Source organism: Bacillus cereus group sp. BceL062, from assembly GCF_051780025.1.
Lineage (GTDB): Bacteria > Bacillota > Bacilli > Bacillales > Bacillaceae_G > Bacillus_A > Bacillus_A toyonensis.
In genome coordinates, this window is the sequence record NZ_JBPWGY010000012.1 from 115344 (window position 1) to 173014 (window position 57671).

A 57671-nucleotide genomic window follows, 5' to 3' on the forward strand; every position below is an offset into this window, starting at 1 on the left:
AATTAAAACAAGACTAATCGGTGATAAGCCATCATTTTTCCATGCAAATAAATATACAAAAAGCGCTACAATCGTCGCTCCAGCAAAAGCTGCGAGCGGCATATAATGAATGCTTACTGTTAGCGCATTGTTTTTATCACTAAATATAGCTAAAAAGAGTACAACTGCTACGCTTGCACCACCTGTAATTCCAATGATATCAGGGGAAGCAAGCGGATTTCTAACGAGCCCTTGTAAAATACAACCTGCTACAGCAAGTGCAATTCCTACAAGGATCGCAATTAAAATACGCGGCATACGAAACTTATTTACAACCATATTTGACATCGCATCGCCATTTCCAGTAATCGCTTGCCATACGTCATAAGGAGCAATCTTCATATCTCCCATACCTGCACTTGCAAAAAATAATCCTATTAAAATTACTAATAAACTCACCAAGACGAGACTAGCTCGTTTATACATTAAAAACGAGAATCCATCTTTTCCTATACGAAACGGGATATACTTCTTCATTTGCTAAGCCCTCTCTTACGTGCAATATAAATAAAGAATGGGGCCCCGATAAATGCTGTCATAACCCCTACTGGTACTTCTTGTGGCATAATGACATATCTTGCGGCTATATCCGCTAAGATTAATAGTATTGCACCTAACAATCCGCTATAGGGCACTCTCCATCTGTGGTCAACTCCAACAAGAAATCTGGCAAAATGCGGAGTTACAATTCCTATAAATCCTATTGGGCCAGCAACCGCAACTGAACCACCCGACAACAATACAATAATGAGTAGTACGAATGATTTCATTAAAATTGTTCGTTGTCCGAGACCTTTTGCAACATCTTCTCCCATCATCAATGTATTTACTTTCCCTGCCATCATAAGAGAGGCAATCCATCCTACTAATAAATACGGAAATACAGATTGTAAAATTTCTATTTTTCTTCCTTGTACAGATCCGGCAAGCCAAAACAATACTTCTTCCATTGCCTTTTCATTCAAAACAAGCAACCCTTGTGTTAATGATGAAAATAAAGCACTTATCGCGACACCTGCTAATGTTAACTTAAGAGGAGTCGTCCCTTCTTTTCCTAAAGAACTAGAAGCAAATACAAGTACAGCTGCAATTGCCGCTCCTAAAAAGGCAATCCACGTGAAAGCCGATAATGACGTCACGGAAAAGATAACAATTGCTACAACTATGAAGAACGCAGCGCCTGAATTTAATCCAATAAAATCTGGTGAAGCAAGTGGATTCTTAGTTAAAGTTTGCATAAGACAGCCTGCAATGGCTAAACTAGCACCAACACTAGCTGCAATTAACGCCCTAGGCAGACGTACATTTTGAATAATAATATGTTCATTGGAACCATTAAAATGGAAAAAAGCATCCAATGCTAGTTTCCAACTCGTATTTGTATATCCAAAAATAATACTTCCCCAAATACAAATAACGACTGCAATGATTCCAACAAATAATCCAATCCATTTTGCTCGATTTGTTTTTAATAACATGCAGCGTTTCCCCTTCAATGTATAATGATACGTTGTTAGTGTATTTCAACTTAATTCTCATTGTCAACGGAAATGAGAATTATTTTCAGCCATATGTATTGACAATCAAAAGATAAAGGCTTAATATCATGCTTGCTATTGAAAAATATTCTCAACATGTAGGGGGTACATAATGAATTTCATGCGGAAGAAATCGTTTACAGTATTTGTATTTTTACTAGCATTTTCAATGCTTTTAAGTGCTTGTGGAAAATCAAATAACAAAGAAGAATCTACAAAAGAAGATAATAAAAAAGAAGTGGTTACTGTAGAACATGCAATGGGTAAAACAGAAGTTCCTGCTAATCCAAAACGTGTAGTTATCTTAACAAATGAAGGAACTGAAGCTTTACTTGAATTAGGTGTGAAACCAGTTGGTGCTGTAAAGTCTTGGACTGGTGACCCATGGTATCCACATATTAAGGATAAAATGAAAGATGTAAAAGTTGTTGGTGATGAAGGACAAGTTAACGTTGAAACAATTGCTTCTTTAAAACCGGACTTAATTATTGGTAACAAAATGCGCCACGAAAAAGTGTACGAACAACTAAAAGCAATTGCACCTACTGTGTTCTCAGAAACGTTACGTGGTGAATGGAAAGACAACTTCAAATTTTATGCAAAAGCATTAAATAAAGAAAAAGAAGGCCAAAAGGTTTTAGCTGATTACGAAACACGTATGAAAGATTTAAAAGGCAAACTTGGTGATAAAGTAAATCAAGAAATTTCTATGGTACGCTTTATGCCTGGTGATGTTCGTATTTATCACGGTGATACATTCTCTGGTGTTATTTTAAAAGAACTTGGATTTAAACGTCCTGGTGATCAAAATAAAGATGATTTTGCAGAGCGTAACGTATCTAAAGAACGTATTTCGGCAATGGATGGCGATGTATTATTCTACTTCACATTCGATAAAGGCAATGAGAAAAAAGGTTCTGAACTAGAAAAAGAATATATAAACGATCCTCTATTTAAAAACTTAAATGCAGTAAAGAACGGAAAAGCATACAAAGTTGACGACGTTATTTGGAATACAGCTGGCGGTGTAATGGCTGCTAACTTGCTACTAGACGACATTGAAAAACGCTTCGTTAAATAAATTTATTCTAACCAGCTCCCCTCTTTTATGGAGCTGGTTTTTTCATTTCACTGAAGTGTCACATTATTTCATTTTGTATTTTTATTCCCAATATGTTATATTATAAAAGTAAATAGAATATATTTTCTCTATATCAGAATAAATATTTTAATCTAAATTTTCTGATTAATCACTATTTTAAATTCGTTTAGAATTCAATTACTACATTTGAAAACGCTTATTATCGAGTTTTCAGGGCAAAATACAATAACGGTTGAAGAAAATAGAACTTTTTTAGAAATTTTCTTTCTATTTCCATATAATTCTATTGACTTCTAAATATTTTGTAAATTAAAATGATTACATAAATATCCGTTATACAGGATTAGGGGGAAACAAAAATGGATGCAGCTTTAAAATTAGACAAAGCTGGAGAGCAACAATCACCAAAAAAACATCCACCAGGGTTATACTTGTTGTTCTTTACAGAAGCATGGGAAAGATTTAGTTATTACGGAATGCGTGGCTTATTAGTTCTTTATTTAACAACGAGCTTAGTAAGCGGCGGTTTAGGCTTTGATAAAGCAGTTGCAGTTCAAATTTACGGTATTTTCACAATGCTTGTATATTTCACACCTATTATTGGTGGCTGGTTAACTGACCATTTCATTACGAAACGACACGCCATTACTATTGGCGGTATCATTATGGCGATTGGTAACTTCGTACTATTTTCAATGAATACGAAAACTGGACTATTTTTAGGATTAGGATTATTAGTTATCGGTAACGGATTCTTCAAACCAAATATTTCGACTTTATTAGGTCAATTATATAGCGACAACGATTCTCGTCGTGATAGTGCCTTCACTATCTTCTACATGGGAATCAACTTAGGAGCTCTTATCGCTCCATTCATTTGCGGTTACTTCGCAGATTACAGATACGGTTTCTTAACAGCTTGTATCGGTATGATTATTGGGCAGATTGCATTTAACTTATTAGCACCTCGTTACTTGGGATCAGCTGGAACAACAGTTGTGGGTAAAAAATCTAAAGAACAAAATGCAAAAGCTGTTGAGAAAAAACCTTTAACACCACAAGAGAAAAAACGTACTGTTGCAATTTTAATTTTAACTTGTTTCGTTGTATTCTTCTGGGCAGGATTTGAACAAGCTGGTAGTTCTTTAACACTTTACACAGATAAGTTCGTAGATCGTACAATTGGTGGATTTACAATTCCAACACCTTGGTTCCAATCTGTAAACCCATTATTCATTATCTTATTAGCATTACCAGTTTCTGCATTATGGATTAAACTTTCAAAAACAAAAAATGGTGATTTAAAAATCCCTACAAAAATGGCTTTTGGTATGATTTTACTAGGAGTCGGGTACTTAGTTTTAACTTTAGCTGTTCTAAAAACTGGTAGCGATGAAGGTAACATTACAATGAAAGCAAACTTACTATTCATTGTATTCACTTACATGTTCCACACAATCGGTGAACTATTCTTATCACCAATTGGATTATCTATGGTAAGTGCAATCGCTCCTGTTAAATTAGCATCATTATTAATGGGTGTATGGTTAGCTGGTACTGGCTTTGCAAACTTATTAGCAGGACAATTAGCTGCTTTCACTCAATCTTTAGGATATTTAGAAGTATTTGCAAGCATCGGTGTTATCGTAATCGTACTAGGATTAGTACTTCTTATGTTCTCTAAGAAAATTGCACATATGATGGAATAACAAAAAGACGCTTCTAAAATTAGAAGCGTCTTTTTTATTATTTTTCCTCTAAAGCCGTCACGTCCACATGAACGCTCTCACCAGGATTAGATACGTCATACACTTGGGCACTCCCCTTCTGCTCATCACAGCTCTCAATCCATACTGGTACGCCCTCATATGTAACGTCAATTCTACTTGAAGAAGATAAGATTTGTTTCACACGTTGCACATCCATACTACTATCCCTCCTTTTGCTTACTACACTCCTTTGTATTTTTTCTTTTCCTTTTAGAATATATTCCGTAAGGCAGCATGTTGATTGATAGTCATTTCTTCCTCACATGTTAATATTTACTCTATCGCTACCTTTCTGACAAATAAAAAAAGACGTATATTCCACACGTCTTTTTCCATAATATTCAAATTTTAAGAAAATAATGTTTTTACTACTGCACTTACTTTATCATTATGGATTTGATAATACACTTCTAATCCTCGTCTCTCAAAGCGTACTACCTTATTTTGCTTTAACTTCGTTAAATGTTGTGAAACCGTTGATTGCGGAATTTCTAATACTTCCTGTAGTTGTGTTACATTACACGTTCCACGTTGCATTAGTTCCATTACTAGGCGTAGACGCAACGGATGCGCTAACGCTCTTAACATTTGTACATCTTCTTCTGAAATACGACATTCGAATTGATTTTGGCTCATAAAGTTCCCCTCATTTTCGTTTTTATTTTCTTTTTATTTATTTATATATCTGTTCTTATATTTCCTGTTACGACATAACTTTATCAACCTATAACGCTGAAAATTTTTTCCACCTTGATCAGCATAGAATTCAGGAAAAAATCCTTACTGATTTTGAATATTATACTATATGATATAACGAAAAAGCAAAACAAAGGGCTACAAATACTTTGCTTGCAAACGTTGTTTTATCAGGCTTTTTGTTATATTTTCACCTCATTGAAACGCAAAGTAATGATATTGTAAAATACCGTCTATAATTGATAAACTTCCGTAAAGTAGTTGGAGTATACTTAACCTCTTTGTTACACTAAAAGGAATTTTCAGTAAAAAGAGATGCTCTAGTATTAAGAATTTGCTTCTTATTTTTTATTCATATTACATTTGGCTGGAATGTTATTCAAAACCTCATAATGAAATAAACCACTCCTTCCTCCACTAGATCAAACAGGACAGATATGTGCAATATATCAAACTTTATATTCGATACAAAAGACGGCATCTACTATACACCTATTGGGACAATGACATATGAACAAAATACTCACTGAATAAAGTTTCACTTTAAAAAAAGCACTCAAATACATTTAAGTGCGCTTTTTGTCTACTTTATGAACAAAGCTTTCTTTTAACACTATTATGGAATAATTATACTTTTTTACGTTGACAATAGTGTTGAAGGAGAATATACTAAGCATGTAAGTTGATTGTGAATTATTTCACAAATAATGTGAATTTCTTCACATATAATAGATAGGAGTTGTCATTATTATGAGTACTTGGACACAAATTTATGACCCATTAAACAACATTTGGTTATCTGCACTAATCGCAGCACTTCCAATTTTCTGCTTCATCATTTGTTTAATGGGACTCAAAATGAAAAGTTATATCGCTGGTCTTTACAGTGTGATTGTCGCTATTATTCTTGCTATATTTGTTTATAAAATGCCAGCAACTGTAGCTGTAGCATCTGCCGGATTCGGTGTTTTATCTGGATTTTATCCAATTTGTACTATCGTTATCGCAGCAATTTTCCTTTACAAATTAACTGTTAAAACAGAGCAATTCAACATCATTCGCGATAGTATTTCCAGCATTACAAATGATCAACGTTTACAAGTATTATTAATCGCTTATTCTTTCGGTGCTTTCTTAGAAGGCGCAGCTGGTCTAGGGGTTCCAGTTGCTATTACAGCTGCATTACTTGTAGGTATGGGATTTAACCCATTAAAAGCAGCAGGTATTTGTTTAGTAGCTAACATCGCTGGTGGTGCTATGGGGGCTATGGGTATTCCAGTTACTGTACCAGCACAATTAACTGAACTTGATGCATTAACTATAGGTCGTCAAACTGTTCTTATTTTACCATTCATTAGCATTATTTTACCTTTCTTACTTGTTTCCATGGTCGATGGAATTAAAGGTATTAAAGAAACTTGGCAAGGTATTCTTGTAAGTGGTGTTTCTTTCGCAGTTACTCAGTTCCTTGTAACTTACTTCTTAGGTGCAGAACTTACTAATATTTTCGCAGCCGTTGTAAGTATGATCTCTCTTGCATTATTCTTACGTGTTTGGCAGCCAAAATCTTCTGCTACAGAAGAAAAACAAGAAGAAAAAGAATCTCATACATTCAATCAAATTTTATATGCTTGGTCTCCATTCGTATTCTTAACTGCATTCGTAACAATCTTTAATTTAAAACCGATTAAAGCGTTATTTGCTCCGGATGGTGCACTAGCAAACTTAGTATTTAACATTCAATTCCCTGGTCTTCATAATATGGTTATGAAAACTACACCAATTACAAAAGCTGATACACCTTTCGCAGCTGTTTTCAAATTTGATGTATTCTCATCTACAACTACTGCAATCGTATTAGCAATTATCGTGTCACTTATCGTTTACCGCGTAAAAGGTAAAATGATTAAAGAACTAATCGTTGAAACAATTAAAGAATTAAAAGCTCCAGTATATACAATTTGTAGCGTTATCGCTTTAGCTTACGTAGAGAACTACTCTGGTATGTCATCTACACTTGGACTTGCATTCTCTTCTACTGGTAATGCATTCCCAGTTCTTTCTCCAATCTTAGGATGGATTGGCGTATTCATTACAGGATCAGTAGTATCAAGTGGTTCATTATTCGCACCGCTTCAAGCAGTAACTGCAGATCAATTAAACATCGTTCCTTCTACACTCGTTGCATTAAACGTAGTAGGTGGTACAATGGCGAAAATGGTTTCACCACAATCTGTAGCAGTTGCTTGTGCGGCAGTTGGACTAGTTGGTAAAGAGTCTGCTCTATTTAAAACAGCAATGAAATATAGCTTAATCTTCTTAGCAGTTATTAGCTTACTTCAATTAAACGCTGTATTTAATATCTTTTAAAAAATAAAACACCGATCCAAATGGATCGGTGTTTTTTACATTACATTTTTTTATCTCGCATTAACGTGGGATGCTCCCCACTGATTAAAGTTTCACTTTATCCTTTAATAAAGAAGCTCCAGCAATTTCAGGGTGAGTCATTTCGAATGGATCTAAAATAATATCCAATTCTTCTTCTGTCAGTACGCCATGTTCTAAACATAACTCCCTAACAGATTTTCCTGTTTCAATTGCTTCACGTGCAATACGAGATGCTGCTTCATAACCAATGTGAGGGTTAACTGCTGTAATAATTCCAACACTTTTCTCAACATATTGCTTCAGCAATTCTTCATTTGCTGTAATTCCTTTAATACAGTATTCACGGAATACACGGAATCCGTTATTCATAATACTAATAGATTGAATTAAATTAAATACAAGCACAGGCTCCATTACGTTTAATTCTAATTGTCCTGCTTCTGATGCCAAGCAAATTGTATGATCATTACCAATTACTTGAAAAGCAACTTGATTAATTACTTCTGCCATAACTGGATTTACTTTACCTGGCATAATAGATGAACCTGGTTGGCGTGCAGGCAATTGAATCTCTGCTAATCCGACACGTGGCCCAGACGCCATAATACGAAGATCGTTTGCAATTTTAGACATATTCATCATACATACTTTTAATGCCGCAGATACTTCTGTGTATGCGTCTGTGTTTTGCGTTGCATCAACTAAATGCTCTGCGCCGACAAGTGGGAATCCGCTAAATGTTCGTAAATGTTTTACCACTTGTTCAATGTACGTAGGATTTGCATTTAATCCCGTACCAACAGCTGTCGCCCCCATATTCACTTCATATAAATGTTGACGAGACTGTTTAATTCTTTTTATATCACGCGCAAGCACGCGGCTATACGCTTCAAATTCTTGTCCAAGGCGAATTGGCACTGCATCTTGCAAATGTGTGCGTCCCATTTTAATGACGTGATCGAACTCTTTTGCTTTTGTACGGAAAGCAGCATGAAGTTCTTCCATTGTAATAAGAAGCTCTTCTAACATCATAAGAGTTGCAATATGAATTCCCGTTGGAAACGCATCATTTGTTGACTGAGCCATGTTCACATGCGTGTTTGGGCTAATTTTCGCATACTCACCTTTTTTGTATCCCATACGTTCTAATGCTCTATTCGCAATTACTTCATTTGTATTCATATTAATGGAAGTTCCAGCACCGCCTTGAATTGGATCCACAATAAATTGATCATGGAACTTTCCATCAACAATTTCTTGTGCTGCTTCCGCAATTTCTTGCCCAATATCTTTAGCTAAATAACCGGTATCCATATTCGCAAGTGCCGCCGCCTTTTTCACAATTGCCATTGCCGTAATGAGTGACGGATGAATGCGATATCCTGTAATTGGAAAGTTTTCTACGGCACGTAATGTTTGTACACCATAATAAGCTACACTTGGTACTTCCTTTTCACCTAAAAAATCTTTTTCTATACGTATATCCTTCGTTGCTATCATTTGCATCACCTATACTTTTTTCATTCTAAATCCTTATCTAAAAAATCCGCCATCTTAAAATACGAGTATTATTCAGAAGAATTTTTCAGTATCCACCTTCACTATATAGTACCTCTTTTGAAAGCGCAAACATTTAATTTTCTATATATCCTTTTTATTAAAGTTTATAGAAAATCATTCTTCTACTTTCTTTATCTCCACTCGTTTAATTTGATGCATATCCTTTTCAAGGACTTTAAAATAAAAGCCATGTTTCTCAATAACATCCCCTTCAGCAACGACTTGTTTTTGTACCATGATCCAACCACCAATTGTATCTACATCATCTGCAACCAAATGTATGCCAAATAAATCATTTACTTCACTAATAAGCACTTTTCCCTCTACAATTTTACATCCTTCGCTTATGTGTTCGATAGGCGGGTGTTCATCTTCATCGTATTCATCTCGAATTTCTCCAACAATTTCTTCTAAAATATCTTCTAGCGTGACAATGCCTGCTGTACCACCATATTCATCATATAATACAGCTAACGGAATTCGCCTTCTTTGCATTTGTAATAGCAAATCATGAATTGGGATATTTTCTAATACTTCAATAACTGGCCTTGTATATGGTGTAATCGAGCACTCTTCCTCTCGATTACCATCCATATAACGAATAAATAAATCTTTTACATTAACCATTCCAATAATCTCATCTTTATCTTCACCAAATACAGGATATCTCGTATATTTTTCTTGCGCAATTACTGTAATATGCGTTTCAAACGGCTCGTCCTCATATAATCCTACAACTTCCGTACGAGGTACCATAATTTCCTTTGCTACTCTATTATCGAATTCAAAAATATTATTTACGTATTTAAATTCCCTTTGATTAATCTCTCCGCTCTCATAGCTCTCCGATAAGATTAACCTTAATTCTTCTTCTGAATGAGCTACTTCATGTTCAGAAGCTGGATGTAATCCAAATAAACCTGTTACAAGCCTTGCCGAACCATTTAAGGCCCAAATAAACGGATACATAACTCGGTAAAAATAAATAAGTGGCTTCGATAATAATAAGCTAACTTGCTCTGACCTTTGTATAGCTAATGTTTTTGGGGCAAGTTCCCCAATAACAACATGTAAAAATGTAATCACCGCAAAGGCAATAATAAATGAAATTGTACTAGCAATTGCAGGAGATAATTGTAACTTTAAGAACAATGGCTCGAGTAAATGTTTTATAGTTGGCTCTCCTAACCACCCGAGCCCTAATGCAGTAATCGTAATACCTAACTGACATGCTGATAAATACTCATCTAAATTTGCAGTTACTTTTTTAGCAGCCAATGCACCTCGTCGTTTTTCAGTAACGAGTTGATCAATGCGACTGCTACGCACCTTAATAATTGCAAACTCAACAGCCACAAAAAAAGCTGTTAATGCAATAAGAATGGCTACCATCAATAATTTTAAAATATCCACATATGTCCTTTAGCTTTCTTAGCTAAAGTTACACCTCCTTTTAAAAAGAAGTTTCACTTTAGTTTCTTCAATTATTAGAAAGCAACCCTATATAAAATTCACCAATTTTCAAACCTCATATAATTCTAAAGGTAAACCGTCAGGATCTTGGAAAAAGACGAATTTCTTCCCCGTTATTTCATCAATACGTATCGATTCCGTCTCAACACCACATTGATTTAAATGCGTCACAGCTTCTTCTATATTTATAACTGCAAATGCTAAATGTCTAAGGCCAGCTGCTTCTGGAAAACTTGGGCGCTCAGGCGGACTTGGAAATGAAAATAATTCTATTTGATACTCTTCTCCTACACATAAATCCAACTTATAAGAATCGCGTTCCTTTCTATATACTTCATTTATAACTTTAAAACCTAATATTATAGTATAAAAATTTTTTGACACTTCATAATTCGAACAAATAATTGCAACGTGATGCACTTTACATATATTCATGATTTCTCTATTCCTTTCTTTACCAAAGATGCATATTCTCCCTTGAAATGAAAAACATATATAGCAGAACATCTCTTTTAGGGGGCTTACTATGAAATTTATCACTTTTTTTGTCGGACTTATCGTCGTTTTCTTCCTTGCTTATATTGCTAGCAATAATAAGAAACACATTAAATTCAAACCTATTTTCATCATGCTTATTATACAGTTAATTTTAACCTATTTATTATTAAATACAGAAATTGGTCTCATACTTATTCGGTTCATTTCCAGCCTTTTCACAAAGCTACTCGAGTATGCTGCTGATGGTATAAACTTTGTGTTTGGCGGTCTTGCAAATAAAGGTGAGATGTCATTTTTCCTTACTGTATTATTACCGATTGTCTTTATTTCCGTCTTAATTGGTATATTACAACATTTCAAAATACTACCATTTTTTATTCATTGGATTGGTTTCTTTCTTAGCAAGATAAATGGTCTTGGGAAATTAGAATCTTACAATGCCATCGCTTCCGCTATTGTCGGCCAATCAGAAGTTTTTATTACGGTAAAAAAGCAATTAGCACAAATTCCAAAACACCGTCTTTATACACTTTGTGCATCAGCCATGTCAACAGTATCTATGTCTATCGTAGGTGCCTATATGACGATGATTGAACCTAAATATGTAGTAACCGCACTCGTTCTCAATTTATTTAGCGGTTTTATTATCATACTCATCATTAACCCTTACGACGTTAAAGATGAAGAAGATATTTTGGAAATAAAAGGTGAAAAGCAAAGTTTCTTTGAAATGCTTGGCGAATATATTCTTGATGGTTTCCGGGTAGCCATTGTCGTTGGCGCCATGCTCATCGGATTCGTAGCATTGATTAGCTGCATTAATGACCTATTCCTCATTATATTCGGCATCACTTTTCAGCAATTAATCGGCTACGTATTTGCACCTATTGCATTTCTTATCGGTGTACCAAGTTCTGAAATTGTCGCAGCTGGTAGCATTATGGCAACGAAGCTTGTAACGAATGAATTTGTAGCAATGATGGATCTTAGTAAAATTTCCAATAGCCTTTCTCCCCGTACAGTTGGTATCATTTCTGTTTTCCTCGTTTCTTTTGCCAACTTTTCTTCTATTGGAATTATTTCCGGTGCAGTAAAAGGGTTAAACGAAGACCAAGGAAATGTTGTGGCAAGGTTTGGGCTTAAATTACTATATGGAGCTACTCTCGTTAGTATTTTATCTGCAATTATCGTAAGTATTATGTTGTAATTAGGTAAAATTTTATCATTTTCTTATCCCTATCTTTTGTATACAATAACGAATAGGTGTCTTATAAAGTGAAACTTTACTCAGAGGGGACTATCCCCCTCTGAGTATTAGCCTTCACCAATCGGGCTTTTACGGGCAGTTAACTCCCACCTAACTTCCTTGCATTCGCTGGACTTTGAGGTGGGAGTTTTACTGCCCGTTAATGCGGGATAAATAATCAAGACATCTATTTTTTATACATGTACAATCGCTTTTATTTAGCGTAAAATATTTTTTATGTGTTTTAATACACCTAGATGTATACACTTTGATAGTTTTAAAGGAGAAAAAATGATGAAATCCGACACAAACAACAATATGCGAGCCAAAAAAGGACGCTCAAAGAAAAAACGCCTACTTTGGTTCCTTCTTATTCCATTACTAATTGTAGCACTTGGAGCAGGAGGTTACTCCTTCCATATATACAGTAAAGCAAAATCCATTTTAAATAACGCTTATTCTGAACTAGGTCGAGGAGATAAATCCAACAAACGTGAAAAAGCAGTTAAACCTATGACTGATAACATTTCCGTACTTATTATGGGTGTTGATGAAAGTGATATTAGAGAAAAAAATTATGGAAAAGCAACTCGTACGGATGCGCTATTACTTGCAACAATTAATAAAAACGACAAATCCGTTAAACTTGTAAGCATTCCACGTGACTCACGCGTCTACATTAAGTCACGTGATAAATACGATAAAATTACACATGCACACGTATTCGGCGGTGTAGACAGCACGATTGATACAGTAGAGAACTTTTTAGACGTTCCTGTTGACTACTACGTAAAATTTAACTTTAAATCCTTTATCAAAATCGTTGATTCCCTTGGCGGTATTACTGTCGATGTTCCTGTTGAGTTTACAGAACAAAATAGTAAAGACGAAGCAAATGCAATTCATCTTAAAAAAGGACGTCAACATTTAAACGGAGAAGAGGCACTTGCACTAGCTAGAACTCGTCACATCGATAGCGATTATATGCGTGGTCAACGACAACAACTTGTTTTAGAAGCTATTGCCGAAAAAGCACTATCTCTTAATTCCATTAATAAAATCGGTGGCCTACTAGATGCTGTCGATAATGATTTAAAAACAAATTTAACTTTTGATGATATGATGACAATTGCAAAAAATTCAATGGATTCAAGTTTAAAAATGGACAAATTTCAAGTGGAAGGTACAGATAAATATATAGATGGTATTTATTATTACGTTCCAAACGAAAAAAGCGTCAATAATATATCGACAACACTTCAAGAACATCTCGGTGTTACGAATAAAAATGAGCATAAAAAATTATAATAAAAAGGCTGCTAGATTTTTCTAGACAGCCTTTTTATTATAATTTTCAACAAATTTTTCATGCATATTGTGACAAAAAGAGACAATTATTACAACAGTGTAACATTTTTTATAAAAACATTACACACACAGTGGAAATAATAGTATACTAGAACTTACATACTGTTATTTTCATCATTTTTATACAAAAAATGTAATACATATATTTATACACAAATTTCTGGGGGGAAATAAATGAAGCTAAGTAAAATACTGATCGGTTCTGCAATTGCAGGGGGCATATTACTTTGTGTAGGCGGTATTGGTGGATATCAATATGTATCCAAATTAAATAATCAATTAAATAACACCGCATTACCAAATACTACGTTTGAAGGTATTTCTCTTGCTGGAAAAAATAAAGCAGATATTCAAGCAATTATTAATCAAAAAATAAATGAATTAGATCAAAAATCCCTTACCTACATATTCCAAGATGATAAACAAACTTACATATGGAAAGATTTAGGTATAAATTATAAAGAGAAAGATCTTGTAAACAAAATCTTTAAAGAACAAGAAGGAAACGTAATGAGTCGTTACAAAATGCGGAAGCAAGCTGAAAACGATGAATTAAAACGTGACTATAAATTAACACCACAATTAAATACAACAGCTTATGAAACCTTTATAAAAGATAAATATAATGAAACATTAAAAAATCCTGTTAATGCAGAATTAAGTATTGAAGGCTCTACTGTAAATGTTAGTCAAAGTCAAAACGGAGAAAAAATTGATAAAGGCAAACTACGCGATTTAACAAACGAAGCTATTACTACTGGTAAATCAGATGTTACATTACCGGTTACATTAATAAAACCAGAACGTTCTACAGAAGATATACAGAAAATGGGGATTAAAGAAGTAATTGCTGAGTACTCTACTCCAATGGCTGGCCGTAATGGTAATCAATCCTTTAACGTAAATAAATCAGCTAATACTTTAAGTGGAGTTATTGTAGCACCTGATGAAACGTTTAGTTTTAATGGCCGTGTTGGTGTAACTGATGCTGCACATGGTTATAAATCTGCCGCAGTATATTCACAAGGTAAAGTTATACAAAGTGCAGGCGGAGGCGTTTGCCAAGTCAGTAGTACTTTATATAGCGCAGCTTTAAGGGCAGATTTAGGAATTGTTTCTCGAAGTAATCATTCTATGCCCGTAAATTATTTACCACTTGGGCAAGATGCAGCAGTGGCAGACTATGGTCCGGATTTAAAATTTAAAAACAATACAGGTAATCATATTTATATTCAAGCATTTTCAAATGGAGGTAGTATTACTACACGTATTTTCGGTACAAATACTGGTAAAAATGTTGAAGTTTCTTCTCAAGTAATTAGTAGAACTAATGATAAAATAACAGCGGTTACGTATAAAAAAGTAACACAAAACGGCGAAGTACTATCAAATGGACAAATTTCAAAAAGCGTATATAAAAGTGCCCCAAAACAATGAGATACTATCAAACGGACAAATTTCAAAAAGCATAAAGAAAAAGGCGTGATCTACTCACGCCTTTTTCTTTTGCAGTAATAGTAAAAAAGTTTCAAGATGATCCTTCGTTTCTTCTAAAGACCATATACGATTCCCTTGCTTCGCAGCCAGTACGCACGCTTCTTCCCACGCGTTCTTGTTCTTCATATATACTAATTCATCGCGTAATTTCAAAACAATTTCTTCATCTTCTTGCTCTATAAACTCTGCCATCACGCTTACTATTTCATCCTCATGAATACTTAACGTACAGTATGATTTAAGAAAGTATTGTAATGTCGTATACATATGTACTCCCCCTTCTTATTTGTCAGATGGATAAGAAGTAATAATCTTATATCCTAAATCTCCTGACTTATCTCTCGCTAAAACAGTAACAGTTTTTACTAACTTGTCTTTTACATTCATATTTTTCTTTATTACGGTTTTCCCAACCGGGAATGAATGAGTTGTATTTAATACGAGACGAGCCTCTTTAGAATTTTTTAACCAATCTTGAATTTCTTTATCATGTTGCTTCAAACTATCTTTTACAGCTTTCGTCGCTGTTTCTTTATCATAGTATGTACTTGCCGCTGATACTTTATCTGTCTTCAAACGATTCTTCAAATCCTCTTCTGATTTTCCTACATGCCTTTCAATCGTATGACCATTTTTAGGCGGCCCTTCCATTTCATCTAAAATATTATCACTAATTTTTTCTACTGACGTACCTTGATTCCCTGTTTGTTTCTCAGTTTTTTGTTCTTTTCCTGCACATCCACTTAAGATCAGCATCAATGCCAGTAAACTACTGAAGAAAAGACTATTTATTCGTTTCATCATATCACCTCTTCCATGATTATTATCGTAACTTCACTAAAAGTCAATTTCACAACGAAAAAACACATACATTTTTTAAACCCTTCAGCTATTTTGCTATGTTTACCACTCTATTTTCATCAAACCACTGTTTTTCACCTAATTTAAAATATACCCCTATGATTTTCTAATTATTTCCCGAATTAAAACACCATTTAAAACACTGCATAAACTCTTTAAAAATAGGGTTTATGTAGTGCTTTTCAATAAATTAAAATATACCCCCATTTTTATATACCCAATACCTATATAAGGTATACAAACGCCGTTCTGTCAACGTTTTCTACATTATGTAAATTTCTCCTTGCCTATCCATTCGAAATATGGTGTAATGCAAAAAAAGATAAAGGATTTTATAATATGGCAGAAACGATTCAAAATTTCCTAACAGAATACTATTCAATCGCAATTCCACTTAGTATCTTAATCAATATCATCATCAGTCTTTTAGGTTTTATCCCTAGCATCTTTTTAACCGCCATTAATATACAGCTATTTGGCGTTACAAATGGCACACTCATTTCGATCGCAGGCGAAGCATTAGGGGCTATTATCTCGTTTTATATTTATCGCATAGGCCTTCAAAAGTTCACTCACGATAAAGTAAATAAGTATCCAAAGGTAGAGCGTCTTCTTTATGTAGAAGGTAGAGAGGCCTTTCTACTCGTTCTATCGTTTCGATTGATACCTTTCATCCCATCAAGTATCGTGACTTTATTTGCAGCTCTAGGGAAAATGTCATTACTCTCCTTCGGTATTGCCAGTACAATAGGTAAAATACCGGCCTTATTGATTGAAGTATATTCGGCATATCATGTTATGAATGGAACAAATGAAGCGAAGTGGATTGTAACAATCGCAGGTTGCATTGGATTGTTCTATTTGTGGAAAAAATGGAGAAAAAAATAAAGAAGGAGCCTATGCTCCTTCTTTATTTTTGAAGTATTTTATTAATATCTATCCCTTAAATCCTTAGTTTACACCAACAGCACTAAATGATTGCTTCACTGCATTTACTTCTGCAGAGCTAGCACCATATAAATCCGCTGCAGCTTGTACTGCACCAGCACGAGCTTGACTAAATGTAGTAGATTGCGTGAAATATTGTGTATTTGCACGGTAGTAAATCGCACCTAATTTATCTTTACCAATACCAGTTACAGTTACACCAGAATGCGTACCGCCATTTGCTAATAAATAAGCTTGCTTGTTAATAATACCACTGTTCGTATGAACCCCACCGTTATCACTAGTACCAGTGTAACGCTTAGAATAATGGTCTGGGTCACCATATTTCGCTGGATCACTCATAGAGCGAAGTGCATCTCCTGCTTTACCAGGCGTGTAAATATCTTCACCAATTTCCCAATCTGGATTACGATTATCATAGTATTCTACTAAAGTACCAAAGATATCAGAAATTGCTTCATTTAGCGCTCCTGATTCATTTTGATAAATTAAATCCGAGCTATTTTCCGTAACAGCATGCGTTAATTCGTGACCAATTACATCAATTCCACCAGATAATGAAGTGAATGTTACACCATCACCATCTCCGTATACCATTTGTGAACCGTTCCAGAATGCATTATTATACTTACTTCCGTAATGAACTGTTGATTTTAATGGTGCTCCTGCATCATTAATAGAGTTTCTATTAAATGTAGCTTTATAATAATCATATGTTCTACCAGCATAGAAATGAGCATCTACTGCTGCTGCATCATACGCTGCATTGAAAACATTATCTGCATCTGCCCATAATGTTCCCGGTAATGTTGAACGATTTTTCGCATCATATGTGAAAATTGTTGCCCCGCGCGTATTATCTTGCAAGTAGTAAGATGACCCAGATAACGTTGTATTAAGCGATTTCGTATCTCCTAATACACCTTTACCAGTTCCCACTTTATTCGTTCCTGTTACTGGCTTTGCAGCAGCTTTTGCTTCCTGTTTAGGAGCATCTTGCTTAACTGGTGACTTATCTTCATTTGTTACATGATCAAGTTTATTATATTTATTTAACACTTTGCCGCTGTCTGCTTCAATGAAATAGTAGTAGTTTCCTGGGCTTGGATCTAAGAAGTTTAGATTTACAACATATGCATATGTTGTTTCTTCACCGTTTTGATATACATATAAGTCCGCTTTTGGTTCTACCTCATATTTCGGTGTTACACCTAAATCTTGCTGCGCGATTGCAATCGCTTTTGCGCCTTCAATCTTATTTTTATTTTTCAACTTTGCTTTCTTGTCTAAATCAGGTGCAACTGTTCCAGACAATACTTTTAAAGAACCATCTTTACTTACGTGAGCTACTTGAGTAGAACCCCATACAGGTACTCCTTCGTAAACTTGTTGCATACGTACTACTGTTGAATCAGTTACAGCATCTTTTTTCACTTGTTTCACTTTGAAAGAATCTTGCGCACTCTTTTCCCCTAGCTTATAATCACCTTTTGCTGCATTTAAATAATCAAACACAACAGATTCCGCTTTCTTGCCAGTTGCTCCAGTTAGATCACCAGAAATAAACTCAGGCGACTTCACTGTCTCATTGTACTTCTTCGTAGAGAGCACATTTTTTGAATCTGCAAACGCAGAGCCTGTCCCTCCAAATGTAGTAACTGCCATTCCTGCCGCTAACACTAACGCTAAACTTTTCTTTTTCATGAACCTTCCCCCTAATAAAAATTTTTTTGAAAAAGAGTAGTTTCATATTAGCATTATGTTTCCACTATTAATATACTAAAAATTCAAATAATTATTTTCTCAAGTTTTGTAGAATTTTGAGGAACAAATATTGAAAAAACCCTTTCCGTTGGGAAAGGGTTTTTTTTATAAATTAATTTGTTCAACTGTTTTAGCTTCTTGCCCTAGAGTATCCGGCTTCCAAGCATACTGAATATCCAATACTACAGCTGCAATTGCCATAACCACAAATGTTCCTGCAATTAACTTTTTCATACTATCCCTCCTCTTTATTCTTCTAATAAAGTAATTGCTAATTTATAATAGCGATTACTTTCTTTAAAATCTGAGCATTCTTCTAAGTATTCAGCTAGTTCTAAGTATACTTTCTTTAAATCTTTTATATTTTCCTCTGTTTTAAAGAAAGGAACTACTTCTGTTTCTAGAAATTTTTTATAGAGGTCTCTTTCTTCAAAATATTTATATCTTAAATTTAACAATAAATATAACATCCCTTTGTATCTCTCATCTTTCCTTGCAGCAAGGATACCTTTTTCAATCCATTCAGCCGCTTCCTCAAGTTCTCCTAATTGAATACACTGCAACGAGAGCTCATACATGGCATCAATATAATTCATATCCTCTTCTTTTTTATATTTTAAGCATTCTATATAATACTCTTTCGCCTTGGCATAATTTTTTTGTCGGTAGTACAGATAACCAATATTATTTAAAGCAATAGAAAGAATATTATCTTTATCAGCAAAAGAAGTTGCTTCTCTTATGATATGATTATAGATTTCCATAGCTTCATTATATTGTTTTTTTCTAGTATAACTAAACGCAATTAAAAACTTACAATTAATTATATTTCTAAATTTATATTCGCTTTTAAAACCTTCTAATGCCACATTAGCAAAGTATAATGTCATATGATCTATTTCCATCTGACTATATGTCAATGCTAAATTATAATATATTCCTGTTTCATAATATCCTAACTCTTTCGCCATCGATTCTGTTTTTAACAAATACTCTAACGCTTGCGTATATTTGTACTGCACAGAATATAATAATGCCTTATTATACGTATATAACATCTTCTGAAAAGGCGAGTATTTCTTATACACTTTCTTCAATCCGTCCAATTCTTCTTCAACAGCAGGGAGATCCCGCTTCATCATTAAATAACGTGTATACAGCAGTTTATAATAATTTATAATTTCAAAATCCAAAACATGCTTCATTTCACCTTGCAACTCTTCATATATGCGTTCTACTTGTTGCTTGTCCAAATGAACTAGTGCATTCAACCATTCATCCAGCTTCCCCTTCACATCTTCTTCTACATCTCTTAAATCCGTTACAGCAATCTCTAATCTTGCGCAGAGCAATTGTAGAATTTCTTCTGATGCTTCGATCTTTCCATTTTCGATCTTACTTAAGTATGAGACAGAACAAATGCCCTGACATAATTCTTCTTGTGTCATTTTTTGCTGTAGCCGTTTATAAAAGACTTGTTTGCCTATTTTTTCTAATGTTTGTTGCATTGTCCTCCTCCATTCTCATTACCCCCATTACTCTAATAATACATAAAATCTAAAGAAATATAAATTGATAAATGTTAATTTTCTAAAAAATATGCATTATTTCATTTTTTTCTCTCTTGACTTCACATCAATATCTCTTCTTTGCTACGAACGTCGTAAAATTGGTATACTATAACCAAATTACGGAGGTGTTTTCGCAATGAATTATTATAAAGACGATAGTTATGCCTTACATACAGATTTATATCAAATCAACATGGCTTATACATATTGGAAAGATGGTATTCATAATCGCCGTTCTGTTTTTGATTTATATTTTCGAAAGCTTCCATTTGAGAATGGCTACGCTGTTTTTGCTGGTCTTGAAAAAATTGTAGAGTACATAGAAAATTTCAGTTTTACCGAGAGCGATATCGCTTATTTAGCAGAATTACAATTTGAAGAAGAATTCCTTCATTATTTACAAAATATGAAATTCACTGGGGTCATTCGTAGTATGCAAGAAGGTGAAGTTGTATTCAATAACGAGCCTTTATTACGTGTTGATGCACCACTCGGTGAAGCACAAATTATTGAAACTGCCCTTTTAAACATTGTGAATTACCAAACATTAATTGCAACAAAAGCTGCTCGTATGAAGCATGCTGCAAATAACGATGAACTTTTAGAGTTTGGCACAAGACGTGCTCATGAATTTGATGCTGCCCTTTGGGGAACACGCGCTGCCTTTATTGGCGGTTTCTCATCTACAAGCAACGTTCGTGCTGGAAAACGCTTCGGGATACCTGTAGCCGGCACACATGCTCACTCTTTCGTTCAAGCGTATCGCGATGAATATGTCGCGTTTAAAAAATACGCTGAAACTCATAAAAAATGTGTCTTTCTCGTCGATACATATGACACATTAAAATCTGGTGTTCCAAATGCGATTCGTGTTGCAAAAGAATTTGGAGATCGTATTGATTTCTATGGCATTCGTCTTGATAGTGGTGATATGGCTTATTTGTCTAAAAAGGCAAGAATATTACTAGATGAGGCTGGGTTTACAAATACAAAAATTATCGCTTCTAGCGATTTAGATGAATACACAATTATGCACCTTAAATCTCAAGGAGCAAAAATTGACGTATGGGGTGTTGGAACAAAATTAATTACATCCTTTGAACAACCAGCATTAGGGGCTGTTTATAAACTAGTTGCGATTGAAGATACTGACGGGAAATTAAATGACACGATTAAAATTTCATCTAATCCTGAAAAGATTACAACTCCAGGGCTTAAACGAATTTATCGTATAGTCAACAGGGTTAATAATCATGCTGAAGGCGATTATATTGCGTTAGATTCTGAAGAGCCTGAAAAAGAAGAACGCTTAAAAATGTTCCACCCTGTTCACACATATATAAGTAAATTCGTAACAAACTTTGAAGCACGTGAACTGCATAAAGACATTTTCGTTAACGGTGAAAGAACATACGAACTACCAAGTATATTAGATATTCAAAAGTATAACGAACAGAGTCTCGCTCTATTTTGGGAAGAATACATGCGAACTTTAAACCCCGAAGAGTATCCTGTGGATTTAAGCCAAGAGTGCTGGGATCATAAAATGAATTATATTCAAACTGTTCGTGAACAAGTTGAAAAAAACATCCAAAAATAAACAGAGAAGTTTCCTCCTTCTCTGTTTTTTCAATACTATATGGATATTTGTAAAAAATATATTAAAATAACAAGGTGAATATTTTTTATTTGTAAAATTTAATATTACGTTATTAAAAACTAAAATAATATTTGATATTATTTTATTGAGTCCCTTTCAACAAAATAACCGATAAAAAAGAGGACGCAATTGCGTCCTCTTTTTTATAAATCTTTCACTCTTAGTACACGCATTGCATTTAATACTGCAATTAACGTCACACCCACATCTGAGAAAACAGCTTCCCACATTGTCGCTATACCAAAAGCACCAAGTAATAAAACTAATCCTTTTACACCTAATGCAAATATAATATTTTGCCATACAATGCTTCTTGTGCGTTTTGCAATTTTAACAGCTGTTGCAATTTTGGAAGGTTCATCAGTCATTATAACGATATCTGCAGCTTCAATCGCTGCATCCGATCCTAAGCCACCCATAGCAATACCAACGTCCGCTCGTGCTAATACTGGCGTGTCGTTAATACCATCACCAACGAAAGCAACTTTTTCTTTTCCACGCTTAGCCGCATCAATTTTTTCAATCTCTTCTACTTTTTGTTGTGGTAGTAGTTCTGCGTGAACTTCATCTAAACCTAATTCTTTTCCAACAGCTTCACCAACTGCTTTTGCATCCCCAGTTAACATCACTGTCTTCTTGATACCTAGTTCTTTTAACTTTTGAATCGCTTGTTTTGAATCCTCTTTTACCTCATCTGAGATAACAATATAACCTGCGTATTTACCATCTACAGCAACGTGAACTAATGTACCTACTGTTTCTGGTTGCTTAAATTCAATATTTTCTTTTCTCATTAATTTAACATTACCTGCGAAAATTTCTTTTCCTTGTACTTTTACAACTGTACCATGACCAGAAATTTCACTATAGTCTTCAATAGCATTTTCATCGATTGATTTTCCATATGCATTTCGAATAGATTGTGCAATTGGATGATTTGAATATACCTCTGCAAACGCTGCATACTCTAACAGTTCTTCACTAGTAGTACCTTCACTTGGCTCCATTTTTGTAACTTTAAAGACACCTTTTGTTAATGTACCTGTTTTATCAAAGACGATATATTTCACATCATTCAATGCTTCTAAATAGTTACTTCCTTTTACTAAAATCCCACTTTTGGATGCACCACCGATACCTCCAAAGAATCCAAGAGGAATGGATACGACTAACGCACATGGACAAGAGATAACTAAGAATACTAACGCTCTATAAATCCACTCGGAGAATGTAGCACCTTCTAAAATAAGCGGTGGAATAAACGCCATGATCGCTGCTGTAATAACTACAACAGGAGTATAGTAGCGCGCAAATTTCGTAATAAAGTTTTCTGTCGGTGCTTTTTTACTACTTGCATTTTGAACTAAATCTAAAATTTTTGATACAGTAGATTCACCAAATTCTTTTGTAACTTCAATTGTTAATACACCATTTTGGTTTACAAAACCACTTAATACGTCATTACCAACTTCTACTTCACGCGGTACAGATTCACCTGTAAGTGCTGAAGTATCCATCATTGATGTTCCCTCGACTACTTTTCCGTCTAATGGTACTTTCTCACCCGGTTTTACGATAATATAATCGCCGATTTGTACATCTTCCGGTGATACTTGTTTCGTTTCATTTCCAACCTTTACATTCGCATAATCAGGGCGAATATCCATTAATGAAGTAATTGATTTTCGAGAGCGATTTACTGCAATACTTTGGAATAATTCCCCTACTTGATAAAATAGCATTACCGCAACAGCTTCTGAATATTGTTGAATTGCAAAAGCTCCTACAGTTGCAATTGCCATTAAAAAGTTTTCATCGAATACTTGGCCGCGAGTTATGTTTCTTACCGCTCTCCAAACAATATCTCCACCTATTAATAAATACGCAAGGACGAATAATGGAATTGTTATCATTTGTGGTAAATCAGCTAAGGCAGCAATTCCTGTCAAAATTCCACCGACTACTAATCGCCCTATCATCTTTTTCACATTTGCTTCACCATGATCGTGACTATGCCCGTGGTCATGGCCGCTCTTTTCTTCACGAACAACTTTCACATCTGGTTCTAACTTTTGAACGACATTCTTGATATCTTCTACAGTCGATTCTAACTCTCTTTTATTCGCAACTTCTACCCGTAATTTCTTTGATACGAAATCAACAGTTGCTTCTGAAACTGTCGGCATTTCCTTAATTTTATTTTCAATCTTCATTGCACAGTTCGCGCAATCTAAACCTTCTAATATAAAAACTTCTTTTGCAGCTTTATTTTTTTGCTCTTCTTGCACTTTAATATGTGGTTCTAACTTTGTAACAAGCTGTTTTGCTTCTGTCACAACTTCATTTTCTTTATTTTGTGCTGTTTCTAAAACCATCGTCTTTGTTGCAAAGTTTACAGAGCAAGAATTTACTCCTTCTATATTCCCAACGCCTTTTTCAATTTTCATTGCACAGTTCGCACAATCTAAACCTTCTAACATCAGTTTCTTTTTCACTAATGCTTCTGCCATCGTTCTCCCTCCTCGCGTTTTTATTCTTCCTCGTTTACGTGTTCAAACGCTTGCTCGAAGATATGAATTACGTGCTGGTCAGCTAACGAATAATAAACGACCTTTCCTTCTTTACGATTCTTTACAAGTTTCGCTTGCTTTAACACACGTAGCTGATGTGAAATAGACGATTGTGTCATTCCTAATAAATAAGCTAAATCACAAACGCACATTTCAGCTTCAAATAATGCATGTAATATTCTCGTACGCGTACGGTCACCTAATACTTTAAATAGTTCTGCTACTTTACTTAAACTTTCATCAGTCGGAATTGTTTGCTTCACTTGATCCACGACTTCCTCATGAATTACCGTTTGAGAACAAGTTTCCTGCGGTGTTTCTACTTTATTTTCAGCCATTATAGCTCACCTCTTTAATTGAACATATGAACAACTATTCATATATCTTATACTTTTATTATATGAGCGCCTACTCATATGTGTCAATAAAATCCGAAAGATTTTTTTGACAATTCCATTCACATTTCAACATATACATATCAATATTCTCCGCACCTATCATACTCTTCATACAAAAAGGATGCACGAAAACTATCGTGCATCCTTCTCTTATTTCCCCTACATTAGCTACCCGTAAAAGCCCGATTGTTGAAGGCTAATAATCAGCAGGAGATAAAGAACCCCCACTGATTAAATTTTCACTGCATCCACAATTAACGAAGCAAATTCTAATGTACCATCTTGATTTCTATGATCAAAACGTTTCGAGCGATAAATAAAACCATCTTTCTCATTCCAATCATTATAATGAAACTTACCATTCTCATCACAGTATTCTAAAATCCTAACTTGAAAACCTGCCGATTCAAACATGGACGTGATTGTTTTATAGTTATGAACGATTTTATGACTTGCTGCTGGATGATCTAATGGCCCTGGTCCACCTACTTGTACACCTTGCTGATATTCTTCATCTGGGAAAAATGCATCTGGCACTGCACAACGAATATATCCACCCTCCGTTAAAAACTCATAACAAATTTTTGCAGCTTCGATTCCTTCTTCGTACGATAAATGCTCCCATACATGTTCCGCTAAAATTGCTGATAAAGAATTAGGTTGAAATTTATCAAGCCAAGTTTCTCTTCGCAATAAATTTAATTCTTCTTCATTCGTATGTAACCAACCAGGGTTATTATTATACCCCTCTGCTCCAACAACCACTTTCGTTTCTAGCATTCCTCTTCCTCCCCTTTTTTCATATTCCGACATAAAAATTCGACAATTTAACATTTATTCCCTTCCTTATCCAAAAGAAAAAGCCCTGTGCGCTCCCTAGACGCACAAGGCTTACTATTTTATATCCCTTTAATTAGCTTGATCTAAATTATCCTGCGAACTTCCATCGTCTTTTAAATGACTATGTTTTTTCGAATAAACAAAGTATACAACTACTCCAATTGCTAACCAAATACCGAAGTATATCCATGTTGTTAATGGTAAATTTAACATTAAGAATAGACAACATGCAATTGAAATAATCGGTAAGATCGGTACAAGTGGTACCATAAATCCACGTTGTAATTTCGGATGCGTTTTACGAAGAATGATAACAGTTACACCAACCATGGCGAATGTTAATAACGCTCCAATATTCGCTAAATTCGACAATTCTTTTAAATCGATAAATCCAGCAATTAAAGCACTACCAATTCCTGTTAACCAAACTGAAAATGTTGGCGCTTCAGTCTTCTTGTTAATTCTCGCAAAAGATTTTGGTAATAAACCGTCACGGCTCATTGCGAAGAATACACGTGTTGTCGCGTAAATGTAAGCGAAAATTACAGCCATAATACCGATTACAGCTCCAATAGCAATTACACCAGCCACTTTATCTTGTCCTACAACTTCTAACACATATGCCATAGCTTCAGGTACATCTAATTCCTTATAAGAAACCATACCTGTCATAACGAGGCAAACTACAACATAAATGATTGTACAAATAACTAACGAAGCAATAATACCAATTGGTAGATCACGTTGCGGATTTTTTACTTCTTCAGCAGAAGTTGCTAATGCATCAAATCCTAAGAAAGCAAAGAATACTGCTGCTCCCCCTGCGAACACTCCACTTAAACCGTAAGGTGCAAATGGTATCCAGTTTTCTGGTTTCACGTAGAATACACCAACTGCAATGAATAAAACAACAATACCAATTTTAATTAATACCATTATGTTATTCACACGCTTACTTTCTTTTGTACCTCGTGATAATAACCAAGTTATCACTAACGTAACGATAACTGCCGGTAAGTTTACCATACCACCTTGCGCTGGAATCGTTAGCAATGCTTTTGGGATTTCAAGTCCCAATCCACTCACTAAATTATTGAAATAACCCGTCCATCCGCCAGCTACTGCGGCAGTCGTTACGACATATACGGATAACAATGTCCATCCCATTAAATGAGCAACAAACTCACCAATTGTTGCATACGAATATGTGTACACACTACCTGAAACAGGAAGTGTAGATGCAACTTCCGCATAACATAAAGCTGCAAATCCACAAACAATTGCTGCAATCATAAATGAAAAAATAACTGCTGGACCAGCATCTCTTGCTGCTACTAATCCAGTTAATACTAGAACTCCTGTACCAATTATCGCACCAATTCCTAGCATTGTTAGGTCGAATGCCCCTAGCGTTTTCGTTAAAGTTTTACTTTTACTTTCCCCTAACAATTGCGTAACGGATTTCTTTTTAAATAGGTTGGCCACGATGAATGCCCCCTTTTGCCAAGAAGAGCTAAGAGGTATTATCTCTTAGCTCTTATCATGTTGTTTTATATATTGTTCGATTTTGTTTTGTATAATGCTTCTATTAGCAAGATACTGTTTCTGCTTCTAATAATTCTTTAGCACCTTTGTACTCTACACCGTGAGCTTCTGCAACAGCTTCAAATGTTACATAGCCATCTAATGTGTTAATACCTTTTAATAATGCAGTGTTGCCTAGGCAAGCAGCTTTGTAGCCTTTGTTAGCAATTTGTACTGCATATGGTACTGTTACGTTTGTTAATGCAAGAGTTGATGTACGTGGAACCGCACCTGGCATGTTTGCAACTGCATAATGAACAACACCGTGTTTTTCGTAAGTTGGGTTATCATGAGTTGTAATACGGTCAGTTGTTTCGAAAATACCACCTTGGTCAATCGCGATATCTACAACAACAGAACCTGGTTCCATTGATTTAATCATTTCTTCTGTTACAAGTTTTGGCGCTTTTGCACCTGGGATTAATACTGCACCAATTACAAGATCAGACTCTTTTACAGCTTCTGCAATATTGTAAGGATTAGACATTAAAGTTTTTACTTGGTTTCCGAAAATGTCATCTAATTGACGAAGACGTTCTGCACTTAAGTCGATGATTGTTACATCCGCACCTAGTCCAACTGCAATTTTAGCAGCATTTGTACCAGCTTGTCCACCACCGATAATTGTTACTTTACCACGTTTAACCCCTGGAACACCTGCAAGTAAGATACCTTTACCGCCTTTGTTTTTCTCAAGGAACTGTGCACCAATTTGTGCAGCCATACGACCAGCTACTTCACTCATAGGTGCAAGTAATGGTAATGAACGGTTTTCTAATTGTACTGTTTCGTACGCAATAGCTACTACTTTCTTCTCGATTAAAGCTTTTGTTAATTCTGGTTCTGGAGCTAAGTGTAAGTATGTGAATAAGATTAAACCTTCACTGAAGTGTTTGTATTCGCTTTCAATTGGTTCCTTAACTTTCATAACCATTTCCATGTTCCAAGCTTCTTCAGCTGTATCAACAATTTTTGCTCCCGCTTCAACATACTGAGCATCTGTGAAACCAGATCCTAAACCTGCACCCTTTTGAATATATACTTCGTGATTGTTACGAATTAAATGTACAACACCAGCTGGTGTCATTGCCACACGGTTTTCGTTGTTTTTAATTTCTGCTGGTACCCCAATACGCATAATGAAATGCCCCCTTATAATTAACAGAAAAAAGAAAGTCTTTTTTCTTTTTGTAATAATTAATAACTTATGTCCTTATTCTAGCATAACTTAAAAGTTATGAAAACGCTAACATATCATTTTTATAAAGTTTATATATTTAGAATAGTGTAAATATATAAAACATTGATTCTATTAGGAAGTTCGTTCTATTTCATTATCTATTACTCTATTTTTATTATATCCCTTCAAAATAAGCAGTAATCATTTATTATTTGACAATAATATAACAATGTAAAAACTCCAAATGAAGACGTATACATATACAGTTATTACTTTACACAATACTTTAGAAATATATTCTTTTTACAAAAAAACAGCTGCTGGCATTTAGCCAGCAGCTGGATAACTTATAAATAACTTTGAAAACAAATCATCTGTTGTTTCAGTAATTTTATCAAACAGATCACTTTCTTCCGCTTCTTGCTCTTTTAACTCCTTAATTGTTTCACGCGCATCTTCAGGATAATCGGTAATGATACCATCTACGTTTAACTTATAATATGCCTTTAAACTCTCCATATCATTTACTGTCCATACGTAAATTGGCTTATTTAACTTCCTTGCTTCTTTTACTAATTTCTTATTTAACATGTATTCTTCTGCTACATAAAAGTCAGCTTTTACATTCTTTAAGTTAGCTCTACTTGCATACAGTATATATCCTACTTTTATATCTGAATTTGCACGCTTAAACTCTTTAATGAGTGGATAGTGTAACGTTTGAATTACACATTGCTTCTCAAATTCATTATCTTTAATCGCTTTTAATACTTTATTTACAAAGTCTTTTTCGCCCCCATGAAGCTTCACTTCAATATTGAGTTTGATTTTCCCCTTTGCAAGCTTAATGATTTCATCAAGTGTACTTATTTGTCCTGAAAATCCATCTTGACTAAGAGTAAGCTGTCTTAATTCATCCATCGTTAAATCTGACACATGCACATTGGCATTTGCAAGACGTTTTAACTTCAAGTCATGTATAACCGCCAGCTCACCGTCTTTCGTTTGTAATACATCTATTTCAGCATAGTCTGCTTTTGCATCAATGGCACCTTGCACAGCTTCTTTCGTATTTTCTACCCCTTTTGATATATATCCGCGGTGCGCCATAATAATCGGTTCTTTATACGAATTTGAAATAAACGTTACAATGAAGGCAACGACCATTCCGGCCGTAATAATCCCTACAATATATACACTAATAAATTTCCAACGATGTTTTTGGAAAAAACATTTATCCGCTTTCGTTTTCGAATAATCTAATCCTTCTTCTAATAAAACATCTTCAACCGGAACCTTTTGTAAGTACAATCTTGTTATAGCCATAATATAAAATGGTGTAACGATAAAGCTAAATAAATACAATGTACTTGTTAGGAATACAGAAATCGTTGATTCAGCTAATAAAGCAAATGTTCCTTCTGGGTTTGTAAATTCATACACACCCCATAGACACAATAAATATATTCCAAAAAACACAATATAAACAATTCCTATTGAAATAAAAAAACCTACTAAAAAGAATAGTACTTTAAAAAAGCTTTCTTTTACTAGCGTTGCACTTTTACGCGCTGCTGTGCGAAACGGCTTTTGTTCTAAAACAACAATAGGTAGAACGAAAATCCAGCGAAGGTTCAAATACGCAACTACGGCAAAGAACGTGTAATAGCCTACTTGTCCCATCGTCGTTTTAAACAGTTCTCCTGTAATAAAGTTAGGAATTTGGATTTGCGGAATTAATGCCGTTTCATATCCCATATTTAAAAGAGGTAACAATACGACAGCATATAAAATAAATCCTGGTAAGCAATATGTGAAAAGCGTAGGTAAGTACGTTACTGTTTTATATAAAATCGGACGTAATTTCACCTTTTGTCTTTTATGAGCGAAATACGAAATAATAATAAGCACCGCAAATTCCGTAAAGATAAGAAACAGTGCTAACAATGATAAAATTACGATTGCCAAAATGCCGTATGGTGTTTTCAAAAATACTAATAATTCATCATTTGTCGCATTTGCGTAACCACCAAAATACAATAATTTATTAAAAATGATCCCAAACAGTGGAACAAATACAATCGCTGCTAACAATTTATAAGCAAGTTGAAAGGTTAATACATTCCAAAAAGCAAATTTTACTGTTTGAAAGGAATGGCTCATTACTCCTGGTATAGATAGTCTTTTACGGTGTTGCATATATTCCTCCACATTCTAAAACGATATTTGAGATGGATTCCACATTTCCATTTCTAATCCATCTTTTTAATAATAATATATTCCGCTTAACATGAACACTCTTATACATATAATGAAAAAAGTGATGGCTACTTCCCATCACTTTTTTCATCTACTCTATTTTTTCTCTAATCCTTGCCCAAATGCTTTCAAAAAGCTAAAACCGAATGTGATTGCTCTATTGATATCTGGATCTTTTAATACTTTAAAGAAATCCATCACTTTTGTTTTTTTACCACTATTTAATTCATCTGTTGCAAATTGCAATCCAGTAACTAAGCTCGATGTGATTTGTTTTGTTACCTCTGGGTCAACTGAAGATAAAACCTCTCCTGCCCCCATCATATTGTTCAGTGCATTTTTCACTGGTTCACGATTTAATTGCTCAACAGCAATTTTTGAAACATCTTCTTTCGCAGCAAGTAAACTAATCGCCGCATCTAAAATACCAGCTTTCTGTAATTGTGCTAGTAATTGCATCGTTTCCTCAACTGCTTCACGATTATTCGCTAATTCCGTGAACAGTTCCTCTGCTAATTGCTGTTTCTTCTCTTTTTCTGTTACAACTTTCTTTTTAATTAACGTAATTTCTTTTGCCACTATCTCCGCCCCCTAGTCCACCAGTGATACGTATTGTTTTCTTTGCCATTTTTGCTGAATTTCAACACCATTTTGTGGATGGCGTTTTTTATCTCGCGGGTTTGAAGATGGTAATGGACGATTTCCTTTTTCACGTAATACGCGCAGTTTCACCATCGTTTGTTTATAAGCTGGTGTACACGTATAAATATCTGTCGCTGTTCCTGTTAAAATATTAATAGCCTCTTCATTTACTGTTGCATGCATTGGTAAATATAACTCATTTCCCGTTACACGGTCTGTAACAAGTGCTTGTACTTTAATCTTACCAAACGGCGATGCTAATTCTACAAGACCACCATCTTTCACATTACGCTCTTTAGCAAGTTCAGGTGAAATTTCAACGAATACTTCAGATACTTTAGATAAAATACCAGCCGACTTATTCGTCATATTCCCTTCATGGAAATGCTCTAGCATACGACCATTATTTAATAGTAAATCATACTCATCCGGCGCCACAACTGGTGGTACCCATTCATCTAATGATAAACGAGCAAGTTTATCTGGGAAGTTAAATCCATCTACATATAATAGCGGTGTATCGCTACCATCATGGCTACCCCAACATAAACTATTCCATCCTTCTAAACGATCATATGTTGCCTGAGAATATAACGGTGCAAGCGATGCTATTTCATCCATAATCTCACTTGGGTTTTCATAATTCCAATCTCCGCCTAGTGCACGAGCTACTTTTTGTAAAATCCACCAGTCTGGTTTTGAATCACCAAGCGGCTTCAATACTTCATATAATCTTTGAATACGACGTTCTGTATTCGTAAACGTCCCTTCTTTTTCTAAGCTCGGTGCTGCCGGTAAAATAACATCAGCAAAACGGGCTGTTTTTGATAAGAACATATCTTGAACAACAAGGAAATCTAAATTCGCTAAAATATGTTGCACATGGTTCGCATTTGAATCTACTAAAGCCATTTCTTCCCCCATAACATACATACCGCGCAGTTTTCCTTCTTCCGCCGCAAGTAACATTGCAATATTATTTAATCCTGGCTCTTTCGGAATCGTCGTACCGTACGCTTTTTCAAATTTAGCACGGAGCGTATCATCAGATACCGCTTGATAACCTGGAAGCCAATTCGGTAAGGTCGCCATATCACAAGCGCCTTGTACGTTATTATGTCCTCTTAATGGGTATGCACCTGCACCAGGACGACGGTAGTTACCCGTAACAAGTAATAAATTTGAAATTGCAGCTGAAGTTGTACTACCACCTGTATTTTGAGTTACACCCATTCCCCAAAGTACACAAGTACCGTCTGCTTCATATACCATACGAGCCATTTCTTTCAGGTTTTCTTTAGAAATCCCCGTAATTTCTTCTGTGTAATCAAGCGAATACTTTTCTAACATTTTGCTATATTCATCAAAGTTCTTTACATTTTCAGCTAAGAACTTTTTATCATGCCAGTCTTGATCGATAATATATTTCGTAATACCAGCAAGCCATACATAATCAGTTCCTTGACTCGGATGAACAAATATATCCGCACGCTCAGCCATTTCATGTTTACGAAGGTCTGCTACAATTAATTTTTGTTCGTGTAATTTATGAGCACGTTTCACACGCGTCGCAAGTACAGGATGTCCCTCTGTTGGGTTCGCACCAACGATAATAACAAGACCTGCTTCAGCGATATCTTTCACTGTTCCAGCATCCCCACCCATACCGACAGTTTTAAATAAGCCGTCTGTTGCTGGAGATTGACAATAACGGGAACAGTTATCTACATTATTTGTTCCATATATTTGACGAGCTAGTTTTTGCATAAGATAATTCTCTTCATTCGTTACTTTCGAAGAAGAAATAAACCCAAATGCATCGCTGCCGTATTCTGATTTAATATGCTGCATGTTAGATGCAACAACTTCAAGAGCTTCTTCCCAAGAAGCTTCAACAAACATATCTCCTTGGCGAATTAATGGCTTTGTAATGCGATCTTCACTATTTACAAAGTCCCATCCAAATTTGCCTTTTACACATGTAGAGATACCATTAACCGGTGCATCTGAAACAGGTTGTACTTTTAAAATGTGACGGTCTTTCGTCCACACTTCAAACGAGCAACCTACACCGCAAAATGTACAAACTGTTTTCGTTTTTTTAACCTTCGTCTTGCGCATCGCAGATTCCACTTCTGAAACTGCTAAAATACTGCTATATCCTGGCTCTACATCTTTTACAAAATCAATCATCGGATCTAACACATCTGGTTTTAATCCTGTCATAAACCCAGCTTCACCTAGCATTGTTTTTTCCATTAACGCATTACATGGACAAACTGTTACACATTGCCCACAACTCACACAAGACGAGTCATTTATACTTACACCATTGTCCCAAATAACACGCGGGCGGTCTAAATTCCAATCAATCGATATAGTTTCATTGACTTGTAGGTTTTGACATACTTCTACACACTGTCCACAAGCAATACATTGATTTGGATCATACCGGTAAAACGGATGTGACATGTCCACTTCACACGCACTTACTTTCGGTTCATACGGGTATTTCTGTTCTTCAATTTCCATCATATGCACTGTATTATGCACTTTACAGTTACCATTATTGTTATCACAAACAGTACAATACAATAAATGGTTCTCTAATATTCGATCCATCGCCTCAGTCTGCGCCTCTTTTGCGCGCTGCGACTGTCTTTCAATATGCATACCGTTCTCTATTTGCGTTGAACAAGCACGCATTAACTTCCCATCTACTTCTACAATACATGTATCACAAGTTTGAATTGGATCTACTTCTGGTACATGACAAATTTGAGGATGTTCCAAGTTACTCTCGTTAAATAATTGTAGTATCGTCTTTTCACCTGATGCAGCAAATTCTTTACCATCAACGGTTACACGGACTGTCTGTTCTGCCATAGTTTCCCCACTCCTTACAACCAACTGTACAACACGTTTATGAATCCGTTTTCAAATAACGAGTTACTGTACATATTTTTGAAACGCTCTGCTGAAATCCTTTTCTTATGAAGTCGATTCTTGATGTTATAAGGTATAACTACGAAAGCTTGAAAATGTCACTATTCTACAGTTCTATTATATCGTACATATACAATAATAACCAAAATAATCTGTGATTTCCCTGCTAATAGGTGTTTTTATTTTTTCAATGTTTTATGATAAATGTGGGAGAAAAATACATATAAAAGGGGAATTTAATATGGAGTTTACGCAAGAGACATATACGATTGTACGCTATCAATCTGGCTCATTTTCAAAACAAGTTGATGAGATTGTTACAGAATCTCCTATTACTATTAAATTAAATGGTGAAGAATACGTAACAGTTGTATGCACACCAAATTACATTGAAGATATGGTAGTTGGTTTTTTAATTTCTGAAGGAATTATTTCTTCCTATAAAGATGTTGAAGAAATATGGGTTCAAAAAGAGAACGGAATTGTCCATGTAAAATCATCAAAAGTGAATCCACTCTATCAAACTTTATATAATAAACGATACATCACTTCTTGCTGCGGAAAAGGTAGACAAGGTTTTATTTTCGTAAACGACGCCGCAAAAGCAAAAGATTTACATGATATACATGTAAAAATTACTCCTGAAGAATGCTTTTACTTAATGAATGCCTTACAACAATCTTCCACTACATTTCGCCAAACCGGCGGTGTTCACAATACTGCGCTATGTGATCGAAACAATATCCTTATATCAAGAATGGATATCGGAAGACATAACGCATTAGATAAAATATACGGCTATTGTTTACGTAATGATATATCTGTTAAAGGAAAAATTATCGCATTTAGCGGACGTATTTCATCTGAAATTTTACTCAAAGTTTCAAAAATCGGCTGTGAAATTGTTCTATCTAAATCCGCTCCAACAAAACTAGCCTTGCAACTTGCCCATGACTTAGGCATTACAGTCGTAGGATTTATTAGAAATGACTCTTGTAATATTTACACACATCCAAAGCGAATTGATGGCTATCAATTGAATGTTTAAAAAATAACTCCTCGATCGAGGAGTTATTTTAGTTATAAAAATGTAATATATTAAAGACTTGAATAGTTAATAAAGTTAATATATAATTTCATTACACAATTAAATCAAAACATTGTAGCATATATCTTTTCATTCTTTTACAAATTAAAAGAGACTGCTAAAAAACGCATACTCAATCTTATAAAAGTAATGGATTTATTTGAAATCCACCAAGGAGGTTACAACTATGGAAATTCGCTTATTAACAACAGAGGACGCAGAAATATATTTAAAAGTTTGTATGGAAGGTTTAACGAAGAACCCGGAAGCTTTTAGCTCTTCTTATGAAGATGTTCTTAAACATGAAAATCCTGTAGCTGCTATGGCAAAAAGATTAAGCAATCCGGATAAGTATACTCTAGGTGTCTTCAACGATAACGATTTGATTGGTATTGCTACTTTAGAAACAAAACCATTCATTAAACAAGAACATAAAGCAAAAATCGGCTCCGTTTTTGTTTCCCCAAAAGCACGTGGCCTTGGGGCAGGACGAGCTCTAATTAAAGCAATTATTGAAAATGCCGATAAATTACATGTAGAACAACTTATGCTCGATGTTGTAGCTGGTAACGATGCCGCAAAAAAACTATATGAGTCATTAGGTTTCCAAACTTACGGCGTGCAAGAACGTTCATTAAAGCACAACGGTCAATATTGGGACGAAGAACATATGGTTTTATTCTTAAATGATTAATACTTCAATATAAAATGAAACTTTAATTGGTGTGGGGGGTGTCTATCCCCACTGATTATTAATCCACAAATAGCGGGATAGTTTTCTAAAAGCATCTTCTTATTAAGAAAGATGCTTTTTTCATTACAACAATGTAATCTTCATGTCACCTTTATCGATCGTACCAATCCTTTCCATTCACTATACTAAAAATATAAAATGAACAAACAGCATTCAATTGATATGTAGAGGAGAATGTGACATGAAACAAAAAAAACGAGCTATCTTTTTAATATGTGCTACAGCAATGGTAACTTCTGGATTAGCAATTTTACCTTGGTTTATTATATAAAAATATGCCTCTTGATAAAGTAGAACTTTAATCCAGGAGGTCATTCCCCCACTAGTTATTACTCCACACCAATCGGATAAAATAAAAAAAGCTGATTGCTTGTTAACAAGTAATCAGCTTTTATATATTATAAAATTCCCAAAATTTTATTTACGCAACTTACAATAATAATCATAGATACGGCAACACACATTACAACCGTATTACGATCTTGCTTTTCTTTTTTTGAAACTTCTTCTTTTGGATTCATGTGTATTATCTCCTTTTAAAAAAAGTGTGAGATAGGAAATTTTTCTTATCCGATGCGAGGTGAATACGAAAACCCTCTCTATCTCACATACACAATAGAATGGAATTGTCATTTTATAAATAAAATGACATGACGTTATGTCGCAACATAGGGTATTTGTGTCGCTACGTTTTCTATTATAAATAATAGTTGTGCAAAACTAGTGCATTTTTTATGTCAATTGCCCTGAGCGAAAAAATCAGCCATCCATTCAATCACATAAAAAGAGTTTTTTATTATTTTCATGTAAACTATACAAGTAGAATGAATAGTTTGGGGTGCACAAGATTATGGTAAAAATTTTATTAGTAGACGATGAAGAACGTATGTTACGATTGCTAGATCTTTTCTTAAGCCCTCGCGGCTATTTTTGTATGAAAGCTAAATCTGGCCTTGAAGCGCTGGAATTAATCGAGCAAAAAAAATTCGATATTATTTTATTAGATGTTATGATGCCAAATATGGACGGATGGGATACTTGCTATCAAATCCGTCAAATTTCCAACGTTCCAATCATTATGCTAACAGCTCGTAATCAAAATTACGATATGGTTAAAGGCCTTACTATGGGAGCAGACGACTATATCACAAAACCATTTGATGAGCATGTATTAGTCGCACGAATTGAAGCTATATTACGCCGGACAAAGAAAGATGGCTTTGTTAGCTTCAATGGTATTGAGTGGGATAAAACGAAACATACTGTCACAGTGTATGACGAAAAAATCTCACTAACTCCTATCGAATTTTCATTACTTGGACTGTTTTTACAAAATACAAACCGTGCTTACAGCCGAGATGATTTAATCGAAAAAATTTGGGGCTATGAAACAGACATCGAATATAGAACGATTGATTCGCATATTCGCAATATCCGTGATAAATTACGTAAAAAAGGATTTCCAGTCGAGGATTATTTAGAAACCGTTTATAAAGTCGGATATAAATGGAAAAGTGAATAATTATTTAGGTCAGTGGAAATATCATACCACTGACCCTTTATTATGAATAAGGTATGGTGGGAAAATGAGTAAACTTTCACTTAAAATTGGGACATACTTTTTAATATTAGCTTTATGTATTGAAACAATTGCTTTCGTATCCTTTTACAAAAGTATTTCAAAAATGCGGATTACAGAAGAAACAGGTGCTCTATTAGAAAAAGGCAATCGGTATCGTGACAAAATTGTAAACCGCGCAAAATGGAATGAATATTCTAAACAAAAACCAAACACCGAACGACCTAAACGCCCTTGGTATCAAGAGTTCACTATCGAGCATGCAGCTGAAGAATTAATTGGCTCAGAATTAATTGCTAACACCGATACCACTATCATTATAACTGACAAGAACGGCAAAATTATTTCCACCTCAGAGCCCGTAACAAAGGAAATGCAAAAACAACTTATTTGCAAAACAAAAAATATCCCCCAAAACGGGGTAATCGTAGAAAAAAACTGGAAAAAATCGAAATTCATCTCAACAGTAAGCCCACTTGAAATAACTGGATTTCAAGGTAACTTACATATGTTATTAAAGACATCTTTTTTAGAAAATATGTTAATTAAACTCATGGACCAATTTCTTATCATCAGTATTTTAACAATTATTTTAACAACGATTTCTGTCTTTGTTTTTTCTCGAGTTATTACAGAGCCGCTTATAAAAATGAAAAGAGCGACCGAAAAAATTTCAAAATTAAATAAGCCAATTCAATTGGGAATTAAACGAAATGATGAACTTGGAAGTTTAGCAAAAACGATTGAAGATTTATCGAGTGAACTTACGTATATGAAAAAAGAACGAAATGAATTTCTCGCTAGTGTTGCTCACGAATTATTAACTCCATTAACCTATATGAAAGGTTATGCAAAGGTAGCAAAGAGAGACTCTTTAACGAAAGAAGAACGCGAAGAATATTTACAAATCATTGAGGACGAAACGGATAGTGTAACCGATCTCGTACAAGATTTATTTATGCTTGTACAATTAGAACAACACCAATTTGTTATTAAAAAACAAACGATGCTTCTTCAACCATTTTTAGAAAGAATGGTTGAAAAAACAAAAACAACATTAACGAACAAACAAATGCAACTTCATGTATATTGTAAAAACGATTTAGAAGTTTGCATAGACGAAAGACGCATGGAACAAGTTATGTTAAATTTATTGCATAATGCTTATCAGCATTCACCAGAAAACACTACTATAACAATACGTGTACTAACGGAAGCAGATTATTTTACAATAAGTGTACAAGATGAAGGTGAAGGTATTCCAAAAGAAGATATCCCGCATATTTTCGATCGCTTTTACCGTGTTGATAAATCCAGAACGAGGGCTACTGGAGGAAAAGGTATCGGACTGGCTGTTGCAAAGGAAATTGTAGAATTGCATAACGGTTCCATTCTAGTAACAAGCCAATTAGGAGTAGGAACAAACTTTATAATCGAGATTCCTTTTGAATAAGATGCGTGTGAAAACACCAGTAGTAGTAAACACTACTGGTGTTATTTTGTTCATAAAATCTGCCCTTAGAAGCTAAGCTTTTGAAATTATTCTTATTTCAATATAAAATAAAGTGAAACTTTAATCCATGGAAAGGTTCACTCCATGGATTATTAGTTGAACCAATCGGGCATTTACGGGCAGTTACCTCCCACCTAACTTCCGCGCATTCGCCGAATTTTAAAATTGGAGCCTTACTGCCCGCGAATAGCGTGGTAAAGGTACATTTGTCAAAGATCTGGAGGGTGATATAATTGGATATCCATGTATTAACAAAAGACGAAGCAGAAATTTACTTAGAACTTCGCGTAGAAGGATTAAAGCAAAACCCTGAAGCTTTCAGCTCTTCTTATGAAGATATTATTAATAAAGAGTGTGCTATTGAATATAAAGCACAAAAATTAGCACAAGACGAAAACTATACACTAGGTGCATTTAAAAACGGAAAATTAATCGGAGTTGCTACACTGGAAACGAAACCATATGTAAAACAAGAACATAAAGCAAAAATTGGTTCCGTATATGTGTCTCCAAAAGCACGCGGACTTGGAGCAGGAAAAGCACTTATTAAAGAATGTCTTGAGCTTGCTAAATCTTTAGACGTAGAACAAGTTATGCTTGATGTTGTTGTCGGAAACGATGGTGCGAAGAAACTTTATGAGTCATTAGGCTTTAAAACGTTTGGTGTACAAGAACGTTCACTGAAATATAACGGACAATATTGGGATGAAGAGCATATGGTCTTATTCCTAGATGAAAATAAATAATAAAAAACATCCTCTCATATATGAGGATGTTTTTTTACTTTTTTATAAACCATGCCTTATTTAATAATTGAATCGCTTTCGCAATTTCTTCTTCTGATAAAATCGCAAATCCAAGTAGTACTATATTTTCAGGTGCAGTACCGTCTTTATAGTACGTAGACACAGGGTATATTTTGATACTATGTTTCGCAGCTTCTTTAATTAATTCTTTTTCCCGCATTCCATTATACACCTTTAATAAAATGTGCAATCCTGAATCTTCTCCTATCACTTCAACACGATTTGAGAAGTACTTTTCTAGTTCAAAAACAAGTCGATCTCTCTTCTTTCGATAGACGACACGCATTTTATGAATATGTTTTTCCCAATATCCTTCATTTAAAAACCTTCTAATCACTTCTTGATCCATTCTTGAAACACTTTGTGTATAAAATAAATATTGTTGTTGATACTTTTTAATCAATTTCTTTGGTAACACCATATAGCTCATCCGTAATGATGGCAACAATGCTTTCGATAGCGTCCCCATATAAATAACTTTCCCGTCTGTATCTAACCCTTGCAGTGCCGGTATAGGTTTTCCCGAATAGCGAAATTCACTATCGTAATCATCTTCAATAATATACCTACCTTCTTCTTTCTTCGCCCATTGTAAAAGCTGCATCCTTCTCGTGATAGGCATAATCATTCCGCATGGGAATTGATGGGATGGAGTTACAAATACAATATTTGCATCGCTATTTTCTAAATCTGCCATACAAATTCCGTCCCTGTCTAAAGACAACATTTGAACCTTCTCTTCTCCCTGTTCAAAAACAACCATTTTCCTATGATAACCTGGGTTTTCAACTGCATAATTACTTCCTTTTAATAATTGAAACAGTAATTTCACTAATATTTGTGTTCCCGCTCCTAATACGATTTGACTAGCTGCACAACGCACACCTCTAGATTCATACAAATAGTTCGCAATTTCTTCTCTTAAGCTCCATTCTCCTTGTGGGTGACCAAGAAAGAGCAACTCATTATTATGAGGCTGCCATACGTCATTTATAATTTTCCGATACATGTTGAACGGAAAAGCATTTGTATCGACGCCTGTTTGTGTGAAATCAAATTTATAATCCCTCTCCTGAAAGGGTACTTCTTCTATTCTCTCTTCGTTTTCTTCTACATGAACCATTTGCTCAATCTTACATACAAAATAACCTTTTCTCGAAATTGATTCAATATAACCTTCTGCAAGTAATTGCTCGTAAGCTGCCTCTACTGTATTTTTACTTACTTGTAAATGTGTTGCTAACTTTCGCTTAGCCGGTAACTTCGTAAAAGATAGAATCGTTCCATTTTTAATTTCTTTTTTTATATACTCATACAACTGCACATACAATGCCTTCTTACTATTCATATTTAAATTAGGCGTTAATTCTAACATAATATCTGACCCCTTAATAAAACTAAAACCTGATACTTCTTACAGTACCAGATTTTATATATAATTCCTTTTATCATGTCACACATAAAAAATCAAATACTAAAGAGGAGATGCATGATCATGAACAAAAGTAGACGTATTGGACTCATTATGATTATTACAGGAGCCACATTATGGGGATTATCTGGACCGATGATTCAATGGCTATTTCAACATACGAACGTATCATCAATTGATTTTTTAACAATTCGCTTGTTGCTTGCAGGAGTATTTATTTTGTCTATCCTACTAATAAAGAAACAAAACATATTTCAAATTTGGAAACATCCTAGACATTCTATACAGCTTATTATTTTCTCTATTCTTGGCATGCTCGGTGCGCAATATGCCTTTATCGAAACAGTTCATATTAGTAATGCTGTCACAGCAACACTCTTTCAATTTCTAGGCCCTGTTCTTATTACAATGTATGTTGCATTTCAGCAAAGAAAATTCCCTACTTCTATGCAACTACTTGCAATTATAACTGCGCTAACAGGAACATACTTTATTATTACAAATGGCTCAATCGAAAATATTGTTTTATCCAAAGCAGCCATTATTTTCGGACTATTAACGGCAATTGGATTTGCATTTTATACCCTTCATCCAGCTTCTCTCATTAAAGAATGCGGAACAACTGTAGTAATTGGGTGGGGGATGTTAATCGGAGGAATTGCACTGCTTATTTATAATCGTTCATTTGGGTGGAATCAATTTTCACACACTCTTACACTAAAAACTTTTTCTATGCTTATTCTTATCATTATTAGTGGGACCCTTTCTTTCCTTCTTTATATTGGTAGTCTTAAATATTTAGCAGCAACAGAAACAAGTATTTTATCTAGTATTGAACCACTTGTAGCAGCCATCGTTTCAATCACTTGGCTAAATGAATCGTTTGGATCATATCAATTATTAGGCGGCGTATGTATCGTTCTGTCTGTTATTTTTTTGACGATGCCTCAAAAAGAGACCGAGCCAACCTACACAACTGAACAAATATAAAAAAATGTCAAAAGAGGTCGTACAAAACTTACGACCTCTTTTTATACTTTAAAGGAATTGTCCCGCTATCTAGCAAATACAATTACACTAACAATAATAATTAGGAGCGTGGCACCATGAAAAAAATCGGAACTATGCTACTTTTCTCCTTTCTCATCACTGGATGCACACAGGTTCAACCTGATTCAAAAGCACTAAAAAAAGAAGCCATAGTAATATCATCATCTCAGGTTAACTCACCTTCCTTTTTTCATCTTAGTGTTTTAAAAGATGTAAATTGGGAAGAAGCGCCCTCCTTCGTAGACGGAAAGATACCTTTAAAGGGGATTGAAAGAAGAATTGCAATTGCTGATACACCTATTGTCGCAAATGAACAAAATGAAATTATGTGGTACTTTCTAGACCCTGAAATACCAACTGGAAATTTATCTATTATCGCGCTAAAACAAGGATCTGTAACTCCAACACCAATACTCTATCAACAAGAAACTTCCAAACAAACTTGGACTACTTCAAATACAATCGATTCTACTACAAACGAACTCCCTCTCACTATATCGCTACCTTCATCCGGATTATGGGTATTAAATATATATGTGAATGAAAAATATTATGACCAATTTGTAATCACTGTTGAGTAAGTTGTCAAAACTAATCTACTTCCTTGCATCCACTGAATTTTGGGCGGGATAAATAATGCGGGAGCACGAATAACTCTACACTTCTTCATTATTTTGATTTCTTACCTCAAAAAAGCAGTGCCTTGAAGGCACTGCTTTTTACTATTTATAACTTGGCATTTTCGTAATTTGTGCCACACCTGAATCTATGGCTGCTTTCGCTACTGCTTCTGCAACATTCGGAACAACTCTTTTATCTAATGGATTTGGAATTACATAGTTCGCACTACACTCTTCGTCCGTAATTATGTTAGCGATCCCATATGCTGCCGCTAATTTCATCTCTTCTGTAATATCAGTCGCGCGTACATCTAAAGCACCACGGAATATACCAGGGAACGCTAATACATTATTTACTTGATTTGAATAATCAGAACGACCAGTTCCAACTACAGCAGCTCCAGCTTCTAATGCATCTTCTGGGAATATTTCTGGAATTGGATTTGCCATTGCAAACACAATCGCTTTCTCATTCATCGTCTTTACAAGTTCTTTCGTTAATACGTTAGGCGCAGATACGCCAATAAAGATATCAGCCTGATGAATCGCTTCTTTTAATGTTCCACGCACATATTCTCGATTTGTCTTCTTTGAAACTTCAATTTGCGCTTCGTTCATCCATGTTTCACCTTCACAAACAATACCTTCTAAGCTAACTAACGTAATGTGTTTTGCACCAGCTTTTAATAATAATTTTCCAATTGCAATTCCTGCCGAACCCGCACCGTTAATAACAATTTTCACATTATCCATTTGTTTACTTACAACTTTTAATGCATTAATAACAGCTGCTAAGACGACAATAGCTGTTCCATGTTGATCATCATGGAATACAGGGATATTCGTTTCTTCTTTTAATCGTTTTTCAATTTCAAAGCAACGTGGTGCTGCAATATCTTCTAAATTAATACCTGCAAATGTAGGTTCTAAATTTTTCACAAGGGTAACGATTTCATCCACATTCGTCGTCCCTAAACATAACGGGAAAGCATCTACATTCGCAAACTTTTTAAATAAAATACTTTTCCCTTCCATAACAGGCATAGCCGCTTTCGGTCCAATATTCCCTAAACCAAGTACTGCTGTTCCATCTGAAACAACTGCAACCATATTCCCTCTTGCTGTATAGTCATACGCTGTTTCTTCATCTGCTGCAATTGCTTTACAAGACTCCGCTACACCTGGTGTATAAGTCAGGCTTAAATCATCCGCTGTATTAACTTCTACCTTACTTGTAATCTCAATTTTCCCTACCAACTCTTTATGCAATAACAATGATCTTTCATTAATTTGATTTTCTAACATACTTATAATCTCCCCTTAATTTGACAAGCTAGCTATATGAATATAGCTAGCTTGTTTGATCATGAAAACATTGTTAATAAGATTGTCGCTGTTACAACCATTGCTGCCCCGCCTAAACGCGTCGAAATTTGTGCGAAAGGCATTAATTCCATACGATTTGAAGCTGATAAAATAGCAACATCTCCAGTTCCACCTAAACCGCTATGACATCCAGTTACAATTGCTGATTCAACTGGATACATTTTCATCACTTTTCCTATAAGAAAACCTGATGCTACCATTGTAAGAACAACCGATGCACAAACAACAACATATCCCACTGAAAGAACTGCCGCTACGTCTTTTAACGGAATATATAGCAATCCTAATCCGACCATTAACGGCCAAGTTAAATTCTTTGAAATAAATTTATATAAATGGAATGCTCCTTGCTCCATTTTTGCTGGCATTAGTTTAAAGTATTTCACAAGTGCTGCTGAGAAAATCATAATGATTGCCCCAGGAATACCGATGAACTTAGAAGCAAACCCTCCGAAGATGAAGAACGTACATGCAATTAATAAACCTGCTCCCATTAATGAGAAATCAATTGGCTTCTCTGTATTTTGTTCTTTTAATAATTCTGCTTGATTGTCTGTTTTCACTAATACACCATTACCACTAAGCTCAGGTCTCTTCTCACCTAAACGCTTCATATACCCTGCACTCACGATTGCAAACATATTCCCAATAATAGCTGCCGGAATAAGCTGTGATACGAATGTTGCTGATGATTCATTTAAAATGTCACTGTATGCTAATGACAATGGTAAAATCCCTTCTCCAATACCACCGCTCACAATTGGTACGATAATAAAGAAGAATGTATGCTTCATTTCAAACCCGAATAGTGAACCGACCAATAATCCTACTGCTACAGAAGCTAACGTTCCTACTACTAAAGGAATAAACATACGAACGAAACCTTGCACTAACACTTTACGATTCATTCCTAAAATACTTCCGACTACTAAACAAGAAATATATAAATATAAAAAGTTCGATTTTTTCATTAACATAGTCGCAGCTTCCATTGAAGCTGGATTCATCCAGTTAAAAAATACAAGTAATGATGGAATAAATAATGAGAGAATTGCTGGACCACCGATATTTTTTAAAATTGGAATTCTCATCCCAATGTCACCTAAGAAAATACCCATAATCATAATAACTGCAAAACCACCAATCATGTCTGCTGGCAATTTATTATATACAGATGCCCCATAAATAATAGCAGCCAATACTACATATAACGGTAAAGGTATAACACCGATTTTAACGTTCATAATTTTAGAAGCGAAAGATTCATTTTTCAATTCATTTCCTTCAGTAAATGATACCGCTTCCACATTCTTTTGAATTCCCATATGGCACCCCCTTGTTTTCTTAATAACAATATTAAAACGCTTTCAATAGTAAAAATAGTTTTTGTAAGTTTTGTAATTGGTTTTGTAATTAAAAAAAGTATAAGCGACTTATAATAAGTCGCTTATACGTAAAAACCTATTTTATTTTGATCAACACATCTTAATTTACTTACAGGTCTTCCCACATGCTGATACACCATTTCGTTTTCTAACACTCCAATTTCAGTCAAAAACATTACATACTTTCGAATAGAAACTCTTGAAATTCCTACTAATTGTGCCATTTCATCTGTTGTAAACGCTCGTCCATTCAGCGACTCGATCTTCTGCCAAATTAATTGCAACGTTTGCTTCGTTAATCCTTTCGGGAGCTCTTTAGTGACAGTAGGCTCTCTTTTTTCTTTTTGTAAAATTAACGAATCTAATTCCGATTGACTAATTTTTTGTTGTTCTTTCATGAAAGTAAGTTTTTCTCGATATATAGTTAATGCATCTTTAAATCGTTCAAATGTAAATGGTTTAATTAAATAATCTACTACGCCATATTGTAATGCTTTTTTAATACTCCCCATATCATGTACAGCTGAAATCATCATAATATCGATTTCTTTTTCTTGATTCCGAATATACATTAAAAGCTCAAACCCAGTCTCTTCAGGCATAAAAATATCAAGTAAGACTAAATCTATTCGTGATTTCTCTAATACTTCTATCGCCGATTTTACTGAGTTAACTGCTTGAACAAGTTCGAATCCTCCTACTTGCTCTAAATAATGTGTATTTAACATTGCTACCATCGGGTCATCTTCTACAATTAAAACTTTAATCATATTTGCTTCTCATCCCTACCTTTAGGTATTTCAATTGTTATCGTTGTTCCCTCTCCTAATAAGGAGGAAATGTGAATCTCCCCATTTATTCGCTGTATACTTTCTTTTACAAGATACAAACCATAACCGCGATTATCCCCTTTTGTGGAATAACCTTTTGTAAATAATGCATCCACTTCGTCTTCTTCTATACCTTTCCCCGTATCTTGCACTGTAATAGTTAATGTATTCTGATATTGTACCCCAATTTCAACTTGTTTCTTTTTGCAATGTATCACTGCTTCTAATGCATTATCTATTAAGTTCCCTACAATCGTAATAAGTTCATGAGTAATACTTTCATCATATATTTCCGGCAAGTAAGAATCTTCACTTATAATTAACTTAATATTTTTCTCCCTAGCATAGCTAAGTTTACCTAGTAAAAAACCAGCAAATACTGGACTTTTTATTCTTTTCATAACTCCACCAATTTCATATTGATGCTCTGATACCATGCCACTTATATACTTTTGTAATTCTTCATATTGTTTCATATGTGTAAGTCCTAATACGACATGCATTTTATTCATAAACTCATGAGATTGTGCCCGTAATGCTTCCGCATATAGCCTAATACCAGTTAGTTCCTCTGCTAGTTTTCTAATCTCTGTTTTATCACGAAATGTTGCAATCGCGCCAACTATTTCTCCTTTTACATATAAAGGAACACGATTCGTCACAATCGTAATTCCGTAAATATTTTGTTCTTCGTTTAATTGTACCTCTCCCGTTTGCAATACTTCTTTTATACGCGAATTCGGCATATATAGCTCAACGTCTTTACCTATAAAATCTTCTTCAAGTCCACTTTTTTTAAATAGACGTTTCGCTTCATTATTAATTAACGTTACTCTCGCCTCTTTATCTACAGCAATAATGCCTTCCTTTACAGATTGTAACATCGTATTTCTTTCTTCAAGAATTTTCGCTATCCTGTGCGGCTCAAGACCGAATAAACTTTTCTTTATATGTCTAGCTAGCAATATTGCTCCTATAATTCCGACTAGTACTCCAACTCCGACACCGATATAAATAATATGTCTACTTTCCTTAACTCTCTCTTTTACATTATCTGCCGAGATACCAACGGCTACCGCTCCAAGTTGTTCACCTGTTTCAGAAAATATAGGTACAAACACTCGCATTGAAATACCTAACGTTCCTTCTGCTAGCGATACATGTTCCTTTCCTTTCAATGCGGGCCCTTCATCTCCTCCAATAAAATGATGACCTATTTTTTGAGGGTTTGGATGTGATTTTCTTATTCCATTCATGTCCATAACTACAATAAATTGAACGCCTGTGTTTTTTAATATTCTATTTGTATACGTTTGAATTGCAGAAGTATCTGCTTTTCCAATCAAACCATCGATTACAATCGAATCATTCGCCACAATATGGGCAATCGTTTTTGCTTTCTCTGCCTGGCTATCCTCCGTTGTCCGCTCTACATTATGACTAATTAATATATCTGTAACAAGTAAAGAAAAAATTACAACTGTACAAACTAGCAATGTAATCGTTTTCCATAAATTCCATAGTTTTTTTCTTTTTTTCATCCCACTAATGACTCCCCTAATTGCTGAATAGAAAAATAAGTAAGGTGATATTATTTTCACCTTACTTATTTGCTGTTATTATACTTTAAATTTACTAGTCATTGCTTGTAGTTCTTCGGCCATCTCAGCTAAGTTTTGCGAAGCTGAACTAATTTCTTCCATCGAATTTACTTGTTCTTCTGTTGAAGCTGCAACACTTTGCATACTAGCTGTATTTTCTTCTGCAGCCGCTGCAATTTCATCAATAGCATTTGTCACTTCATTTGCATCTCCAGCGATTCTCCTCGTTGTTTCTACCATTTGATTAACTTGAGAAACAATATGAGTAGTAGAACTTAAAATTTCTGTAAAACTTACTTTCGTTTTTGTTACAACATCTAAGCCTTGTTGAACTTCCCCACTCACATTATCCATTGCCTTAACAGTATGTTCAATATCAGCCTTAATTTCTGCAATTAAATTTGCAATCTCTCCAGATGATTCTCCTGATTGCTCTGCTAATTTTCTAACTTCATCGGCTACAATAGCAAATCCTCGTCCCTGTTCACCTGCTCTTGCTGCTTCAATAGCCGCATTTAAAGCTAATAAGTTTGTTTGAGTTGCAATGTTTTGAATTGCTTCAGAAATAGCTCCTACTTGCTTTGACTTCTCATCAAGAAGTTTAATAATAGCATCTGAATCGGATACCGATCTAGAAATAGACTGCATTTGTTTTGCGGTTTGTTCAACTAAATCTTCTCCCTCTTCAGCTCTTTCTCGCGCATGTAATGAGGAAATAGAAATTGACTCTGCGCTTCCAGTTACATCTTGAATTGCTGTATTTACTTGTTGTAATGTAGCCGCGCCTTCTTCAACACCTTGGCTTTGTGACTCAGCCCCACCTGATACTTGTTCCATTGCAATTGTAATTTGATCTGTCGCATCATTCGCTTGCTGTACGCTCGCTGTTAACTCTTCTGCCGATGCTGCAACATGCTCTGCTGAAAAGCTAATTTGGGTAATCACATCTTGTAAAGACGTAGACATTTCATTAAATGAATTCCCTAGTTTCCCTATATCATCCTTGGAGTGGATTGTAATTTTCTCGGTTAAATCTCCCTTACTAATTTTATGTGCCGATTCAGCTATTTTTCGTAATGGCCTTGTAATAGAATTTGTAATGAAATAAATTAATACACTACCAAATGCAATAGCGATAGCTATGACAATCAAAGTCTTATAAAACACTGGACTGGCAGCTTGCATAATTTCTTCGTCAAACATAACTCCAACTATTTTCCATCCTGTTTTCTCATTTGTTGCAAAGATTAAACTCTTTTTATCATCTTGTTCTGTATAAGATACATTTCCTTGTTTATCTTCATAAATTGGTTTAATCCAAGGATCAGTAACCTTTGAACCAGGCTTTCTAGACGGATGACTAACAATTTGCTTATTTTGATCTAAAATAACTGCATAGCCTTTTTCACCAATATTAATCATTTTTGAAACCTTTAGGATGTTATCCAAATTCAAGTTAATACCTATAACACCTTTACCATCTTTTACTTCTTTAGCAACTGTCACTACCATATTTTTTGTAGATGCTGATTGATACGGTGCAGTAACAATTACCTTTCCTTTATTTTCATGAGCTTCTTTATACCATGATCTATCTGTTGGATTATAGCCATCAGACATTTGAATAAATGGTTCTCTTATAAACTTCCCCGTCTGCGCTCCAATATAAATACCTTCTACTTCTGGATGAAGCTTTATATATTGTGCTAACTTCGTTCTTACTATTTCTTCTTGTCCATTTAGATATGTATCCTCTGTTAAGATGTCTGCAAAGTACGTCGCATCAACAAATTTCTCTTCTATATTTTGAGAAATAACAGTATTTAAAATTGAAATATTCTCCTTTGCTTTATCTGTCATTTGATGTTCAAAATTTGTTTTGGCAGTTTGATATGAAACACCACCGATAATAAGTCCTGGTATAGTTAAAATAATAAAAAATGAAATGATTAATTTTTTCTTGATACTCATACATTTAACCCAGTTAAATATATTTTGCATAATAAGCCTCCTTTATTTAATGTGAATACTTGTGTAATTTTATACAATTAACATGTATAAAACAATATATAATAATAACATGTAATTTTTTCGTCAATTATGCATTTTTACATATTCACTACTTCTAAGCATTTTAATCATAAAAATAAGAGAACTTTAGCATTATATATGCTAAAGTTCTCTTATTTCTTAACAGCTTCTATTCTAAACAAAACACCCTACAAAACTTCTCTTATAATTCCTTAAATCTCTATCCTTCACCTTATAGCTATATTGTTAAAACTCTCCGTCCTAATTTATTTAGAGCTCTTTACATAACTAATTGCCTGACTCCCCATTTGCACCCATGCCTGTTCAAAGTTTTCTCTTGATACTTTCACATCTAAGCTATCATCAAGCGGGTCTCGAATATATACAGATTCCTTATCGTACCCAATAAGTACAACACAATGTTCATTATATGTAATAGAAACATCCCCACTATTTGTTTTCCATGTAGTAAATTCATCTTCATCTAAAGGGGCATATGTTGCATTTGTAATCATGACTACCGGTTGCCCTGCTTTTACACTCTTATACATTTCCTCTATACTCTTTCCTGTTAAATCCACAGCTTTATTAGATAAATATTTTTTCGCTAACTGAAAAAGTGGCCCATGATATACACCATAACCGGATTCAGAAAAGGTATAAATATTTCCTACAAACCCTTCATTCGGATTTCCGCGTACACCATCAACCATAAAATCAACTTTTTTTATTTCATTTGCTAATTTCATCTTATCTACTGAAACGCCTGCGTATTGTAACATCATTGCTAAACTTGTCACTTCACACCCTCTATCCAGCTCTGGTAACTGCTGAATTAAAGGCACATTTGATAAGAGGATCTTTTCATCATTATTACTAAACTCCATTCTTTTTCCGCTTTGTATGAAGGATGTTAATTTCTCCATATACTTTGTGATTCCATTTGTATATACACTCCATACTGCTACGCCAAGTAAAGCTATGCATATATACCACTTCAATTTTCGTATCACTCTCACGCCCTTTTTAATTCGTTAAATAAGAATAAAACGCGTCAGCATCCGTTCGAACCATCGGTACAAAATTTAGTTCTTTTCCTTTTTCAGGCTGATCTCTTTTTATTTTTTCTGCTAATTCTTGAATGTTCATATTCATTTTGTCCATATTAAGCTCATCTGCCAATTGTAGCACTTTTTGTTCATTAATTTCTCTTAATACTTGATATATATCTTTACCATACAAATCAATATGATATTTTTTTGCTTCTGCCTGTACTTTTTGTTCGTACACTTCTTGCGCTAACTCTTCTATCTCTTTTCCTTTTTGAGAAATATCTAACTTTCCTGCTTCTTCTCTTACTTTCGTTCCATAAATTTCTTCCGCAACCTCTTCTATTTCTTTTCCTTCAGTCGAAACGCCTAATTTCTCTGCTTCCTTATTAATTTTGATTGCATTGATTTGGCTTATTAAATCCACAATCGATTTGTTCTCTACAGATATCCCTAAGTTTAACGCTTCTTGCTTCACTTTTGTTTCATAGATTTCTTCTGAAAGAATTCCAACATCTTTTCCTTCAATCGAAATCCCTAACTGTTCTGCTTCTCTGCCTACTTCTGTTTCATGAATTTCTTTTTCTAGCGTAATTTGTTCTTTTCCTTTCGTTTCAATACCTAATTTCTCTGCTTTTTCTTCTGTATTTATTGCATGTATCTTTCCATTGTTTAATTGCTCTTTACTGCGCTGCGCATAGTCTGTCTTTCCTTTCGATGTTTCAGAAGGAGAGGCACCGCCTAATATACTTAAACTCATTACTCCAATAGTGAATACCGTCATCATTTTCTTCTTCAAAACTAATTCCTCCCTCTTATACTTTCTTTCCCATCATTCCCATAAAGTGAAACTATACTCAGTGGGAAGCTTCATCTTCCACTGAATATTAGCCTTCACCAATCGGGCATTTACGAACAACCCGAATCCAGCCGAGGTTTAAGGTGGGAGTTTTACTGCCCGGAAAATAGCGGGATCATTTTTTTAATACTATACATACATCTCATCACTGCCTGAGATAACATTATGATCTAAAAAATTTACTCACATACACCTCTCTAATCTCTTCTTCATGTAACGATCTTTCTTTATGCAATACATAATATAAATAGTTTCTTAACTTTCCCTTAAAAAAAGACGAACTTGTAAAAACAAGATCGTCTTCTTACTTATATTTTTTGATTTTTAGGGAGCACTACTTCAAAACAAGTACCCTCTCCCCATTTGCTCTCTACTAATATTTTTCCGTAATGCTTTTCTACAATCCACTTGGCGATTGAAAGACCTAATCCAGCTCCCTCTGATGTACTCCTTGCTTTATCCCCTTGATAAAAACGATCAAATAATTTTGGGATATCCTCTACTTTCACGCCTATCCCATCATCTTTCACCTGTATACAAATCGAGCTGCTCGTTTGCGTGCAATCAATTCGAATATGACCGCCTTCATTCGTATATTTCATCGCATTATCTAACAATATGACCATCATTTGATGAATCCGTTCTCTATCACCCATAAAAGACATGTTACGTTCTACTTTTAATATCATCTCTTTTTCTTGATAAGAAGCAATTTCTTTATATGGATCTACTATTTCTTCTAACAATTTACCCATTTCAAATGTTTTTTTATCCATCTCAATTTGATTAGAATCCGAACGTGCTAACAACAATAAGTTGCTAACTAGTTTCGATAACCGCCTGCATTCCTTAGATATTGTAGAAATGTCCATCGCTTTTTCTTCTATCGTAGCGGATGGTGACTGAAATAACACATCCGTTTTTGATTGAATAACTGCAAGTGGCGTTCTTAATTCATGCGATGCATCGGAAACGAACTGCTGCTGCTTCTCCCATGAATTTTGAATCGGTATGAGTGCTCTGCCAGCTAGGAAAAAGCCGATACCTATTGCACAGAGACTTCCTATACCACAACCTATAACGAGAATTAAAAATAAAGTATTTAACATTCCTTCTTCCGCTGTTATATCTCGCACGATTTGAACTATTTCTCCATCTTTTTGAAGCGCAAATGCTCTAAAATATCGTCCTTGCACTTCAATATCTTGCAAATCCTCTAACTTTTTTGGAGAAAACTTTTCCAAATTCTCTTCAAAAATAGAACGGAATTTACGATTATCGCCCTCTATTTTCACTATTTTCCCATTCCAAGTTATTCTAGTTACCCGCGGATCTCCAATTTGGATATTCTCCATGCGTTTTCTTGGTGGTATTTTAACATCTAGTTTTTCTCCATACTGAGCCATCATTTTTATAGATTGATCCACTTCATTATAAATACGCTTATATGTGTACGAATAAACAATACTACCTAATACTCCTATTAATAGGATAAATACTAATGAGTTCACTATAGTCAGACGAATGCGTGTTTTTTGAAACATACTTCCTTTTTTCATTTCTCTTTTAATATATATCCAATACCACGAACAGTTTGAATATCTTTCTGATAACCGAATGGCTCTAATTTTTTACGTAAATGATGCACATACACTTCTACAATTGCTACTGTCGTATCTGAATCAAATCCCCAAACACGATCGAAAATTTGTTCACGCATTAAAATCTTTCCGCTATTTTGAATGAGATACTCTAAAAGCTCATATTGTTTTAATGTCAACTTAATATCTTGTCCCTCTACTTGAACATCTTTATCTTTTCCAAACAATTCAATTCCTTTATATCGAATTGTCTGCTTTGTTGTTAAACTACCACTTCTGCGTAATAAAGCACGAATTCTCGCCTTTAGTTCTGGTGCTTGAAACGGCTTTACGATATAGTCGTCTCCGCCAAAATCCAATCCTTTCACTCGATCTTCTAAAGAATCTCTCGCTGTTAAAAACAGGACTGGCGTTTCAATTCTTTCATCACGTATTTTTTGAATTACTTCAAACCCGTCCATTCCTGGCATCATCACATCAAGTAAAATTGCATCATAAATGTTTTGCATTGCCAAAAACAATCCATCTTCTCCATTTAACGCTGTATCTACTTCAAATTCATCACGCAAAATTTGTACGATAGACTCTAATAACGAAGCATTATCTTCTACTACAAGTAAGCGCATATTCTCACCTTCCATACTATAGTTCAATTCTATTTATTATTACATTTCTGCTCTTCATAACGAAAGAATGTAATCCTATTATGTAATTTCATTTTCAACTATTTCCTTCTAAGTTTTTGCTAGATATAAAATTTTGAGCCTTTATTATAAAAACTCTTTCTTAAATTTTGCTTAATAAAAAATTGAAAGAAATAAGATTCCCCTTATCTCTTTCAATTTTTTACTACGTACACCTTTTTACTCGGCAACTCCAAACAATTTAATTGACCGCCATACACAGCCCCGCCATCAATTCCAATAATACGATTACTACCAAAATATACTCCGCAATTCTCACTACCATGAAGCGTTTTTGTTTCCGTATGGCCAAATACAACAACCTTTTCACCACTATATCCACTATGAAATTCATTACGGATCCACATTAACGTATATGGTTCAGATTCAGAAACTCGTTTCATTGGCTCAACACCAGCATGTACAAATATATACTCTTCTGTTTCAATGTAATGATCTAATTCTTGAATAAATTTTACATGTTCCTCTAATACGTGAGATTGTAAAATTGGCTTTTGGAAGTCCCCTTCATTAACTGCAATATCTTCTTCTACAAATCCATAGCTATATAACGTTTTATCTCCACCATTTCTTTTTACCCAATGGTTCCATGAGCGTTCCTCATCTGTCGTTAGCGCTTTAATCATCATATCTTCATGATTTCCCTTTAAAACGAATGCTCCTTCTTCTTTTAGCTCTTTCACCTTTTCAAGTACAGCACGTGCATTCGGACCACGATCCACATAATCCCCTAATAGAATTAATTGATCTTGTTTTGCGTTGTATTGTATTTCCTCAAGTAACTTTTTAAATTTATCAATCTCTCCATGAATATCACTAATGACAAGTATCCTATTCATTTTTCTCCTTCTTTCTAAATAAAGTTATTTCTAATTATAACTTTATTTAAAGGAATTTTCTGAACTCAACTACTAGAAAGTATTATTATTACAAATGCAGCTAATTTCCTTACAACACTGTAAGTCTCTTGTCATTCAATTCGATAGTTGTAATTACTATATTTCCTTATACTAAAAGTAAGAAATGAAACAAAAAACAAGGAGAGATGAGATATGAAAAAAGTGATGGAAGTTGTAGTAGCGGTGGTAGAGGTTTTCGTAAATGGTAAGCAAGTTGCAATGGAGTTAAATAAATAATGAAAAGGACAATATTCATTCTAGACCCTTTACTCATATAAAAAAGATAAGAATTCATCATTTCTTTGATCCCTTATCTCCCTATAAAGAAAGCCGTATCCCTTTAGGATACGGCTTTCTTTTATTTTTGGCTCGTACGAGCTGAAATGCTAATCGCTCTATCTGTTGCTTTTGCAGCTTCATCCAACGCTTCTTTACTATTCTTTCCGTCATACATTGCTTCTAATGCTTTTACAACTGCATCTCGTGATTCTGGGAATACACTAATTAATGCACCTTGAGTTGCTGGAGATTGCTTCGTCGCTTGTAATTGTTCTACTGTTACTTTTAACTGTGGATATTTTTCATATTGCTCTTTTACTAACGATTCATTATATGCATCTGGATTAATTGAGAAATATCCTGTTGCAGTATGCCATTTTGCTTGTACGTCTGGCTTCGTTAAATATTTCATAAAGTCCCATGTACCTTGCTGCGTTTCTTCTGAAACCATATTCGTCATCCATAATGATGCACCGCCAATAACAACACCATTTCGCTTTGAATCTTCTGGATACGGAATATACGAAACACCTACATTAAACTTAGATGCATCAATTAAATCACGAACACCTGCTGAAGAATCTAAATACATAGCAACTTGTCCAGATTGGAACGCGGCACGAATATCATCCCAACTTGCTCCATACTTTCCTAGTGCACCAGCTTTATTCAATTCATCTAACATTCCAAATACTTTCTGTCCTTCTTTACCGTTAAATACCGCTTTCTTTGCAGCATCTTTACGGCCATTTTCATTATCTACATATAAAGCCCCTTGTGTCGCTAACAATTCTTCAAAGAACCAACCATAATTGAGCATAGAAAATCCATATTGTTTTACATTTCCGCCTTCTTTAATCGTTAACTTTTTCGCGGCTTCTTTTAATTCAGCATATGTTTGTGGAGCTTTCTCTGGATCTAACCCAGCCTTTGCAAAAGCATCTTTATTATAAATTAATACTGGCGTAGATGAATTAAATGGCATAGAATACATTTTTCCATCAACTGAATAATAATTTGTAATTGCTTTTTCTAATTTTGATGTATCGTACTTATCTTTTTTAATCCAACTATCGATAGGCGTAATCTTTTTGCTATCAATCATATATTTCGTTGTAATTTCACTCGATTGAACAAGAGCTGGAGCTTCTTTCGTAGCAGACATCGTTTTAAACTTCGTTAAAGACTCTTCGTATGTTCCTTGAAACTCTGCCTTTATCTCGTACTTATTCTGCGATTTATTATAGTCTGCAACAAGCCCATCTAGTACACCTTGTGTTTTTCCACCCATCGCATGCCAAAAACGAATTACAGTTTTATCACCATTTTTTTCAACTGGTGCTACTTTTGCCTGCGCTTCAGGTTTCCCCTCTGTTTTACTATTTGAACAAGCAGCCCCAGTTAATGCCATTGTGGCTGCCATTAAAAGAGCAGCACTTTTTTTCAATAAACTCATCTCAATCCCACCTTTTCCTATGTATGCTTATTTAATTGCACCTTTTGTTAATCCTTGTTGTAATTGCTTTTGCCCTAAAAATAGTAAAATCAACGTTGGAATGACGATAACCGTAACACCGGCCATTACGCTTCCCCAATCAGTCGCAACTTCTTGAGATTGAAGTTGCTTCACACCAATTTGAACTGTTCTGACTTTTTCATCAGTGGTCACTAAGAGCGGCCACAAGTACATATTCCATGTTGTTAAAAAGCTATATACTCCAAGCGTAATAAAACTCGTTTTGCAATACGGAATTACAACACTGAATAAAAACCTTACATTTCCAATCCCTTCAATAAAAGCAGCTT

Annotated in this window: 49 protein-coding genes and 1 pseudogene (2 of these 50 cut by a window edge); 15 read left to right on the top strand and 35 right to left on the bottom strand. The window is 34.7% G+C overall.

The genetic code is table 11. From position 1 onward, the window contains the following. Positions 1 to 516, bottom strand: partial view of a FecCD family ABC transporter permease gene (locus tag ACS2MN_RS24315; protein WP_000760041.1) — the 5' portion only. The gene continues 543 nt to the left of window position 1, outside the view; 516 of the gene's 1059 nt are visible here — the first part of the coding sequence; it begins with the start codon at positions 514 to 516; its stop codon lies beyond the left edge, outside the window. Continuing rightward, the gene (locus ACS2MN_RS24320; RefSeq protein WP_000925228.1) at positions 513 to 1517 is read right to left on the bottom strand and encodes a FecCD family ABC transporter permease; all 1005 of its coding nucleotides are present in this window, start codon (positions 1515 to 1517) and stop codon (positions 513 to 515) included. Before ACS2MN_RS24320 ends, ACS2MN_RS24315 begins: the two co-directional genes overlap by 4 nt. A 172-nt stretch (positions 1518 to 1689) precedes the next feature. Between ACS2MN_RS24320 and ACS2MN_RS24325 the strand changes: the two genes are divergently transcribed. Both ACS2MN_RS24325 and ACS2MN_RS24330 read left to right on the top strand, forming a co-directional pair. After that, positions 1690 to 2658, top strand: coding sequence for an ABC transporter substrate-binding protein (locus ACS2MN_RS24325; RefSeq protein WP_001010273.1), 969 nt, complete (start codon positions 1690 to 1692; stop codon positions 2656 to 2658). Positions 2659 to 3038: 380 nt separating this feature from the next. Further along, a complete protein-coding gene (locus ACS2MN_RS24330; RefSeq protein ID WP_000338302.1) occupies positions 3039 to 4388 on the top strand; it encodes a peptide MFS transporter in 1350 nt (449 codons plus the stop codon). A 37-nt stretch (positions 4389 to 4425) separates the two neighbouring features. On the opposite strand, the gene ACS2MN_RS24335 is transcribed toward ACS2MN_RS24330, so the two are convergent. Together ACS2MN_RS24335 and ACS2MN_RS24340 are read right to left on the bottom strand one after the other, a co-directional pair. Next, positions 4426 to 4605, bottom strand: coding sequence for an acid-soluble spore protein H (locus tag ACS2MN_RS24335; protein WP_000383125.1), 180 nt, complete (start codon positions 4603 to 4605; stop codon positions 4426 to 4428). Positions 4606 to 4796: 191 nt separating this feature from the next. Beyond that, entirely contained in the window at positions 4797 to 5084 is a 288-nt protein-coding gene (locus tag ACS2MN_RS24340) for an ArsR/SmtB family transcription factor (RefSeq protein WP_000081428.1), read from the bottom strand. Positions 5085 to 5894: 810 nt separating this feature from the next. On the opposite strand from ACS2MN_RS24340, the gene ACS2MN_RS24345 reads away from it, so the two are divergent. Beyond that, on the top strand, positions 5895 to 7514 hold the full coding sequence (locus ACS2MN_RS24345) for an L-lactate permease (RefSeq protein ID WP_000109119.1): 1620 nt from the start codon (positions 5895 to 5897) through the stop codon (positions 7512 to 7514). Positions 7515 to 7598: 84 nt separating this feature from the next. Here the strand turns inward: ACS2MN_RS24345 and aspA are convergent, their stop codons facing one another. The 3 genes from aspA to gloA2 form a co-directional block, all read right to left on the bottom strand. Then, complete coding sequence (gene aspA / locus ACS2MN_RS24350; RefSeq protein ID WP_000562165.1) at positions 7599 to 9035, bottom strand: aspartate ammonia-lyase; 1437 nt, start codon at positions 9033 to 9035, stop codon at positions 7599 to 7601. A gap of 174 nt (positions 9036 to 9209) precedes the next feature. Then, complete coding sequence (locus ACS2MN_RS24355) at positions 9210 to 10508, bottom strand: hemolysin family protein (RefSeq protein WP_000353290.1); 1299 nt, start codon at positions 10506 to 10508, stop codon at positions 9210 to 9212. Between the two features lie 108 nt (positions 10509 to 10616). After that, positions 10617 to 11003 (bottom strand): SMU1112c/YaeR family gloxylase I-like metalloprotein, encoded by a 387-nt coding sequence (gloA2, locus tag ACS2MN_RS24360; RefSeq protein WP_001017660.1) that lies wholly within the window; start codon positions 11001 to 11003, stop codon positions 10617 to 10619. A gap of 91 nt (positions 11004 to 11094) precedes the next feature. Between gloA2 and ACS2MN_RS24365 the strand changes: the two genes are divergently transcribed. The 3 genes from ACS2MN_RS24365 (at position 11095) to ACS2MN_RS24375 (ending at position 15117) form a co-directional block, all read left to right on the top strand. Further along, complete coding sequence (locus ACS2MN_RS24365) at positions 11095 to 12273, top strand: NupC/NupG family nucleoside CNT transporter (protein WP_000668851.1); 1179 nt, start codon at positions 11095 to 11097, stop codon at positions 12271 to 12273. A gap of 330 nt (positions 12274 to 12603) precedes the next feature. Beyond that, positions 12604 to 13620 (top strand): LCP family protein, encoded by a 1017-nt coding sequence (locus ACS2MN_RS24370; RefSeq protein ID WP_002105716.1) that lies wholly within the window; start codon positions 12604 to 12606, stop codon positions 13618 to 13620. Between the two features lie 234 nt (positions 13621 to 13854). Beyond that, complete coding sequence (locus ACS2MN_RS24375; RefSeq protein WP_000777339.1) at positions 13855 to 15117, top strand: VanW family protein; 1263 nt, start codon at positions 13855 to 13857, stop codon at positions 15115 to 15117. A 54-nt stretch (positions 15118 to 15171) separates the two neighbouring features. Here ACS2MN_RS24375 and ACS2MN_RS24380 read toward each other — a convergent pair whose 3' ends face one another. Next, a complete protein-coding gene (locus ACS2MN_RS24380) occupies positions 15172 to 15444 on the bottom strand; it encodes a hypothetical protein (RefSeq protein ID WP_000288801.1) in 273 nt (90 codons plus the stop codon). A 15-nt stretch (positions 15445 to 15459) separates the two neighbouring features. Then, a complete protein-coding gene (locus ACS2MN_RS24385; RefSeq protein ID WP_000822375.1) occupies positions 15460 to 15978 on the bottom strand; it encodes an RNase A-like domain-containing lipoprotein in 519 nt (172 codons plus the stop codon). Between the two features lie 399 nt (positions 15979 to 16377). Between ACS2MN_RS24385 and ACS2MN_RS24390 the strand changes: the two genes are divergently transcribed. Continuing rightward, positions 16378 to 16926: a TVP38/TMEM64 family protein gene (locus ACS2MN_RS24390; RefSeq protein ID WP_098709005.1), complete on the top strand. Its 549-nt coding sequence runs from the start codon at positions 16378 to 16380 to the stop codon at positions 16924 to 16926. 63 nt (positions 16927 to 16989) lie between these two features. Here the strand turns inward: ACS2MN_RS24390 and ACS2MN_RS24395 are convergent, their stop codons facing one another. The 3 genes from ACS2MN_RS24395 to ACS2MN_RS24405 all read right to left on the bottom strand — a co-directional run bounded on the left by ACS2MN_RS24395 (position 16990) and on the right by ACS2MN_RS24405 (position 20258). After that, positions 16990 to 18690 carry a M4 family metallopeptidase gene (locus tag ACS2MN_RS24395; protein WP_346994860.1) on the bottom strand — a complete coding sequence of 567 codons (1701 nt, stop codon included), beginning with the start codon at positions 18688 to 18690 and terminating at the stop codon, positions 16990 to 16992. Positions 18691 to 18855: 165 nt separating this feature from the next. After that, positions 18856 to 18984, bottom strand: coding sequence for an NprX family peptide pheromone (locus tag ACS2MN_RS24400; protein WP_000733136.1), 129 nt, complete (start codon positions 18982 to 18984; stop codon positions 18856 to 18858). A gap of 14 nt (positions 18985 to 18998) precedes the next feature. Then, complete coding sequence (locus ACS2MN_RS24405) at positions 18999 to 20258, bottom strand: helix-turn-helix transcriptional regulator (protein WP_001187940.1); 1260 nt, start codon at positions 20256 to 20258, stop codon at positions 18999 to 19001. Between the two features lie 199 nt (positions 20259 to 20457). Between ACS2MN_RS24405 and ACS2MN_RS24410 the strand changes: the two genes are divergently transcribed. Then, positions 20458 to 21921, top strand: coding sequence for a nicotinate phosphoribosyltransferase (locus ACS2MN_RS24410; protein ID WP_001110357.1), 1464 nt, complete (start codon positions 20458 to 20460; stop codon positions 21919 to 21921). 203 nt (positions 21922 to 22124) lie between these two features. Here ACS2MN_RS24410 and ACS2MN_RS24415 read toward each other — a convergent pair whose 3' ends face one another. From ACS2MN_RS24415 to fdhF, 8 genes are all read right to left on the bottom strand, one after another. Then, on the bottom strand, positions 22125 to 24491 hold the full coding sequence (locus ACS2MN_RS24415) for a heavy metal translocating P-type ATPase (RefSeq protein WP_098709006.1): 2367 nt from the start codon (positions 24489 to 24491) through the stop codon (positions 22125 to 22127). Positions 24492 to 24511: 20 nt separating this feature from the next. Continuing rightward, on the bottom strand, positions 24512 to 24889 hold the full coding sequence (locus tag ACS2MN_RS24420) for an ArsR/SmtB family transcription factor (protein WP_000829679.1): 378 nt from the start codon (positions 24887 to 24889) through the stop codon (positions 24512 to 24514). 291 nt (positions 24890 to 25180) lie between these two features. Next, positions 25181 to 25729 (bottom strand): class I SAM-dependent methyltransferase, encoded by a 549-nt coding sequence (locus tag ACS2MN_RS24425; RefSeq protein ID WP_043323242.1) that lies wholly within the window; start codon positions 25727 to 25729, stop codon positions 25181 to 25183. 129 nt (positions 25730 to 25858) lie between these two features. Next, positions 25859 to 27274 carry an amino acid permease gene (locus ACS2MN_RS24430; protein ID WP_098709007.1) on the bottom strand — a complete coding sequence of 472 codons (1416 nt, stop codon included), beginning with the start codon at positions 27272 to 27274 and terminating at the stop codon, positions 25859 to 25861. Between the two features lie 103 nt (positions 27275 to 27377). Beyond that, positions 27378 to 28511 (bottom strand): alanine dehydrogenase, encoded by a 1134-nt coding sequence (gene ald / locus ACS2MN_RS24435; RefSeq protein ID WP_001219753.1) that lies wholly within the window; start codon positions 28509 to 28511, stop codon positions 27378 to 27380. Positions 28512 to 28880: 369 nt separating this feature from the next. Then, positions 28881 to 30752, bottom strand: coding sequence for a glycerophosphoryl diester phosphodiesterase membrane domain-containing protein (locus ACS2MN_RS24440; protein WP_001164749.1), 1872 nt, complete (start codon positions 30750 to 30752; stop codon positions 28881 to 28883). A 156-nt stretch (positions 30753 to 30908) separates the two neighbouring features. Further along, positions 30909 to 31391 carry a DUF1641 domain-containing protein gene (locus ACS2MN_RS24445; protein WP_346994862.1) on the bottom strand — a complete coding sequence of 161 codons (483 nt, stop codon included), beginning with the start codon at positions 31389 to 31391 and terminating at the stop codon, positions 30909 to 30911. 12 nt (positions 31392 to 31403) lie between these two features. Further along, complete coding sequence (gene fdhF / locus ACS2MN_RS24450; protein ID WP_016107503.1) at positions 31404 to 34340, bottom strand: formate dehydrogenase subunit alpha; 2937 nt, start codon at positions 34338 to 34340, stop codon at positions 31404 to 31406. Between the two features lie 301 nt (positions 34341 to 34641). On the opposite strand from fdhF, the gene fdhD reads away from it, so the two are divergent. Both fdhD and ACS2MN_RS24460 read left to right on the top strand, forming a co-directional pair. Next, on the top strand, positions 34642 to 35448 hold the full coding sequence (fdhD, locus tag ACS2MN_RS24455) for a formate dehydrogenase accessory sulfurtransferase FdhD (protein WP_000397291.1): 807 nt from the start codon (positions 34642 to 34644) through the stop codon (positions 35446 to 35448). 226 nt (positions 35449 to 35674) lie between these two features. Then, complete coding sequence (locus tag ACS2MN_RS24460; protein ID WP_087949286.1) at positions 35675 to 36181, top strand: GNAT family N-acetyltransferase; 507 nt, start codon at positions 35675 to 35677, stop codon at positions 36179 to 36181. Positions 36182 to 36639: 458 nt separating this feature from the next. On the opposite strand, the gene ACS2MN_RS24465 is transcribed toward ACS2MN_RS24460, so the two are convergent. Continuing rightward, entirely contained in the window at positions 36640 to 36762 is a 123-nt protein-coding gene (locus tag ACS2MN_RS24465; RefSeq protein ID WP_087949287.1) for a hypothetical protein, read from the bottom strand. A 329-nt stretch (positions 36763 to 37091) separates the two neighbouring features. Here ACS2MN_RS24465 and ACS2MN_RS24470 point away from each other — a divergent pair, with 329 nt between their 5' ends. From ACS2MN_RS24470 to ACS2MN_RS24480, 3 genes are all read left to right on the top strand, one after another. Beyond that, complete coding sequence (locus ACS2MN_RS24470; protein WP_000238941.1) at positions 37092 to 37763, top strand: response regulator transcription factor; 672 nt, start codon at positions 37092 to 37094, stop codon at positions 37761 to 37763. A gap of 64 nt (positions 37764 to 37827) precedes the next feature. Further along, positions 37828 to 39273: a HAMP domain-containing sensor histidine kinase gene (locus ACS2MN_RS24475; RefSeq protein WP_000041011.1), complete on the top strand. Its 1446-nt coding sequence runs from the start codon at positions 37828 to 37830 to the stop codon at positions 39271 to 39273. 293 nt (positions 39274 to 39566) lie between these two features. Continuing rightward, positions 39567 to 40079 carry a GNAT family N-acetyltransferase gene (locus ACS2MN_RS24480; RefSeq protein ID WP_000351217.1) on the top strand — a complete coding sequence of 171 codons (513 nt, stop codon included), beginning with the start codon at positions 39567 to 39569 and terminating at the stop codon, positions 40077 to 40079. 34 nt (positions 40080 to 40113) lie between these two features. On the opposite strand, the gene ACS2MN_RS24485 is transcribed toward ACS2MN_RS24480, so the two are convergent. Further along, positions 40114 to 41514, bottom strand: coding sequence for a PLP-dependent aminotransferase family protein (locus ACS2MN_RS24485; RefSeq protein WP_098709011.1), 1401 nt, complete (start codon positions 41512 to 41514; stop codon positions 40114 to 40116). A 120-nt stretch (positions 41515 to 41634) separates the two neighbouring features. Here ACS2MN_RS24485 and ACS2MN_RS24490 point away from each other — a divergent pair, with 120 nt between their 5' ends. Further along, positions 41635 to 42561, top strand: a complete 927-nt coding sequence (locus ACS2MN_RS24490) for a DMT family transporter (protein ID WP_087969868.1) — start codon at positions 41635 to 41637, stop codon at positions 42559 to 42561. 116 nt (positions 42562 to 42677) lie between these two features. After that, positions 42678 to 43202, top strand: coding sequence for a DUF4871 domain-containing protein (locus ACS2MN_RS24495; RefSeq protein WP_000719669.1), 525 nt, complete (start codon positions 42678 to 42680; stop codon positions 43200 to 43202). Between the two features lie 141 nt (positions 43203 to 43343). On the opposite strand, the gene ACS2MN_RS24500 is transcribed toward ACS2MN_RS24495, so the two are convergent. From ACS2MN_RS24500 to ACS2MN_RS24560, 13 genes and pseudogenes are all read right to left on the bottom strand, one after another. After that, the gene (locus tag ACS2MN_RS24500) at positions 43344 to 44546 is read right to left on the bottom strand and encodes an NAD(P)-dependent malic enzyme (protein ID WP_346994863.1); all 1203 of its coding nucleotides are present in this window, start codon (positions 44544 to 44546) and stop codon (positions 43344 to 43346) included. 59 nt (positions 44547 to 44605) lie between these two features. Further along, positions 44606 to 45952 carry a 2-hydroxycarboxylate transporter family protein gene (locus ACS2MN_RS24505; RefSeq protein ID WP_000512730.1) on the bottom strand — a complete coding sequence of 449 codons (1347 nt, stop codon included), beginning with the start codon at positions 45950 to 45952 and terminating at the stop codon, positions 44606 to 44608. 122 nt (positions 45953 to 46074) lie between these two features. Then, a complete protein-coding gene (locus tag ACS2MN_RS24510) occupies positions 46075 to 46782 on the bottom strand; it encodes a response regulator (RefSeq protein WP_000598685.1) in 708 nt (235 codons plus the stop codon). Continuing rightward, on the bottom strand, positions 46779 to 48383 hold the full coding sequence (locus tag ACS2MN_RS24515; RefSeq protein ID WP_000746368.1) for a sensor histidine kinase: 1605 nt from the start codon (positions 48381 to 48383) through the stop codon (positions 46779 to 46781). Before ACS2MN_RS24515 ends, ACS2MN_RS24510 begins: the two co-directional genes overlap by 4 nt. A gap of 78 nt (positions 48384 to 48461) precedes the next feature. Beyond that, entirely contained in the window at positions 48462 to 49409 is a 948-nt protein-coding gene (locus ACS2MN_RS24520; protein ID WP_438285140.1) for a methyl-accepting chemotaxis protein, read from the bottom strand. After that, positions 49401 to 50444, bottom strand: a pseudogene (locus tag ACS2MN_RS24525) (HAMP domain-containing protein); the annotation flags it as partial. The pseudogene ACS2MN_RS24525 and the gene ACS2MN_RS24520, both read right to left, overlap by 9 nt. Positions 50445 to 50740: 296 nt before the next feature. Beyond that, positions 50741 to 51487, bottom strand: a complete 747-nt coding sequence (locus ACS2MN_RS24530; RefSeq protein ID WP_200203633.1) for a C39 family peptidase — start codon at positions 51485 to 51487, stop codon at positions 50741 to 50743. A gap of 13 nt (positions 51488 to 51500) precedes the next feature. Continuing rightward, on the bottom strand, positions 51501 to 52322 hold the full coding sequence (locus ACS2MN_RS24535; protein ID WP_087949292.1) for a transporter: 822 nt from the start codon (positions 52320 to 52322) through the stop codon (positions 51501 to 51503). A gap of 368 nt (positions 52323 to 52690) precedes the next feature. Then, the gene (locus ACS2MN_RS24540) at positions 52691 to 53926 is read right to left on the bottom strand and encodes a sensor histidine kinase (RefSeq protein WP_033658441.1); all 1236 of its coding nucleotides are present in this window, start codon (positions 53924 to 53926) and stop codon (positions 52691 to 52693) included. An 11-nt stretch (positions 53927 to 53937) separates the two neighbouring features. Next, entirely contained in the window at positions 53938 to 54609 is a 672-nt protein-coding gene (locus tag ACS2MN_RS24545) for a response regulator transcription factor (RefSeq protein ID WP_001238627.1), read from the bottom strand. 212 nt (positions 54610 to 54821) lie between these two features. Next, positions 54822 to 55526 carry a metallophosphoesterase family protein gene (locus tag ACS2MN_RS24550; protein ID WP_001079919.1) on the bottom strand — a complete coding sequence of 235 codons (705 nt, stop codon included), beginning with the start codon at positions 55524 to 55526 and terminating at the stop codon, positions 54822 to 54824. A 418-nt stretch (positions 55527 to 55944) separates the two neighbouring features. Next, positions 55945 to 57321, bottom strand: coding sequence for an ABC transporter substrate-binding protein (locus ACS2MN_RS24555; RefSeq protein WP_098158230.1), 1377 nt, complete (start codon positions 57319 to 57321; stop codon positions 55945 to 55947). A 27-nt stretch (positions 57322 to 57348) separates the two neighbouring features. Next, positions 57349 to 57671, bottom strand: the final stretch of a protein-coding gene (locus ACS2MN_RS24560) for a carbohydrate ABC transporter permease (RefSeq protein ID WP_000635952.1). 499 nt of this gene lie beyond the right edge of the window; 323 of the gene's 822 nt are visible here — the last part of the coding sequence; the start codon falls outside the window, past its right edge — the gene reads right to left on this strand; its stop codon occupies positions 57349 to 57351.

What these genes read in the sequence shown, in the direction of transcription:
- ACS2MN_RS24400 (WP_000733136.1), bottom strand. Translation starts at nt 18,984, where the DNA reads ATGAAAAAGTTAATTGCAGGAACATTTGTGGTTATGGCAATTGCAGCT.
- ACS2MN_RS24555 (WP_098158230.1), bottom strand. Translation starts at nt 57,321, where the DNA reads ATGAGTTTATTGAAAAAAAGTGCTGCTCTTTTAATGGCAGCCACAATG.
- ACS2MN_RS24370 (WP_002105716.1), top strand. Translation starts at nt 12,604, where the DNA reads ATGATGAAATCCGACACAAACAACAATATGCGAGCCAAAAAAGGACGC.
- ACS2MN_RS24325 (WP_001010273.1), top strand. Translation starts at nt 1,690, where the DNA reads ATGAATTTCATGCGGAAGAAATCGTTTACAGTATTTGTATTTTTACTA.
- ACS2MN_RS24395 (WP_346994860.1), bottom strand. Translation starts at nt 18,690, where the DNA reads ATGAAAAAGAAAAGTTTAGCGTTAGTGTTAGCGGCAGGAATGGCAGTT.
- ACS2MN_RS24500 (WP_346994863.1), bottom strand. Translation starts at nt 44,546, where the DNA reads ATGTTAGAAAATCAAATTAATGAAAGATCATTGTTATTGCATAAAGAG.
- ACS2MN_RS24340 (WP_000081428.1), bottom strand. Translation starts at nt 5,084, where the DNA reads ATGAGCCAAAATCAATTCGAATGTCGTATTTCAGAAGAAGATGTACAA.
- aspA (WP_000562165.1), bottom strand. Translation starts at nt 9,035, where the DNA reads ATGATAGCAACGAAGGATATACGTATAGAAAAAGATTTTTTAGGTGAA.
- ACS2MN_RS24425 (WP_043323242.1), bottom strand. Translation starts at nt 25,729, where the DNA reads ATGCTAGAAACGAAAGTGGTTGTTGGAGCAGAGGGGTATAATAATAAC.
- ACS2MN_RS24375 (WP_000777339.1), top strand. Translation starts at nt 13,855, where the DNA reads ATGAAGCTAAGTAAAATACTGATCGGTTCTGCAATTGCAGGGGGCATA.
- ACS2MN_RS24490 (WP_087969868.1), top strand. Translation starts at nt 41,635, where the DNA reads ATGAACAAAAGTAGACGTATTGGACTCATTATGATTATTACAGGAGCC.
- ACS2MN_RS24510 (WP_000598685.1), bottom strand. Translation starts at nt 46,782, where the DNA reads ATGATTAAAGTTTTAATTGTAGAAGATGACCCGATGGTAGCAATGTTA.
- ACS2MN_RS24460 (WP_087949286.1), top strand. Translation starts at nt 35,675, where the DNA reads ATGGAAATTCGCTTATTAACAACAGAGGACGCAGAAATATATTTAAAA.
- ACS2MN_RS24345 (WP_000109119.1), top strand. Translation starts at nt 5,895, where the DNA reads ATGAGTACTTGGACACAAATTTATGACCCATTAAACAACATTTGGTTA.
- ACS2MN_RS24335 (WP_000383125.1), bottom strand. Translation starts at nt 4,605, where the DNA reads ATGGATGTGCAACGTGTGAAACAAATCTTATCTTCTTCAAGTAGAATT.
- ACS2MN_RS24365 (WP_000668851.1), top strand. Translation starts at nt 11,095, where the DNA reads ATGAAATTTATCACTTTTTTTGTCGGACTTATCGTCGTTTTCTTCCTT.
- ACS2MN_RS24520 (WP_438285140.1), bottom strand. Translation starts at nt 49,409, where the DNA reads ATGTCTACGTCTTTACAAGATGTGATTACCCAAATTAGCTTTTCAGCA.
- gloA2 (WP_001017660.1), bottom strand. Translation starts at nt 11,003, where the DNA reads ATGAATATATGTAAAGTGCATCACGTTGCAATTATTTGTTCGAATTAT.
- ACS2MN_RS24320 (WP_000925228.1), bottom strand. Translation starts at nt 1,517, where the DNA reads ATGTTATTAAAAACAAATCGAGCAAAATGGATTGGATTATTTGTTGGA.
- ACS2MN_RS24470 (WP_000238941.1), top strand. Translation starts at nt 37,092, where the DNA reads ATGGTAAAAATTTTATTAGTAGACGATGAAGAACGTATGTTACGATTG.
- ACS2MN_RS24440 (WP_001164749.1), bottom strand. Translation starts at nt 30,752, where the DNA reads ATGCAACACCGTAAAAGACTATCTATACCAGGAGTAATGAGCCATTCC.
- fdhF (WP_016107503.1), bottom strand. Translation starts at nt 34,340, where the DNA reads ATGGCAGAACAGACAGTCCGTGTAACCGTTGATGGTAAAGAATTTGCT.
- ACS2MN_RS24410 (WP_001110357.1), top strand. Translation starts at nt 20,458, where the DNA reads ATGAATTATTATAAAGACGATAGTTATGCCTTACATACAGATTTATAT.
- ACS2MN_RS24390 (WP_098709005.1), top strand. Translation starts at nt 16,378, where the DNA reads ATGGCAGAAACGATTCAAAATTTCCTAACAGAATACTATTCAATCGCA.
- ACS2MN_RS24515 (WP_000746368.1), bottom strand. Translation starts at nt 48,383, where the DNA reads ATGAAAAAAAGAAAAAAACTATGGAATTTATGGAAAACGATTACATTG.
- ACS2MN_RS24545 (WP_001238627.1), bottom strand. Translation starts at nt 54,609, where the DNA reads ATGCGCTTACTTGTAGTAGAAGATAATGCTTCGTTATTAGAGTCTATC.
- ACS2MN_RS24505 (WP_000512730.1), bottom strand. Translation starts at nt 45,952, where the DNA reads ATGGGAATTCAAAAGAATGTGGAAGCGGTATCATTTACTGAAGGAAAT.
- ACS2MN_RS24380 (WP_000288801.1), bottom strand. Translation starts at nt 15,444, where the DNA reads ATGTATACGACATTACAATACTTTCTTAAATCATACTGTACGTTAAGT.
- ACS2MN_RS24495 (WP_000719669.1), top strand. Translation starts at nt 42,678, where the DNA reads ATGAAAAAAATCGGAACTATGCTACTTTTCTCCTTTCTCATCACTGGA.
- ACS2MN_RS24540 (WP_033658441.1), bottom strand. Translation starts at nt 53,926, where the DNA reads ATGTTTCAAAAAACACGCATTCGTCTGACTATAGTGAACTCATTAGTA.
- ACS2MN_RS24550 (WP_001079919.1), bottom strand. Translation starts at nt 55,526, where the DNA reads ATGAATAGGATACTTGTCATTAGTGATATTCATGGAGAGATTGATAAA.
- ACS2MN_RS24420 (WP_000829679.1), bottom strand. Translation starts at nt 24,889, where the DNA reads ATGGCTGAAAATAAAGTAGAAACACCGCAGGAAACTTGTTCTCAAACG.
- ACS2MN_RS24465 (WP_087949287.1), bottom strand. Translation starts at nt 36,762, where the DNA reads ATGAATCCAAAAGAAGAAGTTTCAAAAAAAGAAAAGCAAGATCGTAAT.
- ACS2MN_RS24415 (WP_098709006.1), bottom strand. Translation starts at nt 24,491, where the DNA reads ATGGCAGAAGCATTAGTGAAAAAGAAACTGATGTTAGAAGGTTTAGAT.
- ACS2MN_RS24405 (WP_001187940.1), bottom strand. Translation starts at nt 20,258, where the DNA reads ATGCAACAAACATTAGAAAAAATAGGCAAACAAGTCTTTTATAAACGG.
- ACS2MN_RS24485 (WP_098709011.1), bottom strand. Translation starts at nt 41,514, where the DNA reads ATGTTAGAATTAACGCCTAATTTAAATATGAATAGTAAGAAGGCATTG.
- ACS2MN_RS24330 (WP_000338302.1), top strand. Translation starts at nt 3,039, where the DNA reads ATGGATGCAGCTTTAAAATTAGACAAAGCTGGAGAGCAACAATCACCA.
- ACS2MN_RS24385 (WP_000822375.1), bottom strand. Translation starts at nt 15,978, where the DNA reads ATGAAACGAATAAATAGTCTTTTCTTCAGTAGTTTACTGGCATTGATG.
- fdhD (WP_000397291.1), top strand. Translation starts at nt 34,642, where the DNA reads ATGGAGTTTACGCAAGAGACATATACGATTGTACGCTATCAATCTGGC.
- ACS2MN_RS24475 (WP_000041011.1), top strand. Translation starts at nt 37,828, where the DNA reads ATGAGTAAACTTTCACTTAAAATTGGGACATACTTTTTAATATTAGCT.
- ald (WP_001219753.1), bottom strand. Translation starts at nt 28,511, where the DNA reads ATGCGTATTGGGGTACCAGCAGAAATTAAAAACAACGAAAACCGTGTG.